This window comes from Prevotella sp. FD3004, assembly GCF_000746155.1.
Taxonomy (GTDB): Bacteria; Bacteroidota; Bacteroidia; order Bacteroidales; family Bacteroidaceae; genus Prevotella.
The window spans coordinates 312,312-369,982 of record NZ_KN050820.1 but is presented as its reverse complement, the minus strand read 5'-3'; the positions used below and the strand labels follow the sequence as shown (position 1 = coordinate 369,982).

The 57,671-nt window shown below is 45.7% G+C and carries 38 protein-coding genes and 1 tRNA gene (2 of these 39 cut by a window edge); 23 read left to right on the top strand and 16 right to left on the bottom strand.

Annotation, left to right across the window (positions count from 1 at the left end; all coding sequences use genetic code 11):
- The 6 genes from topA to T325_RS11965 all read left to right on the top strand — a co-directional run.
- A protein-coding gene (gene topA / locus T325_RS11990; protein ID WP_036914349.1) for a type I DNA topoisomerase crosses the window boundary here: on the top strand, positions 1–170 show its final stretch. 2,143 nt of this gene lie to the left of the window's left edge; only the last 170 of its 2,313 coding nucleotides appear in the window; the start codon falls outside the window, past its left edge; its stop codon occupies positions 168–170.
- A 1-nt stretch (position 171) separates the two neighbouring features.
- Positions 172–699 carry a shikimate kinase gene (locus T325_RS11985; RefSeq protein ID WP_036914345.1) on the top strand — a complete coding sequence of 176 codons (528 nt, stop codon included), beginning with the start codon at positions 172–174 and terminating at the stop codon, positions 697–699.
- Positions 696–2,588, top strand: a complete 1,893-nt coding sequence (speA, locus tag T325_RS11980; protein ID WP_036914339.1) for a biosynthetic arginine decarboxylase — start codon at positions 696–698, stop codon at positions 2,586–2,588. Before T325_RS11985 ends, speA begins: the two co-directional genes overlap by 4 nt.
- Positions 2,588–3,361 (top strand): acetylglutamate kinase, encoded by a 774-nt coding sequence (gene argB / locus T325_RS11975; protein ID WP_036914553.1) that lies wholly within the window; start codon positions 2,588–2,590, stop codon positions 3,359–3,361. The genes speA and argB overlap by 1 nt, the downstream gene beginning before the upstream one ends.
- A 68-nt stretch (positions 3,362–3,429) precedes the next feature.
- The gene (locus T325_RS11970) at positions 3,430–3,948 is read left to right on the top strand and encodes an RNA polymerase sigma factor (protein WP_036914336.1); all 519 of its coding nucleotides are present in this window, start codon (positions 3,430–3,432) and stop codon (positions 3,946–3,948) included.
- Positions 3,938–4,417 carry a hypothetical protein gene (locus T325_RS11965; RefSeq protein ID WP_036914333.1) on the top strand — a complete coding sequence of 160 codons (480 nt, stop codon included), beginning with the start codon at positions 3,938–3,940 and terminating at the stop codon, positions 4,415–4,417. The genes T325_RS11970 and T325_RS11965 overlap by 11 nt, the downstream gene beginning before the upstream one ends.
- A gap of 153 nt (positions 4,418–4,570) precedes the next feature.
- On the opposite strand, the gene T325_RS11960 is transcribed toward T325_RS11965, so the two are convergent.
- Positions 4,571–5,329 carry a CPBP family intramembrane glutamic endopeptidase gene (locus T325_RS11960; protein ID WP_036914329.1) on the bottom strand — a complete coding sequence of 253 codons (759 nt, stop codon included), beginning with the start codon at positions 5,327–5,329 and terminating at the stop codon, positions 4,571–4,573.
- Positions 5,326–6,261 (bottom strand): bifunctional riboflavin kinase/FAD synthetase, encoded by a 936-nt coding sequence (locus T325_RS11955; protein WP_036914327.1) that lies wholly within the window; start codon positions 6,259–6,261, stop codon positions 5,326–5,328. Before T325_RS11955 ends, T325_RS11960 begins: the two co-directional genes overlap by 4 nt.
- A gap of 89 nt (positions 6,262–6,350) precedes the next feature.
- On the opposite strand from T325_RS11955, the gene T325_RS11950 reads away from it, so the two are divergent.
- Both T325_RS11950 and T325_RS11945 read left to right on the top strand, forming a co-directional pair.
- Positions 6,351–6,424 (top strand) — tRNA-Ile (locus T325_RS11950).
- Positions 6,425–6,445: 21 nt separating this feature from the next.
- The gene (locus tag T325_RS11945) at positions 6,446–8,494 is read left to right on the top strand and encodes a DUF4842 domain-containing protein (protein ID WP_146063096.1); all 2,049 of its coding nucleotides are present in this window, start codon (positions 6,446–6,448) and stop codon (positions 8,492–8,494) included.
- Positions 8,495–8,502: 8 nt separating this feature from the next.
- Here T325_RS11945 and T325_RS11940 read toward each other — a convergent pair whose 3' ends face one another.
- Positions 8,503–9,822, bottom strand: a complete 1,320-nt coding sequence (locus T325_RS11940) for an LruC domain-containing protein (RefSeq protein ID WP_036914324.1) — start codon at positions 9,820–9,822, stop codon at positions 8,503–8,505.
- Positions 9,823–10,015: 193 nt separating this feature from the next.
- Between T325_RS11940 and T325_RS11935 the strand changes: the two genes are divergently transcribed.
- The 7 genes from T325_RS11935 (at position 10,016) to T325_RS11905 (ending at position 24,185) form a co-directional block, all read left to right on the top strand.
- On the top strand, positions 10,016–12,322 hold the full coding sequence (locus tag T325_RS11935) for a hypothetical protein (RefSeq protein WP_036914322.1): 2,307 nt from the start codon (positions 10,016–10,018) through the stop codon (positions 12,320–12,322).
- A 501-nt stretch (positions 12,323–12,823) separates the two neighbouring features.
- On the top strand, positions 12,824–14,179 hold the full coding sequence (locus T325_RS11930; protein WP_036914319.1) for a DUF4842 domain-containing protein: 1,356 nt from the start codon (positions 12,824–12,826) through the stop codon (positions 14,177–14,179).
- A gap of 210 nt (positions 14,180–14,389) precedes the next feature.
- Positions 14,390–16,558, top strand: a complete 2,169-nt coding sequence (locus T325_RS11925; RefSeq protein WP_156097689.1) for a hypothetical protein — start codon at positions 14,390–14,392, stop codon at positions 16,556–16,558.
- Between the two features lie 141 nt (positions 16,559–16,699).
- Positions 16,700–17,932, top strand: coding sequence for a nucleoside recognition domain-containing protein (locus T325_RS11920; RefSeq protein WP_036914315.1), 1,233 nt, complete (start codon positions 16,700–16,702; stop codon positions 17,930–17,932).
- A 3-nt stretch (positions 17,933–17,935) separates the two neighbouring features.
- A complete protein-coding gene (locus T325_RS11915; RefSeq protein WP_036914312.1) occupies positions 17,936–19,429 on the top strand; it encodes an oligosaccharide flippase family protein in 1,494 nt (497 codons plus the stop codon).
- Between the two features lie 6 nt (positions 19,430–19,435).
- Positions 19,436–21,559: a S46 family peptidase gene (locus tag T325_RS11910; protein ID WP_036914309.1), complete on the top strand. Its 2,124-nt coding sequence runs from the start codon at positions 19,436–19,438 to the stop codon at positions 21,557–21,559.
- A 28-nt stretch (positions 21,560–21,587) separates the two neighbouring features.
- Complete coding sequence (locus T325_RS11905; protein ID WP_036914306.1) at positions 21,588–24,185, top strand: sugar-binding domain-containing protein; 2,598 nt, start codon at positions 21,588–21,590, stop codon at positions 24,183–24,185.
- A 33-nt stretch (positions 24,186–24,218) separates the two neighbouring features.
- On the opposite strand, the gene T325_RS11900 is transcribed toward T325_RS11905, so the two are convergent.
- Positions 24,219–24,752, bottom strand: coding sequence for an LOG family protein (locus tag T325_RS11900; RefSeq protein WP_036914303.1), 534 nt, complete (start codon positions 24,750–24,752; stop codon positions 24,219–24,221).
- A gap of 81 nt (positions 24,753–24,833) precedes the next feature.
- Between T325_RS11900 and T325_RS11895 the strand changes: the two genes are divergently transcribed.
- Positions 24,834–25,634 carry a flavodoxin gene (locus tag T325_RS11895; protein WP_231622235.1) on the top strand — a complete coding sequence of 267 codons (801 nt, stop codon included), beginning with the start codon at positions 24,834–24,836 and terminating at the stop codon, positions 25,632–25,634.
- Positions 25,635–25,637: 3 nt separating this feature from the next.
- Positions 25,638–27,455 carry a DEAD/DEAH box helicase gene (locus T325_RS11890; protein ID WP_036914301.1) on the top strand — a complete coding sequence of 606 codons (1,818 nt, stop codon included), beginning with the start codon at positions 25,638–25,640 and terminating at the stop codon, positions 27,453–27,455.
- 100 nt (positions 27,456–27,555) lie between these two features.
- Here the strand turns inward: T325_RS11890 and T325_RS11885 are convergent, their stop codons facing one another.
- A complete protein-coding gene (locus T325_RS11885; RefSeq protein ID WP_036914298.1) occupies positions 27,556–28,740 on the bottom strand; it encodes an FprA family A-type flavoprotein in 1,185 nt (394 codons plus the stop codon).
- Between the two features lie 13 nt (positions 28,741–28,753).
- Positions 28,754–29,752: a carbohydrate kinase family protein gene (locus T325_RS11880; protein ID WP_081911221.1), complete on the bottom strand. Its 999-nt coding sequence runs from the start codon at positions 29,750–29,752 to the stop codon at positions 28,754–28,756.
- Between the two features lie 86 nt (positions 29,753–29,838).
- On the opposite strand from T325_RS11880, the gene T325_RS11875 reads away from it, so the two are divergent.
- The gene (locus tag T325_RS11875; protein WP_036914294.1) at positions 29,839–31,068 is read left to right on the top strand and encodes a M16 family metallopeptidase; all 1,230 of its coding nucleotides are present in this window, start codon (positions 29,839–29,841) and stop codon (positions 31,066–31,068) included.
- A gap of 1 nt (position 31,069) precedes the next feature.
- Here T325_RS11875 and T325_RS11870 read toward each other — a convergent pair whose 3' ends face one another.
- A complete protein-coding gene (locus tag T325_RS11870; RefSeq protein ID WP_036914292.1) occupies positions 31,070–31,948 on the bottom strand; it encodes a PfkB family carbohydrate kinase in 879 nt (292 codons plus the stop codon).
- 122 nt (positions 31,949–32,070) lie between these two features.
- On the opposite strand from T325_RS11870, the gene T325_RS11865 reads away from it, so the two are divergent.
- The 3 genes from T325_RS11865 to T325_RS11855 are packed head-to-tail and all read left to right on the top strand — an operon-like array spanning position 32,071 to position 38,081.
- The gene (locus tag T325_RS11865) at positions 32,071–33,396 is read left to right on the top strand and encodes a glycoside hydrolase family 28 protein (RefSeq protein ID WP_036914289.1); all 1,326 of its coding nucleotides are present in this window, start codon (positions 32,071–32,073) and stop codon (positions 33,394–33,396) included.
- 43 nt (positions 33,397–33,439) lie between these two features.
- Positions 33,440–36,427, top strand: a complete 2,988-nt coding sequence (locus tag T325_RS11860; RefSeq protein ID WP_369794053.1) for a SusC/RagA family TonB-linked outer membrane protein — start codon at positions 33,440–33,442, stop codon at positions 36,425–36,427.
- A gap of 31 nt (positions 36,428–36,458) precedes the next feature.
- Entirely contained in the window at positions 36,459–38,081 is a 1,623-nt protein-coding gene (locus T325_RS11855) for a RagB/SusD family nutrient uptake outer membrane protein (RefSeq protein WP_036914284.1), read from the top strand.
- Between the two features lie 70 nt (positions 38,082–38,151).
- On the opposite strand, the gene T325_RS11850 is transcribed toward T325_RS11855, so the two are convergent.
- A complete protein-coding gene (locus tag T325_RS11850; RefSeq protein ID WP_081911219.1) occupies positions 38,152–40,518 on the bottom strand; it encodes an outer membrane beta-barrel family protein in 2,367 nt (788 codons plus the stop codon).
- 840 nt (positions 40,519–41,358) lie between these two features.
- On the opposite strand from T325_RS11850, the gene T325_RS11845 reads away from it, so the two are divergent.
- Positions 41,359–42,435 (top strand): adenine-specific methyltransferase EcoRI family protein, encoded by a 1,077-nt coding sequence (locus tag T325_RS11845; RefSeq protein ID WP_036914278.1) that lies wholly within the window; start codon positions 41,359–41,361, stop codon positions 42,433–42,435.
- Complete coding sequence (locus T325_RS11840) at positions 42,432–43,556, top strand: HNH endonuclease family protein (RefSeq protein WP_231622234.1); 1,125 nt, start codon at positions 42,432–42,434, stop codon at positions 43,554–43,556. Before T325_RS11845 ends, T325_RS11840 begins: the two co-directional genes overlap by 4 nt.
- Positions 43,557–43,579: 23 nt before the next feature.
- Here T325_RS11840 and queC read toward each other — a convergent pair whose 3' ends face one another.
- The 8 genes from queC to T325_RS11800 form a co-directional block, all read right to left on the bottom strand.
- Positions 43,580–44,239: a 7-cyano-7-deazaguanine synthase QueC gene (queC, locus tag T325_RS11835; protein ID WP_036914275.1), complete on the bottom strand. Its 660-nt coding sequence runs from the start codon at positions 44,237–44,239 to the stop codon at positions 43,580–43,582.
- A gap of 6 nt (positions 44,240–44,245) precedes the next feature.
- Positions 44,246–45,268, bottom strand: coding sequence for an NAD(P)/FAD-dependent oxidoreductase (locus T325_RS11830; protein ID WP_036914273.1), 1,023 nt, complete (start codon positions 45,266–45,268; stop codon positions 44,246–44,248).
- 231 nt (positions 45,269–45,499) lie between these two features.
- On the bottom strand, positions 45,500–47,791 hold the full coding sequence (locus T325_RS11825; RefSeq protein ID WP_036914543.1) for a GH92 family glycosyl hydrolase: 2,292 nt from the start codon (positions 47,789–47,791) through the stop codon (positions 45,500–45,502).
- A 15-nt stretch (positions 47,792–47,806) separates the two neighbouring features.
- On the bottom strand, positions 47,807–50,305 hold the full coding sequence (locus tag T325_RS11820) for a glutaminase family protein (RefSeq protein WP_036914269.1): 2,499 nt from the start codon (positions 50,303–50,305) through the stop codon (positions 47,807–47,809).
- A 17-nt stretch (positions 50,306–50,322) separates the two neighbouring features.
- Positions 50,323–51,147 (bottom strand): DUF3823 domain-containing protein, encoded by an 825-nt coding sequence (locus T325_RS11815; protein ID WP_036914267.1) that lies wholly within the window; start codon positions 51,145–51,147, stop codon positions 50,323–50,325.
- A gap of 32 nt (positions 51,148–51,179) precedes the next feature.
- A complete protein-coding gene (locus tag T325_RS11810; protein ID WP_051949880.1) occupies positions 51,180–53,240 on the bottom strand; it encodes a RagB/SusD family nutrient uptake outer membrane protein in 2,061 nt (686 codons plus the stop codon).
- Between the two features lie 27 nt (positions 53,241–53,267).
- Positions 53,268–56,417, bottom strand: a complete 3,150-nt coding sequence (locus tag T325_RS11805; RefSeq protein WP_036914264.1) for a SusC/RagA family TonB-linked outer membrane protein — start codon at positions 56,415–56,417, stop codon at positions 53,268–53,270.
- Between the two features lie 21 nt (positions 56,418–56,438).
- Positions 56,439–57,671, bottom strand: partial view of a glycoside hydrolase family 76 protein gene (locus tag T325_RS11800; protein ID WP_197051347.1) — the 3' portion only. Its footprint extends 219 nt past the window's final position; only the last 1,233 of its 1,452 coding nucleotides appear in the window; the start codon falls outside the window, past its right edge — the gene reads right to left on this strand; the stop codon is at positions 56,439–56,441.

The following is a 57,671-nucleotide window of genomic DNA, read 5'->3' as shown; positions in this document are numbered from 1 at the left end:
TCTTTCTAGAGGATTCTAAACTGGAGATTCTGAATGGAAGATATGGCCCCTATCTAGTATATGACGGCAAGAACTATCGCCTCCCCAAGAATCTGCACGAAAAAGCTACTGAACTGACTTATGATCAGTGCATGAAGATTATTCAGGCAACACCAGTAAAGAAAGGCTGATATGACGCGCATTATCCTGATAGGCTATATGGGTGCGGGGAAAACAACCGTTGGTAAAGCGCTTGCAGACGAACTGGGTGTCATCTTCTACGACCTTGATTGGTATATAGAGAGCCGTATGCGCAAATCTGTGGCTCAGATCTTTGCTGAACGTGGTGAGGAGGGTTTTCGCCAGATAGAGTACAACATGCTGCACGAGGTGGCCGAGTTCGAAAATGTTATCATCAGCTGTGGAGGCGGAACGCCATGCTTCTTTGATAATATGGACTACCTGAACCAGCAAGGGAAGGTGGTGTATTTGAAAGCTGATCCGGAAGTGCTCTACAAGCATCTGCTAATGGGGAAAACGGAACGTCCGCTTTTGAAGGGCAAAAGCCCCGAAGAACTGATTGCCTTCATTCGTGAGCAGCTCGAGAAGCGTGAGCCTTATTACACAAAGGCCAAATACACTCTCGATGTCAGTCTGATGGATAATTATGAGAAAATAAAAATCAGCGTGGCTAGGATAAAAGAAATTTTGGAATTATGAAGAAATGGACCATTGAAGATTCGAAGGAGCTCTATAACATTAACGGATGGGGCACTTCTTACTTTGGCATCAACGAAAAAGGCGATGTCTATGTCACTCCCTGTAAGAATAAGACAGAGATAGATTTACGTGAAGTGATGGACGAGTTGGCATTGCGTGATGTCACGCCTCCAGTACTGCTTCGATTCCCCGACATTCTGGATAACCGTATCGAGAAAACGTGGAGTTGCTTTAAAAGAGCAGCCGAGGAATACGAGTACAAGGGCGAGAACTATGTGGTCTATCCTATTAAGGTGAATCAGATACAGCCTGTTGTGGAGGAGATCATCAGTCATGGAAAGAAATTCAATCTTGGCGTTGAAGCAGGTTCAAAACCTGAACTGCATGCTGTTATTGCCGTGCAGTGTCAGAGCGATTCTATCATCGTGTGCAATGGCTATAAAGATCAGAGCTATATAGAATTGGCCTTACTCGCACAAAAGATGGGTAAGCGCATCTTTATCGTTGTAGAGAAACTGAATGAACTGGAAATCATTGCCAAGGTGGCCAAGAAGATGAACATCCGCCCCAACATCGGTATCCGCATCAAGCTAGCTTCAAGTGGATCTGGCAAATGGGAAGAGAGTGGTGGTGACGCCTCAAAGTTTGGTCTGACAAGTGCAGAACTTCTTGAAGCACTCGAGTTGTTGGATAAGAAGGACATGCGTGATTGTCTGCGACTCATCCATTTCCATATCGGTTCGCAAATCACAAAGATACGCCGTATACAGACTGCTCTTCGCGAAGCATCTCAATTTTATATCCAGCTGCACAAGATGGGGTACAATGTGGACTTCGTAGACTGCGGCGGTGGTCTTGGTGTGGACTATGACGGAACGCGTTCTCCTTCAAGTGAGAGTTCTGTGAACTATAGTATTCAGGAGTATGTAAACGACTGTATCTATACCTTCGTTGAGGCTGCGAATAAGAACAATCTACCTCATCCGAATATTATTACCGAGAGCGGACGCTCACTCGCTGCTCACCATTCTGTGTTGGTGATTGACGTGCTGGAGACGGCCTCGCTGCCAGAGATGCCAGAGGAGTTTGAGCCTGATGAGAACAGTCATCAGTTGGTGAAAGACCTCTATGAGATATGGGACAACCTCTCGCCGCGCAACGTGCTCGAAGACTGGCACGACGCAGAGCAGATACGTGAAGAGGTGCTTGATTTGTTCTCGCATGGTATCGTGGATTTAAGGACTCGTGCAGAGATAGAGTCTATGTATTGGAGCGTATGCCACGAGATAAATATCCTTACCAAGGGCCTGAAACATATTCCTGAAGAGTTGATGAACATCGACAAGTTGTTGGCTGACAAATATTTCTGCAACTTCTCACTCTTTCAGAGTCTACCCGACTCGTGGGCCATCGATCAGTTGTTCCCTATTATGCCCATACAGCGACTTGATGAGCGTCCCACGCGCAATGCGACAATTCAGGATATCACCTGTGACAGTGATGGTAAGGTCGCAAACTTCGTAACCAACCGTAATAATTCGCATTCGCTACCTGTGCACCCTCTGAAGAAAAACGAACCCTATTATCTAGGCGTATTCCTTGTAGGTGCATATCAGGAGATTCTGGGTGACATGCACAATCTGTTTGGTGATACCAATGCTGTACATATCTCAGAGAAAGATGGTAGCTACCACATTGATCAGATTATCGATGGCGAGACTGTCGCTGAAGTGCTCGATTATGTACAATATGATCCTAAGAAACTGGTGCGTCAGTTGGAAGTCTGGGTAGCTAAGAGTGTCAAGCAGGGTAAGATATCTCTTGAAGAGGGAAAGGAATTCCTGTCTAATTATCGTTCAGGACTTTACGGTTATACATATTTGGAATGATGAAAGAAAAATTAACCATAGTTAAAGTAGGCGGGGCTGTGGTGGAAGACGAACCTCAACTCTTGCAACTTCTTAAGGATTTCAGTGCCATTGATGGCAAGAAAGTGTTGGTACATGGTGGCGGTCGTCGTGCAACTCAGGTAGCGGCCAGCCTTGGAATTGAGTCGAAAATGGTAAACGGCAGAAGAATCACTGATGCTGAGATGCTCAATGTGGTGACAATGGTGTATGGTGGATTGGTCAATAAGAACCTCGTGGCCCGTCTTCAGAAGAATGGTGTAAACGCCTTGGGGCTGACAGGAGCTGATATGGATGTTATCCGTAGCCATAAACGTCCGTTAAAAGACGGTATCGATTTTGGTTTCGTAGGTGATGTTGACAATGCTGATGGTAAAATGCTCAGTAAGTTGATTGAAGAAGGCATCACGCCAGTCATGGCGCCTCTTACTCATGATGGTCAGGGTAATATTCTTAATACCAATGCTGATACTATTGCCTCTGAGACTGCTAAGGCTCTTGCACCCTACTATGATGTAACCCTCATTTTTAGTTTCGAGAAAAAAGGCGTACTTCGTAATCCTGATAATGATGACTCTGTGATTTCCGTGATTACGCATGAGGATTTCAGAAAATATAAGGAAGATGGCACTATTAGTGGCGGTATGCTTCCTAAGATAGAGAATGCACTTAATGCTATTGATGCAGGCGTTTCACGTGTTATCATAACCCTTGCTACTGCTATCGATGGAAATTCTGGCACAGTGATAAGATAAAAAAGGCGAAAATTTTTTCGCCTTTTTGTAACTATTCTCCATTTCAATCGTCATTTATATTAGAGAGGATGAAAAAAATCAGTTTCCGGAACGATGTCCTGCCACTCAAGAATGAGTTGTATCGGCTTGCTCTCCGCATCACTCTCAACCCTGCGGAGGCTGAGGATGTTGTACAGGAAACAATGATTAAAGTCTGGAATAGGCGGGAACAATGGGTTAATATCGAATCGATAGAAGCTTTCTGCCTCACCATCTGTAGAAACATCTCACTCGACAAGATGAAAAAGATGGAGAACCAGAATCAAAGCTTGGACGAGAGGGAACACGATGCTCCGGATTATAGCTATTCATCCAATCCAGAGGAACAGGCCATGCAGCAAGATAGAATGCAGCTAATACGCCACCTCATTAACGAACTGCCGGAGAAGCAGCGAAGCGCGATGCAGCTCAGAGACTTTGAGGGTAAGAGCTACAAAGAAATCGCAAAGGTTATGGATATAAGCGAGGAGCAGGTGAAGGTTAATATCTTCCGAGCACGCCAAGCCATTCGGCAGAAATTTATAGAAAAAGAGAAATATGGATTATAAGTACATCGAACAACTCTTAGAGCGCTACTGGCAGGGAGAGACAACCCTGCAGGAGGAAGCTATCTTGCGTGCATTTTTTAGTCAGGAAAATGTGCCTGCAGAATTGCAGAAATACAAGGAGTTGTTTACCTACGAATTCCAAAAAGAGGAATCACTGAGCGGCGATTTCGATGCCCGCATCCTTGAGATGGTTGGCGAAGAAAAGCCTAAAGCAAAAGTAGTTACTCTGACAAGTCGACTGATGCCGCTTTTCAGAGCTGCGGCTATCGTTGCTATCGTTCTCACCTTGGGTAATGCAGCTCAGGCTCCTTGGGATCGCGGATGGGATGATCCAAAGGATGCCTACGCTAAATATCATCAGCAAAAGGTTGACACAGTAAACGTCCTCGGGACAATTCAGGCGGAGAATATGTTGGACAGCATGAAAACGGCTACAACCCCCACAGAGGCTCCTGCTTATTATGAATAAGAACATTTTCTATGCTTTCTTTATAATAATCATTTTAAACACAAACGAAACTGTGAAGTTTCATTCTCTCAAATTTTCAGAAAAATACTAACGAAGAAGAATGGGCTGCCTCCGTAAGACGGGAGCAGCCCACTTCAATTCTCTATTTTATAATCATTTACTTAGTCTCTGGTTCAGTTGGAATAATGCTGGCAGGAAAATGAGTAACGAGAATCCCAAGGCCATCAGTACGCGTTGTTCATTACCAAACAGGTCTGTCAGTGTGAGGTCGGGCTTGGGATAGAGGTTGTATAATACGTAAGCCACTGTATTGTTTATCCAATGGTAAACCACACCAGGCACGATACTGTCGGTACGGTAATACATCCAGCCAAGAAGCAGTCCGATGAGAAAAGCATGAGGCATCTGAGCAGGATTCATATGAATAACTGCAAAGAGAATGGCTGAGATAATTATGCCAACCCAAGGATTTGTCTTCCAACGGAGCAGACTTCGAAGAATGGCACCACGAAAAACCATCTCTTCAGCCAAAGGGGCCAGCAGACCTACTACCAGATAGCCCCAGCGGTCTTTCATAATCATATCGAACTCACCTTCAACATGGTTTGGTAACTCGGGCATAAGTTCTTGAAGCCATACAGATGGAACAAGTGCTCCCAAAGCTGCTAATACGCACCAAAACAATACAAACCAAGGACGTGTTCTTACCCAATGGCGCGATATAACACTCCACTTGGCCCATAAAAAGATAACCATTGTCAGTATACTGAATACAGCCATCATAATAATCATACTTGTGGCATTCATTGGAGCTTCTTTTCCCATCACTATCATCCAGATGCCTTGTGCCAAAAATCTCACAATGAGTTGAATGGCTGCAAAGATAACTATATAAATCAATGCATTCTTCATATCAATATCTTTTTTACTTGTTCTTGATCTTTCTTCAATTGGTTTACCAATGCCTCTGGTGAATCGAATTTTCTTTCTTCGCGCAGACGAGCTACAAATGAGATTGTTATTATTTGCCCATAAAGGTTAGCCTCATAGTCAAGAATGTTCACCTCTAGCGTCTGTTGTTTGCCTTTGAATGTAGGGCGTGTGCCAATATTCATCATAGCTGCGCGACGCTGGCCGTCCATCAATGTTGCCCATACAGCATACGCCCCGGAGGCAGGAAGCAGTTTTTCTGCGCAAAGAGGTTCTAAATTGGCAGTAGGAAAACCTAATTGGCGTCCAATATGCTCTCCAGGCGTTACTTCTCCTGATAATTGATAATTCCGGGTAAGGTATCGAGGCATCTGTTCTACTTTTCCTTCTTCTGACAGCAATTGGCGGATGACAGATGAACTGATGGTAATATTCCTGTCAGCGATCATCGCTGCCTTACCACGAAGCACTTTCATCCCCATCTCCTTGCCATAACGAACGTAATCTTCGAAACCTTCAGAACGATTTCTACCAAAACGATTGTCGTAACCAGTTATGAGTGTCTTTACGTTCAATTGTTGGTGAAGTACTTTCTGCATAAAGACGTGAGCAGTGAGTTCTGCAAACTCTTTAGTAAAAGGTAAAACCACAAATACATCAATGCCAAGTGATTCCACAATGGCTTGTTTCTCCTCTAAAGTTGTCAGCACCTGAGGGCGAAATGTAGGGTCAAATAACTGACGGGGATGACGATCGAATGTGATAACCATAGAACTAAGCCCAGTCCTATGAGCCTCATCTTTTACCATTCCTATCAGCAACTGATGTCCTGCGTGAACCCCATCAAAGACACCTATCGTTGCTACGCTTTCTGGGAGTTCAAAAGACCCTTGATTCAGACAAATAGTTCTCATAAGGCCGCAAAGTTAAGCATTTTTTCGTTATTTCCACAAAAAAATTTGGATATTTAATGAATTTGCTGTATCTTTGCAACCCAAATCCCGGACTTGTAGCTCAGTTGGTTAGAGCAACAGACTCATAATCTGGAGGTCCCAGGTTCAAGCCCTGGCTGGTCCACTCCTACTAAAAACCTGGCGTATGAATCAGAGAAATTTGACAAAATACGTGGTTGCCTTTCTTATTTTTTTTATGGCAACCAGTTGTTCCAAGGAAAATTCTTCCAATCTACCAGTAACAGAGAATTTCAAAGCGCTTGTTATGGGTGGCAAGGATATCGATCCTAATCAGACTTGGAGTACAGCTTCAAATATACCTGTTACTATTAGTGTTGATTTTCTATCTGGTTCTAAATACACCATTTATATCTATCAAAGCCATCCTGCTTCAGATAATAATATCACCTATTTAGGCATGACCACCATCGTATCAGGAGAGTCGAAAACTATCTATGTGGCCAAACCTGCTGATGTTAGTCAGCTTTTTGCCGCTTGCTACGATGACCAGCAACATGTAATATGTGTACCTATAGTGAATGGCCAGGCTAAGTTTAGTGGTAAAATTTCAACCTCTACAACCATGCCAACCATTACTACGGGCAACAATTGGAGTGTACCCACGCAAAGTATGCCAGATCTCTCGAAATATACTACAGGTACATTGACTGAGGCAAGTGAACTGAGTCCGGATTTGGCTGATGATGCAGAAGCAAGACTGAAGATCAGCGATTCTTATACGGGCTTTATCCCTTTCCTTGGAACACATTCTAATATGTCTGTCTATGTAACCTCAACTTGGACACTTACTTATGATCAGCGTATCAATGCGGGCAATGTTATCGTGGTTGGCAATGGCGGGAAAATTATTGTTCCGAAAGGCTTTAAGTTGACAACTACTCCATTGGGTGAGTCAACTGTTATGGGGAGAATCTATGTGATGCCTGGTGGTGAAATATCTGGTGATGGAATCGTAGAATTCAGTTGTGAAGCTTCGGGTTGTAATTATAATGAAGGCCATCTGACAACTGGTGAAGTATCAATCGTTAGTGGAACACTTTATAATACAGGAATCATTGGCGATAACGTAACCCCCACGACCAAACTTGTTGGTTCTGCTGTAAATGAATCATCAGCCAAATTCGTGAACCTCGCCTCTGCATATTTCTCTGAGGTCAATGCTTCAACACTTTCTATTTTGAATGGGGGGGTAATCAGAGTCTCTGATAATCTGACGTTGGGGCAGAATGCTCGTATGGATGATGGAAGTTCTCTTAGTTGTGGTTCATTAACTCTTCAGGGTAACGGCAGCAATGTTCTCTATATGGGTAACGCCGCTGAATTAAACTGTAGTGGGAGAATAAGCGTCAGTAACTTTGGTGTATGGGGGCCTTCTGGCGATAAATATGTGGCTAATGCACGTCTTAGAGTAGGTGGGTGTACACAGATTAGTGCATCTTCTGGTAATGCATCAGACTTCTTACTCGACCATATACAACTTGAAGTGCCTATTGGGGCTTCTGGGCTTGATATGCTCTCTGGTTGGATGAATGGCAGTTGTGGAGATATTGAAGGGAATCGTCAGACTTGTTTCTGCCAATTAGAAGGTACCCAGTCTACGCCCAAGAACGGATGTGTTTATTATGCGTTTGAAGTTGCAGATAATTATTCTATTCGTGACTTTGATTATAACGATGTCGTTCTTCGCGTAAGTATGCCTTTCGATAATGGCGACGGTACTTATACCATTTCTGTAAACGTTGCAGCTGTTGGTAGTTCAGAGGAGATTCAGGTACTTTACAATGGTGAGGATTTTGGAAAAGAAGTACACGAAGTTATGGGTGTTGCTTCGAATATAATAGTTAATACGAGTTCAAAAGATCGTGATTTTCAAGTATTAGGTTTGATTACTTACAGTAATTCAGATGTTGAAGTTGATAAGCTTCCTTTCTCTTTGCGTAAGAAGGGTAGGGATGGTTCTTCGCAAACATTGAGACAATCTGCCAATAAAGAAGAAGCTCCCCTCTACCTCGTTATCAATGCAGATAGCTTTGGTAAATGGCAATGGCCCAAGGAGAATTCTAATATTGGGCTGGCCTATAAGCTGTTTGGTACATGGGCCAACAATGCACAAACAGCCCTTGATTGGTATAAGGGCTCGAATGCAAGTTCAAACAGAGTAGTGGCTTGGTAAGAACTGATTTACCACATGAAAATCTGACCTCTTGTTCCGTACTCTTTCAGATACCAATCTGTAGCCTTGGTTCTGTTCACAGACCATTCGCCAAAAGAATGTCCCTCATAGGAATAAGCACCAAACAGGATCTCAGCATAGTCGTTATAGTCTGTCTTCATACGGAATCCGATATTCTGACCATGTAGCGGATGGCAGAAGTCTCCTGTGGGGATAACCAAAGCCCATGGCAGATTTTGTATATCAACATATTTGTTCTCATAAAGAGCGTCTACCGTGCGATAGGGGAAAGTGTGTATCTCCCTTCGGTTATTGGCATACATACGTATGATAAACGGATCTATATCATCAAGAGTCAGGTAGTTTAACACTAAATCGTCTTTGACTTTAATCGCAAAGGTTATTTCGCGGGGCATCAGCTCTGTTGTAGTAGTGGTTGTACCATAAGCTACGTTGTATTGTTTTCTGCTATACACGCCATACTCATTAGTCCTGATATCGCCCATTGCCCAATGGGCGTCAGCAAAGAGGTTCAGAACAGGCTCACCTTTCTTGCTCTCAAGTAATAGGTCTCTGTATGTGTGTACTGACATGTTCTGTTTGGCAATTTCCTCGCCATGCATGTTTACGTTAAACGACTTGTCATTTTCAGTATATACAGAATCAATGTCTTCCATTTTGATACTTGGCAAACGGATGGCGCCAGCTAATGGCTCGTCTGCGCCAACGGCAGCAAGGCGGACATGGAACTTTATTATTTTTTCGACAGAGTGATCCAAGGCAATATGCATCACAACATCGTTGTAGTCATAATCGCCAAATTCGGGGAATTCCTGCTCATAGCAGAAAGCGTAATAATGTGGTAATGGCGTGTAGCTTAATGATTGTGACTGATAAATGGAATTTGAGAAATCCACACGATTTGAGAACGCAGGTCTGAAACTCGATATTGTATAGCGTCCATTGGCATCAATGAGTGCAGCATAAAGTGTGTTCAGTCGCTGTGGATAGGAAATGTTTATCGAGAACTGGTCGCCGTCACGCACACTTTTTTGCGCCAATACCGTTGCTTCAGTCGTTACAACGGGGTCGTCTGTTAATATCTGCAGCATCTTAGCCCCCACACCAGCATTTACATTTACTTTTAATGTCTTTTTCTCCGACAGAATCCATGTATGGTTGGGGTCAACGGTGTCAACAGGCGACTTGATTTTGGCAAGTGTATCATAGATATCAATGTCAAAAACATTTTTATTGCAGGATGTGCCTAAACCAGTTAAAGCACAGATACAGATGAATATAGCAAAAACATAAGCGACCTTTTTCATATCAAGCAAATCTGATTAGAATGATTCCGCGCCAAAATTACAAAAATAATCGCATACATGATACAGAAATAGAGGTGTTTTAAAGATTTTAACATTAAAACAGATACAACTTGGAAGTTTTTTGCTTAAATTTGCACCCGAATCGATTCTATATATATTAAGTTACGTAACATCTATTAAGTGTTTTTGTGCAATGAGAAAGTGTTTGATTTTTGGAACTTTAGCTCTCGTAGCTGGATTATATCTTGCCAGTTGTACTGATCACGATACAGGGTATGATAGTCTTTATGATGAGAAGATACAGACTTTTGAAAAAGTTTTCAATAAACTCTATGGGCCTATCGATCCTCAGCACAACTGGGGCTTTACGCCGATTAGCGTAGAACTTGGTGGCACAAGTACCGCTGATGTGCAAGCGCTGACGCGTGGGCACGATGCCAATGCCAATGAATGGGCTACAACTTGGGTTGTGCCCGATCCTCTCACTGAGGCACAGAAAGACAAAGTCCGTCGTTATTTCCAGGCACATCCAAATCCAGAAGGGGTTGCATTTGACTATGCAAACTTCTTTGTGCAACAAGTATATAAGGGTGGTGACAAGGTCGGGGCCAACTCTCCAGAGAAGTATACTGCTGCTGATGGCATTACAACGATGGTTGGAAGCAATCAAATGGATAAACTTACCTGTGGCTCGTATAGTGCTGGCGCAGAGAGCTTGAACTATTATGACCATATCAACAACTTCAACAATGGTACAGCCACTTGGAACAATAACGTTCTTAATAACGGTCAGCCCGTTAATGGCGGTTCTAAACACAGCGACCAGATTATGCTGATGGTCAATTCGAAGAGCGATTGTTTTGGCTATTGGAATTCTAATGGTTCTGTGGGCTTTAATAATAGGTATGTAATCATTCCTGGTAGTGTGATTCAGGAGTGGGACGGTTCGGGCGGTAGTAATGCCAACGTTTCCGGCATGTGGTTTGTAGGCTTCGATTTCGAGCAACTTATCGATGACGATGTTTATGCTAACGAATATTATAACTTTAATGGTAAACGGTATCGTTATCTGAATTCCAGCATGAACAGGTATTGTGGTGACAAGAAGGAGTACAACAACACGCCTTCTGCCAGCGTTATACAAGGTTTGCTCGATGATGGCTACCTGCCTGTAGCAGGTAAGGCAGACAAAGTTTTCGTAAAGCTGAGTTCATGTGCTGATGGCTATTACAGCGATTGGATTGTCAGAGTGATTCCTGGCACGAAGAGAGACACTTCGGGGGATAAGGATAAGGATAAGGAAGAGACTACTACCAGCAAGAAATATACAGCTACCATCCATCGTATCATGAGTATGGGTCGCGTATTCGTTGAGGATCTTTATAAGGCAACTCGCGAAGACCTTGACTACAATGATGCCGTGTTCGATGCCATCATTTGGCAGGATGGTAAATACGAGATAAACGAAGAGGCTACCACAGACGCTAAAAAATACGTTCCTGCTGGTGCCAAGACCTATCGCGTAGAGATTGCTCTGTTGGCTGCTGGTGGCACTATCCCGCTGAAGATTGCAGGAAGTAAGTTTGGCGACGTGCACGACTCTTTTGGTGTGGGTATGACAACCGTCGTCAATACTGTTGGCGAAGCATCCAATGTGGCTGGTACTCTTTCTCGTGTAACAGGTCAGCCTTACGTTTATAAGATGTTTGATTATACCAGCGAATTGGGAGGAACCAATTATACCATCAATAACATTCCTATCGATGTGAAATGGGCGACAGATGAGGTAACCGTTGGAGCGCGCCTTAATAATAAGGAGATTCATGAGTACAAGAAAGACGAGAACGGAAACTTTGTGCTCGACAGCAAAGGTAACCTCATCATCGTCAACTCGGGAACACAGTCTGCACCACACATTCTTCTCGCCCCTATAGGAACGCCTTGGGTTCAGGAGCGTGTCAACATTAGGGACGCATACACCCGCTTCCCCACTTATGTGGGCAATAGAAATACCGACGTCTGGGGAGGCGATGTTGAAAACTTCAATCTCTATGGCGACAATCGCTCTCCTCTTGCCTATGCTGACAAATATCAGGGCTGGTTCTACATGACGGATATCGAAGAAATTTCTCCTTATGAGGGAACGCAGCTGTGGGTTGGTCCTAAAAAAGGCCAGTTCGAGGTATCGTTCTCAGGAAGTATCCTTGCTAATGCAACGTCAAAAAGTAAAATCCGCATTTATCTGACGTCTTCAACAAGCACCTCATATTGGCATATAGCGCTACAGAAGAAGGATTGGTCTGGAGCAATTAACATACCAGAATGGGGTAATAGTAACACCATAAGTTATAACCCTCAGCCTCAGAATTTCCCAGGCTACGTGGAGTTTAAACTTTCGAGCAGCGTCAAGTCTGCTATTGTTAGCAAGGGAGGATTTGTAATACAAACAGCAAATAATAACAACCCATTCTCTATAGACTGTATTACGTATATTCCTTAATATAGAAAATTCTATAAATCAAATACACAAAAATTTGCACATGAAAGAGGGGGCGTCTGCGTGAGCAGACGTCCTCTTGCTTCTTGGGGAAGCGCTTTATAATGATTAGACTTTAATTAATATGTAAAAATATGTGCTGTTGGAAATAGAAGGGAGTTTACTCCGAGTAAAGTTCCACTTTAAGCGGACTAAACTCCATGTCCTTTTGGTTTTAATATGGGAAAGAATAAATATTCACAAATTTTTCTGTTTTGCATCTTTTTAAAGATGGTGTCATTATATAAAATTGGCAATTATTATCGACGAACTAATTAATTCTTCAAATGTTTGAAATGCCAATTAACTTTATTTAACTAGAAAACGATTGCGCTATAATTCTTTTTTTATTAATTTTGCAACCAAATCCAAAGAACAAAGAACCATTAAAGTTCATTTATTAACCAATTAGAAACATGTAAATATTTAGAACATCGAATAATAACATAATAAGAAAATGAAGAAATGAAAAAGTATTTGATGACAGGCCTTGCAGCCATTGCCTTAGCTGCTACAACTGCAAGTTGCTCAAAGAATGAAGACCTCTACAACTCCAATGCGGAGATCGATCAACAGAAGCAAGCGTATTCAGACGCGTTCAAAGCAAAGTATGGTACCATCGCCTCTAACCACACATGGGGATTCGACAAAGTCCGCACACGCACTCGTGCTGCTGATACCGATGCAAAACTTTGGGCGGGTAAATCTGAGTATGAGGGAATTGTTATTCCAAAACCCATTAACCAGGGTGGAAATCCCAATGAAGCCGCTGAGGTCATAGCAGAGTTCAGCAAGGTTAGAAGAGAACCATCTCCCATCAATTTGAATTTTACAGACTTCTTTGTACAGCAGGTTTATAAAGGAGTGGCATCATATAGTTCTTGGAAAAAACAGGATGGCACCGTGCAGACGGGTATCGTTGGTAGTAACCAGATGGACCAGTTAGCTTGTGGCCCTAATCATGATCATATCAGGAACTTTAACTATGGTGATTATTCTGGTGGCAAATACGATCAAGTATGGACAGGTGCTCTTAGTGGCCCTAATTTGAATACAGACAAAGTATATCAGGATGACCAGATGATGCTGATGGTGGGAAGTAGCACATCTCAGTTCTCATTCCACAACAGTTGGTCAGAACCTCAGCACTGGTATGATCATAACTATTATATTCTTGAGTGGAAAGGCTCATATTATGTAGGCTTCGACTTTGAGTCAGAATCTAACGAGACACAACAGGTTGGTAAGGGATATTTGAAGGGCGACAAGTTTGTTGATCGTGATTATATTTTCAACGACTGGATCGTTAAAATCACTCCTGCTTATCCTGTTAACGAACCCGATAAAGTGGTGAAGGAGACTGGTCGTATTATTTGTGAGGATTTAGGTACTGTTGATGATTTTGACTTCAATGATATTGTATTCGATGCCACAATCTATACAGACGGAACGTGTGATATTACCATTCTTTCTGCTGGTGGTACACTTGATGTGACAGTTGCTGGCGAAGACATTCACTCTCATACGGGAACGATGAACACGAACTGTAACTATGCTCTGCCTACTAAGACGGGCTATGCTCGCCTCATTGATATCCCCATTGTGGTTAGCAAAAAAAATAATGCAGGTGAGGTTGTAAGCTACGAGTTGGCTGCTACAGCTGGAGCTGCTCCTCAGAAAATTTGTGTCCCCAAGAGCTATAAGTGGTGTGTTGAGCGTACAAATATTGAGGAGGCTCATCCACAGTTTACGAATTGGGTTAATAAAAATGACATCGATACTTGGGCAACAAACTATGTTGTTGGCAAGGTTATTGAATAATAACATATCAGATACTTAAAATAACTAAATTAAGGGAGGGGGCGTCTGCGTGAGCAGGGGCCTCTTTTTTATGTGAAGAGAATGTAAACGTTTCCGTGAATTTCTGTTAAATATAAGGTGTGGAAGTTATAACAAATAAAATTTTTTTGTATTTTTGCACAAATAATGACATCTATATTTGGGAAGCTTATTATTCTAAAGAAGTTGAGTATGAAGAAGTATTTGATGACCAGCGTAGCCGCAATTGCCTTTTGTGGGCTTTTTACCAGCTGTACACACGAAATAGGTTTTGAGGCGCAAGCCCAGAAGAACGTGATTGAAACCTATCAAAAAGCCTTCGTAACCGCCTTCGGACAGCCAGACCCTGAAAACGAATGGGGTTTTGGTGAATCAAAAGCAGTAAGTTCAAGAGCTGTAACCCGTGCAAAAAGTGATTACGCAGACTATAAAGGCTCTATGCAGCCTGTAGAGTGGTATCAGGAAAATGGTCAATGGAAAACCCGACCATATACATTCCCTTCAGATGCAGCAAGCAGTAACTTCCTTGCAAATGTACCTAGTGGAGTAAAGTCGTATGCAGAAGTGTCAGGATATGGCCAAAGTGGATATGCAAAGGGGACAAGTTATCTCGATCCGTCATGGAAAGGTGATGTAAACATCTGGGGATCAAACAATTCTGGTGGTACGCTCTATATAAAAGGAAATAACGATTTCTCCAGCAGAAGTTTCTATGTGTCTCCTAATACAAATGTCTATCTTCTTGAAGGTGCCACTTTAAAACTGAGAGACGACGCTGCAAGCACCATTAAGTTTAATCTCTATATGGCGCCCACGGCGAAGTTGATTGCCAAAGGAACAACAGGGCGTGTAAAGTTAGACAATACAGCCAAACTTTATAATCATGGTGATATCGAATGTAAGAGTTTCGAGGTCAACAACACAAGTCTGTTTTATAATTGTGGAACTCTGACCACAAGTGGTGAGGTGTTTGTTGCCAACAGGCAGTCGGTTCTGGTAAATGATGGGACTATTACATCAGGAACTCCTGAGAGAAAGACGGGTCGTTTGGTTACTGCAGGTAGTGGTCGCGTTCAGAATAATGCAGAATGGACAGTCTATGGTGAGACAATCATTAATAGTAATGCCAACATTTGGGTGAACAACGGACATTTTACTACAGAAAACTACACCTATACTGCCACAAGTAGTAGTGTTATCAATAACTGTTTTCTCACCGTTCATGAGAACTTCTGCATCAATATTGCTGATAGCCGTGGTAGTTTCAAGATTGATTCTGGCGGTGGTGTGTTAACCAAGAACTTCTATGGTGGCGGAGATTTTGTTGCCAAAGACAACAATGGTAATAACGTAACTTTCCAAGGTGGCCCCTTTAAGGTTGAAATGGGTTCAAAGGCCTTGTTTAAAGTTACGGAGACAGCTATGATGAATGCGCTTGGCAGCGGAATCGAAGAGAATGGCTATGGTTTTCATGGTGTTGGAAGTGATTATGCCGTGCTCCAGGCCAAGAATATTGTCCAGACGAAAGAAGGTCATGGTAACGTGGCCTATGGAGGCAAACTTTATGTTTCTGCTGAGACACACTTCCCTCAAGGTTATAGTGGCGCATATCCATATATTCATTACCAGAATGGTTGTTCGAAGAACAATATATATGCTGCAGGATTCAACTCTGGCAAGCCAAAGATTACGATTCCAACCACTCCATGTAATCCAGGATTTGGAGACACGCCTCCAGATGTGTCAGATCCAGACGTGATTCGCGTAATTTGCGAGGACCTGTCTGTGACGCAGAATAGTGACTTTGATTTCAATGACGTCGTGTTCGATGTGAAGTTGATTGAGAATAATTCGAAGGTAAGGATTACTTTGCGTGCTGCTGGTGGTACGTTGCCATTAACTGTTGCGGGTGAAGAGGTTCACGCACTATTTAAAGAAGTTAATCCAAACTTAGGCATTACGACGATGTCGATGATTAATACCGAAAATACGGGCGATAAATATACCTTTATAGGTTGTGTTCCGGCCACCTTTGAGGTAAACAATATATGGGGTTCTTCAGTAAAGGAAGTTGCCAAGAATATCCCCGTTTTGGTTTACAAGCTTATTGGCGAGGAGAAAGTTTGGGTAGAATTAGAGTGCGAAAAGGGCAAGGCTACAGCAAAGGTTGCAGTACAAGACGACTATAGCTGGTGCGACGAGCGTACCCATATAAATAACAAATACACGCTTGAAGATATGCGTGGCAATGAGTATCCGGGTTTCACAATGTTTGTTCGCGGCATTGTCGACGCAGATGAGTGGTATAGATACAGAGGCCCCATCACCGATGAGATGGTACGTGAGTATACAGGTCAATAAAGACGATATTTCATCAAATACTTAAATACTAGTCTGGGAGGGCGTCTGCGTGAGTTGACGCCTCCTTTTTTGCCTTAAAACATACAAAAGGAATGAATCCGCTTGCATATTTTCGGAATAATTTGTAATTTTGCAGTCAATATGGTATTAAACTGGATTTGGGTAGCGTTTTTCATCGTGGCGTTTGTGATTGCGCTGGTGAAACTAGTGTTCTGGGGAGACTTCGATGTATTCCCTGCTATGATGGATTCAACATTTTCATCGTCGAAAACAGCCTTCGAGATTTCCTTAGGATTAACCGGTGTGTTGTCACTCTGGTTGGGTATCATGAAAATAGGTGAGAAGGGCGGTGTCGTGAATGTACTGGCCCGTCTCCTGAGTCCTATCTTCACAAAGCTGTTTCCTGATATTCCCAAGGGGCATCCTGTTACGGGTTCCATCTTTATGAACATAGCAGCGAATATGCTGGGGCTTGACAATGCTGCTACGCCTTTGGGACTGAAAGCTATGGAGCAGCTTCAAGAACTGAACCACAAGAAAGATACGGCAACAAATCCGATGATTATGTTTCTTGTGCTGAACACTTCAGGATTAACACTGATACCAATTTCTATCATGGTGTATCGTGCCCAGATGGGAGCCGCTCAGCCAACAGACATCTTCATCCCCATTTTGTTGGCTACATTCTTCTCGACCCTTGCAGGTATTACCATTACGAGTCTCTTCCAGAAAATTAATCTGCTAAATCGCACCATCCTACTTACACTTGGTGGGGCTGCTATAGTTGTGGCTGGTATCATTTGGAGCCTTGGGCAAATGGACTCTTTGCTGATGAATCGTGTAAGTACCTCATCAGCCAATATCCTGTTGATGGTAATTATCATAGCTTTCATTCTGGCAGGAGTTAGAAAGAAAATTAATGTCTACGATGCCTTTATTGAGGGGGCGAAGGAGGGCTTTCAAACAGCAGTCAGAATTATCCCTTATCTCGTAGCGATCCTTGTTGGCATAGGCGTTTTTCGTGCTTCAGGCGCAATGGATATGATAATCGACGGCATTCGTTATGGCGTTGAGGCTTGTGGTGGTAACAGCGACTTTGTTGCAGCCCTGCCTACAGCGCTGATGAAGCCTCTCTCTGGCAGTGGTGCTCGAGGTATGATGGTTGATGCCATGACTACATATGGCGCAGATTCTTTTGTGGGGCGTTTGAGTTGTATTTTCCAAGGTTCTACTGATACCACATTCTATATCTTGGCTGTATATTTTGGCAGTGTAGGTATTGTGAAAACCCGTCATGCTGTAGCATGCGGTCTCTTGGCAGACTTGGCAGGTATCATTGCTGCCATTGCAATAGCGTATTTATTCTTTAGTTAAGTTATGGCAAATCTAAAATCATTAGCAAAAGACACGGCGATTTATGGGCTGAGTAGTATTGTTGCCCGATTTATCAATTATCTGTTGGTACCTATCCAGACGGTACGATTCGCAGCGTCTGGAGGAGAATATGGTATTATCACAAATGTCTATGCTTATGTGTCGATACTTATCATCCTACTGACCTTTGGTATGGAGACCACTTTCTTTCGCTTTATGAGCAAAGAGGGTGAGGATCCTAAGAAGGTCTATTCTACCACATTGGCAATGGTGATGATGACATCACTTATCTCGACAATTCTGGTTTTATTGTTTCTACATCCGATAGCAAGTGCCGCAGGTTATGCTGACCATCCGGAGTATATAGGGGTGATGTATGCCACTGTTGCCATCGACGCATTTATGGCAATCCCGTTTGCCTATTTACGATATCTACACAAACCCCTGCGTTTTGCCTTGCTGAAGGTTATAAACATTCTGATGAACATTACGCTTAATATTCTATATCTTATTGTATTACCTGCCCTGAAACTGAATCTATTTGGTATCTATGATGAGCAGTTTACACTTGATGTGGCTTTTGTTTTCTATATTAACTTGTTATGTACAATTGTCACTTTATTGCTGCTCTGGAAAGAGTGGGGGACGAATTCCTTTAGAATCGAGAAGGCTACATGTAAGCGTATGCTTACTTATACTTGGCCGCTACTCGTGATGGGATTGGCGGGACAATTGAATCAGGCTGCTTCACAAATACTTTTCCCCTACCTTTTCGATGGATCGCAGGATGAGGCACGCGAGCAACTTGGTATCTATGGAGCATGTATAAAAATAGCCATGATTATGGTGATGATAACTCAGGCTTTTCGTTTCGCCTATGAGCCTTTTGTGTTTGGAAAATCAAAAGAAAAGGATAATCGGGAGATGTATGCTCAGGCCATGAAGTTTTATCTGATATTTACGTTATTGGCTTTCCTAGTGGTGATGGGCTATCTTGACATTCTTAAATATGTGGTTGGCGAAACCTATTGGGAGGGGCTTCGTGTTGTACCTATTGTAATGGCAGCAGAGATTATGTTTGGTGTATTCTTCAATCTCTCATTTTGGTACAAACTCACAGACAGAACAATATGGGGAGCGTACTTCTCTGGTATCGGAGCCGTGGTACTCATAACGATAGATGTTCTGATGATTCCCAGTTTTAGTTATATGGCATGTGCGTGGGCAGGATTTGCGGCATACGCGACTTCGATGGTCCTATCCTACTTTATAGGCCAGCGATACTACCCTATTGCTTATCCGATTAAGGACATGACTGTTTATCTGTTAATAGCCATCCTTCTCTTTGTTGGAATTCAGATATCAAACAATTTGCTGATGACCTGGCTTGCCATATCTGTGAATACCTTATTGGTAGGAGTCTTTGTTGCTTATCTGGTAAAAAAAGACTTTCCACTCAGCAGTATTCCCATTATCGGAAAGAAATTCAAAAAATAACAAGATATGAAAAAATTACTTTTTACATTAGTGTTAATATGTAGTCTTTCATCAGTTCATGCAGATGAAGGCATGTGGACACTTTACAACCTGCCGAATGCTGTCTACGAGACGATGAAGCAGGAGAATTTTGAACTTCCTTATAGCGCGCTTTATCAAGGCGATAATGCTATTAAGAACTGCGTTGTTAACTTTGGTGGTTATTGTTCTGGTGTTGTAGTATCACCTAACGGATTGGTTTTCACTAACCATCATTGTGGTTTTGAGGCCATACGCAGCCATTCTACCGTAGAGCACGACTACATGCTTAATGGTTTTGTTTCCAATAGTTACGAGGAGGAACTGCCTAATGAGGACCTCTTTGTCAGTTTTATGGTGGAGCAAAAGGATATCACTGCTTATCTTGATTCATTGGGACTGAACAAACTGGCAGAGGTGGAACGCTCGCATTTTGTTGATTCCATAGAGAATATGATGTTGAAAGAAATTGCAAAGCAAGATTCAACGTTGCGTGTGGAAATCAAGCCTTTTTACGAAGGGAATCAGTATTATCTTACCACCTATCGCGACTATCATGATGTTCGTTTGGTGTTTGCCTTACCCAAGTCAATGGGTAAATTTGGTGGTGAGACCGACAATTGGATGTGGCCTCGTCAGACTTGCGACTTTTCTGTATTTCGTGTTTATGTAGACCCTAAGACGGGTGGACCTGCAAAATATTCTAAAGACAATGTTCCGATGAAGCCTAGAATGTGGGCGCCAGTTTCATTGCAAGGCTATGTGCCAGGTTCTTTCTCTATGACTATAGGCTATCCTGGTAGTACAAGCCGCTATTTGTCGAGCTATGGTATTAAGGAACGTCGCGATGCTGAGAACAAACCCCGTTACCAGACTCGTGAGGTAAAGCAGGATATTATGATTCGTCATATGCGTGCTGACGAGGCCGTACGTATTAAGTACGACTCAAAATACGCTCAGAGTTCCAATTACTGGAAGAACTCCATCGGAATGAACAAATGTATCGACTCCATCGGACTTATCCAACAGAAGGCACAGTTTGAACAGAAAATTCGCCAGTGGCAGGATTCTACAGGCTTTTTGATGGGTAAACTCGACTTTGAAAAGCTAGAAAAGCTTTATGAGAGGCGCTTTAATGCCGTGCGAGCATTGACTTTCTATAATGAGACTTTTGGTAGACGCAACACCGATGAGATGACCCGTAGGGCTGTTCGTGTACAGAATGGCGCTATCATTAAAGGCAAAGATGGTAAGCCCAAGAGCAACTATATCGAGTTCAAGAACAATTCTGATGAGTGGGACTATGATACAGACCGTGAGATTCTTGCAGCCCTGCTGAAGCACTATCGTGATCAGGTGGAAATAAAATATCAGCCCGACTTCTATAATATTATCGATCACGACTATAAGGGTGACTATCAGAAGTTCGTAAATGAGCTTTATAAGAAGTCGAAACTAATGAAAAGTGGCAAGAAAATCTATGTAAATAAGAAGGGATATCATAAGGATCCTGCGGTGATGTATGGCGAAAGCCTTATCAGTACCCTTGCCGATATACGGACTGACATTATTTCAACTATTGATTCTATCGATATTCAGGAACGTTACCTCTGTGCTGCCAAATTACGCATGGAAGAGGATATGCCTAACTATAGCGATGCCAACTTCACTATGCGTCTCTCTTATGGCCAGGTGGGTGAATATCTGTTGGCAGGCAAGCCCTCAGGTTATTATACTACTGCAGAGAGTATTGTTGAGAAAATGAAGCAAGGAGAGCAAGGGGTAATCGACTATGAGGCAGAACCTATCATGAAGGAACTGCTCTCTGCGAAGGATTTTGGCAAATATACTGATAAGACTACGGGTAAGATGCATCTTTGCTTCCTTTCAAACAATGACATAACAGGTGGAAACTCTGGCTCACCTATGTTTAATGGCAAAGGTGAACTTATAGGTCTCGCTTTTGACGGCAACTGGGATAGCCTGAGTTCTGACATTTTCTTCGACTCACAATTGGCCCGCTGTATCGGTGTAGACATCCGTTACGTGCTCTATATGATGGAAAGCTGGGGTAAGGCCGACAGATTAATCAAGGAGATTGGCGCAAAATGAGTGAAGAATAAAAGAAACTGAAGACCGAATGAAAAAACTAACTACTATACTACTAATGGCTGGCCTCTGCCTGAATATGCAGGCGGAGGCTCTGCCGAAATACATTGATCTGAGTGGCACTTGGCTGTTCGCTCTTGATCGTAACAAAACAATCCAGGCAGGGACTCAATTAACGGAAACAATCCAACTGCCAGGAACAACCGATACCAATAAGAAGGGTGATTATACTGCAAGAAGTGAGGAAACCACCCAATTATCGCGACTTTGGTCGTACAAGGGACGAGCGTGGTATCAGAAAGAGGTGGATATCCCTGTTTCTTGGAAAGGTAAGCCTGTTTATCTGACTCTGGAACGTACAAAGCCATCGGAAGTTTATGTGGATGGAAAATTCGCAGCTTCCTCAAACGATATATCTACTCCTCAGATATTTGAACTCTCCAAATGGCTTAAACCTGGTAAGCACCAGCTTACCATCATGATTGATAATGGTTACGGAGTGCCTGAGCAACTTTACGAAAGTAGTCACGCCTATACCGAGAGCACTCAAACAAACTGGAATGGTATCATCGGTAAAATCGAACTGTCAACACAACTCCCTTCACCGTCACAGGTAAAAGTAGTACACCAGAACTTCCGTGATTTCCATATCGAAGGCCAGCATTTTTATGCTAATGGACATGTCATCTATTTAAGGGGTAAGCACGATGCTTGTGTATGGCCGTTGACAGGTCATGTGGCAATGGATGTAGAGTCGTGGAGGAAATATCTTGGCACTTGTGGTGCATATGGTATTAACCACATCCGTTTTCATTCCTGGTGTCCGCCAGAGGCAGCATTCGTAGCTGCTGATGAGTTGGGCATTATCATGCAGCCCGAGCTTCCCTTCTGGGGTAGCTTTGATGAGCAAGACGATACGCTGATGACCTTCCTACATAAAGAAGGAGTGAATATATTGCGAACCTATGGTCATCATCCTTCGTTTCGTATGTTTGCACTCGGCAACGAGCTTTGGGGCTCAATAGAAAAAATGGCAGAATTCGTCGAAGATTTCCGCAAGATTGCCCCGGACAAGTTTTATACTTTCGGCTCCAATTACTATTTGGGTTATCAAGGCGTGAAAAAAGGAATGGATTATTTTACCACTTGTCGTGTAGGTGGTGAGGGATGGGGAAATTATAACACCCACACCCGAGGCTCGTTCTCGTTTGCAGATGCCGCTGACGGTGGTGTTATAAATCATTTTTATCCTAATACGATGATGAACTTTGAGGAAGGCTGTCAATTAGCCTACCCAGAAGGGACTGCATGGACTAAGGCCGTTCCTGTCATTTCACACGAAACGGCTCAATTCCAGACTTATCCCGATTACGATGAAATCAAGAAATACACAGGTGTGCTTTATCCTTATAATATGGAGGTGTTCCGCAATCGCCTAGAGAAGGCTGGTATGTTAGATCAAGCAAAAGACTTTCATAAGGCAAGCGGACTCTGGTCGCTCCAGCTCTATAAACAAGACATAGAGATGGATTTGCGCACTAGAAACATGGCAGGTTTCCAGCTTCTTGATTTGCAAGATTATCCTGGGCAAGGCTCTGCTTACGTGGGTATTCTCAATGCCTTTATGGAACCGAAAGGCATTTGTACGGAGCGTGAGTGGCGACAGTGGTGCGCCCCTGTAGTACCGCTACTCATAGCCGACAGATTTTGTTTCACCAACCAAGAAGGCATCAGAGCTTGGATTCAGGTAGCTAACTATAGTGGGGAATCGTTGAATGGAAAGACATTATGTTGGCAACTGACTTCTGGCTCGAAAGGCGTTGCATCAGGAAATATTCTACTGCCTTCTACAGAAGGCCTTTTCACTGCTGGAGAACTCTGCATCGACCTCTCAGCCTTTGACAAGCCAACCAAACTTCAGCTCAGCCTTTCTATAGGCGAAACGGAGTATTTCGGCGCACCCTATCACAATACTTACGATCTCTGGGTTTATCCAGCTTGGAGTGATTTGAGTAAACTGGAGAGTTTGGTAATGGTGACGAATGAACTAAACGATATTGCCATTGGTCAGCTGCAGAAAGGTAAGAGTGTATTGTTAATGCCTGATTCTACCGATCTCTGTGTTGGCGGACTCTTTACCACCGATTATTGGAACTATCGTATGTTCAAAACCATTTCCGAGAATAATAAAAAGCCTGTTTCACCAGGAACCCTAGGTATTTTGACAGATCCGAATCACCCCATATTTAATGGTTTTCCTACAGAAATGCATACCAATTGGCAATGGTTTCCTATTATCAAAGCCAGTCATCCGATGATACTCGACAATACTAGCCCTGACTATCGTCCTATCATACAGGTTATCGATAACGTGGAACGTAATCATAAACTCGGCCTTGTCTTCGAATTTCAAGTGGATAAAGGCAAGTTACTGGTATGTATGGCCGATCTTGAGGCTGCCACATCCTATCCAGAAGGCCGCGCCTTCTATCGCAGTATCTTGGAGTATATGACTTCTGGGGACTTTACTCCAAAGACCCACATCACCCTTGAAGACTTCAAGAAACTTATGACGAATCCTGTTGTTGAGGGTAAAATAGGTGAATTGAATAACATTTCACCTTATTAATTGAAAAGAAAGAGCCTTGCTACTTGCAAGGCCCTAAATTTTTATTATTTGGCTGATTTCTTCGATGGAATCAGCTGTTTTTATATACTGGTGCCAATCACCGCGAATCATTCCTTTTGCCTGCAAATCGTCAAGTAGGGCAATCAAATGGTTCCAGAAGCCTTTCATATTATACAGAATGACCATCTTCTGATGATACCCGATTGTTGCTGATGCTGCAACGGTAAACACTTCGTCAATAGTGCCGATACCTCCAGGCAGGGCGATAAACACATCGCTCTGATCCATCATCAGTTGTTTGCGGTCTGTGAGATTATCGCAAGGAATCTCCACATCTACATAGTCGCTTGTGCGTCCACTCTTTTCCACCATCATAGGCACGACACCTATCGTGCGGCCTCCATCCTTCTTTGTTGCTTTAGCCAAACACTCCATAAGCCCTTGGTTCACACCGCCATAAACAATGCTGTGATTGTTGGTGGCGGCCCATTTCCCAAGTTCTTCTGTCATCGCAAAAAACTCAGGATCAATCTGCTCATTAGCAGAACAAAATACACATATCTTCATAATGTTTGCAAAGTTACAAATATTTTTGTATCTTTGCAAGCGAAATAGAAATTAAACAATAAACCCACAAAACAATAACTTATGAAGAAACTATTATTATCACTCGTAATGACAACATGCATAACAGCAGGTTATGCACAAAAGAAACTAGTGCTTTATTTTTCCGAAGGTGGAACAACAAAAGTCGTAGCAGAAGAACTGCAGAAACAGTTAGGTGCTGATATTGAAAGTATTGAGGCTGTAGAGCCTTATTCTGGAGACTTCCAGGCAACTATACAGCGCAGCAATAAAGAGAGGCAGAGTGGTCAGATGCCAGCTCTGAAGCCTCTTAAGTCGAACATTGCGGATTACGACATAATTTTTCTAGGTTATCCCATTTGGGGCGGTACATACGCTCTTCCGATTGCTACTCTCCTGAAAGAGCAGAACTTTGACGGGAAAACCATTGTGCCATTCTGCTCATTCGGTAGTGGTGGGCTGAACACTTCTTCTGCAGATTTAAAGAAAGCCCTGCCCAATGCAAAGATTCAGAAAGGTTATGGTGTCCGTGCTGCTAGAGTGGACGCTGCTGCAAAAGAACTTGACCGTTTCCTGAAAGAGAACGGATATAAAGAGGGAGTCGTTTCCAAGTTACCTGAGTATTCCGCTCAGCAGCCTGTAACTGAAGAGGAGAAAGCTATCTTTGATGCCGCCTGCTCGAGTTACCAGTTCCCTCTTGGTACCCCCTCAACCGTTGGCAAACGTATTACTGATGATAGCACCGATTATCAATTTACGGTGAAGGGTCGCGGTATGAACGGTGAAGAGGCTGTCTCTACCATCTTTGTAACGGTGGGTAAGGAAGAAGGGGCAAAGCCGGAATTTACTGAAGTTGTAAGATAATAGATGAAGACATTTGAAGAACTTGGCGTTTGTGAGGCAATTCGCAAGGCCATCGATGAATTAGGTTTTGTACAGCCAATGCCTGTACAGGAGGCGGTGATTCCCTATTTGTTGGAGAATCAGAATGATGTAATCGCTTTGGCGCAAACGGGAACAGGTAAGACCGCAGCATTTGGTATTCCCTTGTTGGAGCGCATAGACACATCATGGCGCGATACCCAGGCACTGGTGCTCTCGCCTACGCGAGAACTGTGCTTACAGATAGCAGATGATATCCGCGATTTTGCCAAATACATGGATGGTGTCCATGTTGAGGCTGTTTACGGCGGTGCTGCTATAGAGCCACAGGTACGTGCCTTAAAGAAAGGCGTGCAGATTATCGTGGCAACTCCTGGACGACTTGTCGACCTGATGCATCGTGGCAAAGCCCAACTTGGACAAGTAACGAATATTGTGCTTGACGAGGCTGACGAAATGCTGAACATGGGATTTTCAGACAGTATCAACGAGATTTTTGAATCATTGTCTGCTAATCATCATACGCTGATGTTCTCTGCCACGATGAGTAAAGAGGTGGAACGTGTGGCTAAGAAATACCTGCACGACTACAAGGAGATTGTGGTAGGTAGTCGCAACGAAGGAGCCGAGAGCGTAAACCATATTTATTATATGGTGAACGCCAAAGACAAATACCTCGCTTTGAAGCGTATTGTCGACTATTACCCCCGCATCTTCGCCATCATCTTCTGTCGTACAAAAGTCGAGACACAGGAGATTGCCGACAAGCTCATCAAAGACGGATATAATGCAGAGTCACTACATGGTGACCTGAGTCAGCAACAACGAGACCTGACGATGCAGAAGTTCCGCAACCATTTGACACAACTGCTAGTAGCCACAGATGTGGCTGCTCGCGGACTGGATGTGGACGATCTGACACATGTCATCAACTTCGGGCTGCCCGATGATATCGAGAACTATACCCATCGCTCTGGTCGTACAGGCCGTGCTGGCAAGAAGGGAACTTCTATTTCGATTGTTCATAGCCGCGAGAAGTTTAAGATTCGCAATATCGAGAAGGAAATTGGTAAGGAGTTTGTGAAGGCTGAGATTCCATCGGCAGAAGAGATTTGCAAGAAACAGCTCTATAAAGTGATGGACCAGATTGTGAAGACCGACGTAGATGATGAAGAGATAGCTCCTTTCATGCAAGATATCAATCGCTATTTCGAATATATCGATAAAGAAGAGCTTATCAAGAAGATTGTATCATTGGAGTTTGGAAAGTTTCTGGCCTATTATGCCGAAGCACCAGAGATTGAGGCGGTTGTACCAGACAGGAAGGAAAGAAAGCCTCAGAGCGACAAGCAAAAGCTGCAGAACAAAGCAGCAAAGGGCTATAAGCGACTTTTCATTAATCTCGGTAAGCGTGATGGCTTCTATCCTGGTGAACTGATGCAGACATTGAACCGCTTCGTTGGCGGACGTCAAGAGGTGGGGCATATCGACCTGCTTGATACCATTTCTTACTTTGAGGTACCGGAAAAGGATGCCAAGAAGGTGATGATACAGTTGTCTGGCATCAGATATAAGGGAAGAACGGTTCGTTGTAATGATGCAGACGAAGGTGGAAAAGTGCCAGAAGGCAAGTCGTCATCAACCTCCAAGCGCCAGAAGAAAGACGATAGGCGTAGCTTGATGCGTTCATCCGAGGGTCGTCCACAAGGCAAGAGCAGAGGCGCTCGTGATTTAAAAGGGCCAGAGCCTGATTTCACTGAAGAAGGTTGGGCCATGCGCAAGCCTCGTAAGAAAAAGAAATAAATAGCCCCCTATCCATTACAAGCGGTCTGTATCGGTAGTACAGACCGCTTGTAATAAGGAAAGGTGACGTCTAAGTCAGCAAAAACAAGACAATACAGTTTTATTGCTTAAGTTTTTCTGCCATGGCATGGCCGAGAGCTTCGCATTGGGCTTTAGTCTCGGGGGTGAGGGATTGCTTAATCTCTACAGGTTCTCCTACAGCCTCGAAGTGAAGACGCTCATCGTTCCATTTCTGAATCTCAGCTACAGCCTTTGACGCCCAGCCGAAAGAGCCGAACCATCCGAGATAGTGGTTCTTAATGTCCTTCCCTGCTAGTTCCGAAAGCAGCACGTCCATCTCGTGATAAAGCCCTGTATTATATGTAGGAGCGCCTACAATCAGACCTTTGTAGCGGAACACGTCACGTATAATATAGCTATGGTGAGTCTTTGAGACATTATACATCACAATGTTCTTTACGCCAGCCTCAGAAGCCGCACGGGCTATAACTTCTGCGGCACGTTCAGTATTTCCATACATCGTACCATAGCAGATGACAAGCCCTGGCTCTGTCTCATACTTTGAGAGCGTGTCATAGATACCTATTACCTTTTCAACATATTCATGCCATACTGGACCATGTGTAGCACAGAGATAATCCAACTGAATGCCTTCAAGTTTCTTCAAGGCGTTCTGCACGGGAGTACCGTATTTGCCAACGATATTTGAATAGTATCGCACCATTTCCAGCCAGAATGTATCAGTATTGATCTGAGAATCCACAACACCGCCATTCAAAGCACCGAAGCATCCGAAAGCGTCACCAGAGAAGAGGACGTGGCTTACCGATTCCAGTGTTACCATCGTCTCAGGCCAATGCACCATCGGAGTCATCACGAAGTTCAGCGTGTGACTACCAAGTTCCAGCGTATCACCGTTCTTGACCTCTAACAGACCGTCAATGACGCCATAGAAACCTTCGGCCATCTGGAATGTCTTTTTATTACCGATAATCTGAATCTCTGGATAATATTTCCTAATCAGTGCAAGACTGCCGCTATGGTCAGGTTCCATGTGGTTGATAACCAGATAGTCAATTTTGCGATCGCCGATGACCTCATGTATGTTTTCAAGAAACTGCACGAAGAAATCTACCTCGACAGTATCAATCAGACACACTTTCTCATCATCAATCAGATAAGAGTTATAAGACACGCCATTTGGCAATGGCCACAAACCTTCAAAGAGGTTCTTGTTACGATCGTTGACACCTACATAGTAGATTTTGTTGATAATTTCCTTCATAAATTTATCATTTTTAGTTATTCTTTTCCAATTCCTCCAGGCATGCCTCCCGCTCGGCTTTGCCGCTTGGCTCGTCCAAGAGCTCTTGTTTTTTCAGGTCGGCAAACACTTGGTCCACACTGTTGTTGATGCTTTGGCATACGTTTGCGGCAAACTGCTGAGCCTCATCTACTATTTTGTCCCACAGCTCTTCAGGAAGACCGTGTTCAAGCATCTCACGGGTAACACCGTACTTAATAATTCCATAGACGAACCCTGCATTGAAGTTGTCGCCAGCTCCAATCGTGCTGACAGTTTCAGACTGCATTGCGGGATATTGGCGACAGAAGCCCCCTGCGCCACGCACTTCCAAAGGCTCTGCTCCTTGTGTATAGATGAAGTTCTTACAATAGAAAGATATCTCTGAGCGATAGATTGATTCTGCGTCCTTTTTATTATACATCACCTCAAAATCCTCCGTACTGCCACGAATAATGTCTGTATACTCAAAATTCTCAAGCAGGTTGGGCTTGACTCTCATTAGATCGTCACGGTGAGAGGCGCGAAAGTTCACGTCGTAATAAAGAATGGCGCCGCAATTGTGAGCGTGCTCCAGAAAAGCCGCCATCTGTTGTCGGATAACAGGGTTTACGGCATAGAAAGAGCCGAACATCACGATATCATCAGAATGAATGTCGGGGTAAATCATCTCCAGTCTGTCGTGAGGATGGTCTTTATAGAAAATATACTCCGCATCGTTGTTCTCATTCAGGAAAGCCAGAGATATAGGTGACTTTGATTCCGGATAGATACTTACGCTACTGGCATCGACGTGATTGTCCTCCAGAAAACGGATAATACGCTGCCCCACACGGTCGTCGCCCGTCTCACTGATAAATGTCACATCCATGCCCACACGCCCTAATGAAATCAGACCATTGAACATAGAGCCGCCAGGTACAGCTCCTATAGGCTGTTCATCCTTGAAAATGATATCGAGAATTGTCTCGCCAATACCTATTACTTTTCGCATATTCTTTTAGTTATGGCTGCAAAGATACGAAAAAAATCGAAGTTCCCACGAGAAATCGAATGATTTTGAGTAACTTTGCAGCCGAAATGACAAAATATAACACTTACACCCTTAAAAACGGTCTCCGCGTCATCCACCTGCCATCAGTGTCGCAGGTGGTCTATTGTGGTTATCAGATAGCTGCAGGCACACGCAATGAACTTCCTGGTGAAGAAGGACTGGCTCATTTCTGCGAGCATCTGACTTTCAAAGGGACAGAGCGGCGCAATGCCTTGCAGATTATCAATGCCCTTGAAGGTGTGGGTGGTGAACTAAATGCTTTTACTAATAAGGAAGATACGGTGTTCTATGCCGCCATCTCTAAGGAGCATTTCCTGCGTGCAGTCGACGTTCTTACCGATATTGTCTTTCACAGCACCTATCCTCAGCATGAGATGGATAAAGAAGTAGAGGTCGTTTGCGATGAGATTGAGAGTTATAACGATTCTCCAGCCGAACTAATCTACGACGAGTTTGAGAACATCCTTTTTGAAGGCCACCCTCTCGGTCATAATATCCTTGGCAGGGCCGACCTCCTTCATTCTTATACAACAGCAGATGCACTCCGTTTTGTTCAGCGGTACTATCGCCCAGACAATGCCGTCTTCTTTGTATATGGTGATATTGATTTCAAGCGACTGGTGAGAAACCTTGAGAAACAGGAATTCAGAGAGGATGGCAGACAGAAAGAGAGACCTGCGATTAATGAATCCTTCAAGGAGGAAATTTCAGAAACGCTGACACTCGAGAAAGACACTCATCAGGCCCATGTGATGCTTGGCACCAGGTCCTATCCTTATGAGGATCCGCGCCGCATGACCCTCTACCTGCTTAATAATTTACTAGGTGGTCCTGGCATGAATGCCCGTTTGAACCTCTCGCTCCGTGAACATCATGGACTGGTCTATACCGTTGAAAGCGCAATGACATCTTATTCTGATACGGGCGCATGGAGCGTTTACTTCGGTTGCGACCACAATGATATCCGTCGTTGTCTCCGCTTGGTACGCCACGAACTCAACCGTATGATGCAAAAACCGCTTAGCGACAGACAACTTGCTGCGGCTAAACGGCAATTGAAAGGTCAGATTGCTATTGCCTGTGATAATCACGAACAGTTTGCACTCGACTTTGGCAGAAGCTTTCTCCATCATGGACAAGAACGTCATCTTGATGCCCTTTATCGTCGCATCGACGCCATAACAGCCGATGAGATACAGCAGGTGGCCTGCGAACTGTTCAAGCCAGAACGGTTACTGACCCTGATTTTCAAATAACTTATTTCGATAAAATCTTACAAACGTCGTATATTGTATGAGAGAAGGGACCGGTGTGCTCAAGTTTCAGAGTACACATAGCGGCAGCAAAGTTCCCGCTCTCAGCGTACGACATGCCTTTGGCACGTGCATAAAGATAACCTGCACTATAAGTATCGCCACATCCTGTCGCATCAACAAGATGGCGTGGAGGGTAGGCTGGCGTCTCATAAAACTGGCCCTCGGCATAGATTACCGAGCCACCGCCACCAAGGGTGATTATTACCTCCCGAACGCCCCAGTCATGAATCTGCTCTGCGGCCGTAAACGGATTGGTAATACTCGTTAGCGTCTGGCATTCCCATTCGTTTACTTTTAGGATGGCTGTATGCTTCAGCAACCGAAGCTTGTCTGTCCATTCCGTAGAAGAGACCTCTTCTCCGACCACCTTACGCAGATATCCCTGCACATCTATGGATACATCACCTTTTGTGGCAAGATATTCCACAACCTCTGGGGCGAAGTCGTCTGCCAGTAATGTACCGAGATGAAAGACACGTGCCTTTTCCTCTTTGAGTTGTTCCATGGTGAAGGGCGCCGACTTGGCTAGCACCCGTTGAGTGCGGTGGTCCATGTTCTCGCCATATTTGTTCTCGAAGAACACGTTTGTCTCGCTCTCGAAGGCTGTCACACGGATTCCTGCCTTGCGAAGTTTCTCCACTTCAGGCATTACCTCATGGCTCACGCTGGTCACCATGTGGAAGTCTACATCATGAGGCAGTGCTTGAAAAGCCCAGGCAATGTAATAAGCCGAACCTCCAGCGCAGTGAACCGTGTTTGGAGGGTCTTGAGTGATGATTCTGTCACGTGTGATATGTCCTATGCAGCATATATCTGTCATTATATCGACTTTTAATGGATTAAACGGGTGCAAAGATACTATTTTTATTCGAAATGTTTTGTTTTATTCACAAAATATACTATCTTTGCAACATAAATTTACCCGTTACTACTAATATAATCATGTTAAAACGAACGTTTCTGTGTGGATGTATGCTCATGATGCTGACGCTTTCATCTGTTGGCCAAATCGTCTACGATGTGACTACTTTTGGAGCCAAGGGTGATGGTAAGACAGACGACGCTCAGATCATTCAGCGTGTCATCGACAAATGCTCTGCTGAGGGTGGTGGACGAGTGCTGTTTCCGCGTAATCATACATTTATGGCAGGCCCTATCCAGTTGAAGAGTAACGTGGAACTCTACCTGGAGGCGACAGCCACCTTGAAAGCCAATCCTGATGAGAACATCTACCACCTGAGCGCATTCGGTGAGAATCGCGGCGAAGGCATGTTGTGGCTCTGGGCCGAAGATGCCGAGAACATCAGTATAACAGGAAAAGGCACCATTCATGGCAACGGCATTGCCTTCATGGGGGCAGAGCTGGAAGACTCCTATGAGTTGAAGCCTCTGGCTGATCAGGCTTTCGATCCTCGCCCTCATGTACTGACGCTGACGAATGTCAGCAATCTCACCATCCGCGATGTCACCATCAAGGAAGGAGCATATTGGACGGTACATCTCGTGGGCTGTAACGAGGCTGTCATCGATGGAATCAATCTTCTGAACAATCTCAAGATTCGCAATGGCGACGGTATCGATCTCGATCATTCTAAGAATGTTCGTATCAGCAATTGCCATATTACGTCGGGCGACGACTGTATCTGTCTGAAGAACCGTCGTGAGACAGAGCGTTACGGTTCTTGCCACGACATCACCGTCACCAACTGTGTCATGTCTTCGCGCTCTTGTGCCATCAAGATAGGAAGCGAGAACATGGATTCAATCTATAACGTAGTGTTTGATAATTGTATTATCACAGGTTCAAACCGTGGATTGGGCATCCAGAACCGCGACGAGGGAACGGTGACGGATGTTGTTTTCTCAAACATCCAACTCGACTGCCGTCTGTGGAGCGATGTGTGGTGGGGTAAGGCCGAGCCAATCTATGTTACCTCATATCCCCGTGCAAACGGAAACCACAAGGATGCCAACTGGCGTTTCCCTAAAGGCCAGATTGAGGGCCGCTGTGGTGAGGTGAGCCGCATCTGGTTCAATAACATTACTGCTACCAGCGAGAACGGCTGCTTCGTGGGAGGCGACGTACCTGGTAAGGTAAAAGATATTTATTTTAATAATGTACACGTACGCATGATAAACAAAGGTGAAACTCTGTTGATGGACAAGCGCCCATGCAAAGGCGAAGGCTTTATCCGTGCAGACTGGGACAGCTTGACTAAGACGGCTGTTCCCCTGATGACAGAGAATGCAGAAGTTGTCATTAACTGACGAATATTTATTTTAATTATACTAACTCTATTTTATTATGCAAATGATCCTAAATCTCAAGCATGGAACGCAGAAGGCCATGTTCTTCGTGTTCTTTCTGTTGTGCAGTACGGTGATGCTGGCACAGAACAAGGTGTCGGGAACTGTACTGGACGCTACTGGTGAGCCTCTCATTGGCGTAAGCGTACTCGAGGCAGGAACCTCTAATGGTGTAGTAACCGACTTTGACGGTAACTTCTCACTGACCGTAAAACAGGGTGCCCAGCTTACTTTCTCTTATGTAGGCTACACCTCACAAACCCTCGCTGCCAAAAACGGCATGATCATCACTCTTCAGGAAGACAACAAGGTGCTCAACGAAGTGGTTGTCGTAGGTTATGGTACCATGCGCCGTAAGGACGTTACCTCATCTATCACCACCGTTAAGGCAGAAGACTTGAATAAGGGTGTATTCACCGATCCTGGTCAGATGCTTCAGGGTAAGGTGCCCGGACTGGTTGTATCTTCTACAGCAGACCCTAACGGCTCTCCTACCATCACACTGCGTGGCGCTTCTACACTTCGTTCTGGTGCCATGTCACCATACTATGTAGTAGATGGTATTCCTGGTGTTGACATCTCTATCGTTTCTCCCGATGACATCGAGAGCATCGACGTGTTGCGCGATGCTACTGCTACCGCCATCTACGGTTCTAAGGCTGCCAATGGCGTTATTATCATTACTACCAAGAAAGGTGCCGAAGAGAAGACAAACGTAACATACAACGGTTATGTAGCATTCGACAATATCCTTAAGACCTATGATATGGCTTCAGCCAGCGATCTCCGCGAGTACGCATCAAAGAATGGTGTTGCTTTGAAGGATGGTGGTGCCGACATGGATTGGCAGAAGGAAGTGCTCCGTACTGGTATCAGCCACAACCACAACGTTGGTATCAGCGGTGGAAATGGCCGTACCAACTATATGATCAGCGGTAACCTCATGAAGCGTGAGGGTGTTGTCAAGATGACAGGTATGGACCGTTTCAATGTCCGTTCACTCGTTTCTACCAAGACATTGAAGGACCGCCTCACATTGTCTATGAGTCTGAATTCTATGTATGGCAAGCACTTCGGTGTGCCTACAGGCAATGAGGGCGCATCAGTGCTCGATGCCATGAACTACTACTCTCCAACCAATGCTGCCAAGAATGCCGATGGCTCATGGACAGTTGGTGCTGGTTCAAAGAACTATAACCCACTCGCTCTGATGGAAGAGAATACATCAGAGACCGTTTGGAAGCGTAACCAGTTTATTGGTAAGGCAACTCTCGAGATTATCAAAAACCTGCTTTGGAATGTCAACTACTCTTGGAGCAACTACCAGAGCACCTATAGCGCCTATAATACCCGCAACTCTCAGCTCGAGGGTATCGGTAACAAGAATGGTCAGGCCAGCCGCAATACCTACTTCGGCCGCGAGCAGACCTTTGAGACCTATCTGAACTACGGCTTCACAACAGGTAAGCATAAGGTTGATCTGATGGCAGGTTACACTTGGGAGGAGAAGAAGAACAACGACGGCTTCGGCCTGAGTGTTGAGGGCTACTACAACGACAACCTGACATGGTACAATATGTCGTATGCACAGACCATCCTTCCTGTTCAGAATTCTGTATCAAGTGGCTATGTAGAGAATGTCCGCAACATCTCGTTCTATGGCCGTGCCAATTACTCATTCGACGGTCGCTACATGTTGCAGGCAACTATTCGTCGTGACGGCTCTTCAGTATTCGGTAAGAACAACCGATGGGGTACATTCCCCTCTGTATCAGCAGCCTGGAATATCACAGAGGAGAGCTTCATGAAGAATCAGAAGATCTTCGATAACCTGAAGCTGCGTGCCGGTTATGGTATTTCCGGTAATGCTATGGGATTCGATGTCTATTCTTCATACGCTACTTATGGCGCTTCTGGTACATTCGTTTACGATGGTAAGACCTATCGCACCTATGGTGCCACAAAGAACGCTAACCCCGACCTGAAGTGGGAGACCACCTCTATGCTTAACATCGGTCTCGACTTCGCATTCCTGCGTGGACGTATCAATGGTACCTTGGAGGTTTACAACAAGAAGACCAAGGACCTGATCTGGAGCTATCCTGTTCCTACCACACAGTATGTATATGGTTGGATGGATGCTAACGTGGGTGAGATGACCAATAAGGGTATCGAGTTCTCGCTGAATGCTGTTCCTGTTCGTACCAAGGACTTCACATGGAGCACCACTATCAACCTGTCGCATAACAAGAATACTGTAGACAAGATGCAGAATGAGACCTATCATACCACCAATCTGTCTCAGGGTGATCCTATGGTGGCAGGTGTCTCTGCCAACGGATGGACTCAGCGCATTATGGAGGGTGAGTCAATCGGTACATTCTACACTTATCAGTATGCAGGAACTGTAAACGGACGTTCTGAGTACTATGTACTTGATGAGAATGGAAATAAGACTGGCGAGACAACCAACAATCCTGGTCTGAAGGACCGTGCTATCACTGGTTGTGCACAGCCTAAGCTCAATGCTGGTTGGAACAACAGTCTGACATACAAGAACTGGAATCTGAATGCCTTCATCACTGGCGTATTCGGCCATGATGTTTACAATGGTCCACGTGCTCACTACACCAGCGCCCAGATGTTCTCTGATGGTAAGAACGTGCTGAAGGAGTTCCTGTCATTCCCAGCAGGTGATGCTTCCGGCTCACTTCCATCTGACCGCTGGATCGAGAAGGGCACTTATGTACGTCTGCAGTCGCTCTCTCTGAGCTACACATTCCGCAACTGTTTCAACGACTGGATTCAGGATCTTACCCTCTATGGTACAGCTAACAACCTTCTCACAATCACGAACTACAAGGGTCTCGACCCAGAAGTTAATCTTGGTGGTATTGACCCAGGTATCGACTACCGTTGGAGCCGCTATCCCCATACACGTACCTTCATGGTTGGTGTAAAGATCAACTTTGGTGATGGCAAGAAGAAATAAAGTGATTATCATATAATAAGATTCAAGCATTATGAAACTAAATAAAGTATTTCTCGCAGCTGGCATGTTTGCCGTAGCGCTTACCAGCTGTACGGATTTGGATGTTGCTCCAAGTTCACAGTATACAGAAGACCCCAGTAAGAATTCTGGAGTCGACCCGATGATTGTCGTAGAGGCAAAGATGGCCGACGTCTATTTCCACATGTCAGGCACTCTGGGCCGTCGTTACATGGAGGCACAGGGCCTTTCTTCCGACGAGTTCACCTGTCTTGCCTTCGATGGTGGTTACTACGACGATGGTACTTATGCCCACCAGGCTCTTCATAGCAGCGTTGCTACCGATGCTTCGCTCGACTGGTATTCAGAGGTAACGTCTGGTATCACAAAGGCAAATACCATTCTTGAGGAACTTGGCAGCGGCGCCTCTGTACAGATGACAGCTCCTGCCCGTGCCATGCGTGCCTATTTCACATGGGTGCTGATGGACAGCTTTGGCGATACACCTATCCTTGAGAAGGTTCCTGCCGAGGGTGAGGTTGTTGCCCGTTCTCCACGTAAGGAAGTTGCTGAGTGGATTGAGAAAGAGCTCACAGAGATTATTCCTTCGCTTACAGAGGATGTTACAGCAAACACTTATGGCAAGCCGACCAAGTGGATGGCAAAAGCTCTGTTGGCTAAGCTCTACATCAACTGGGCTGTTTACACCGCAGCGTCTGTCGATCAGTACGATGCAGCCACTGCTGCCAACCCCAAGCTCGACGACTGTATTGCTGCTTGCAATGATATTATCAGCAGCGGTAAGTTCAACCTCGGCTCTGTCGACTATCTGCATAAGTTCTCTTATGACAATGGCTCACAGATCGAAGACTTCATCTATGCCGTTCCTTACGATGCCCTCACCCTTCAGGGCATGCAGTACGGACGTCCTCGCTCGTTCAAGCAGCTGAAGAACCTGATGCCGAATGTGTATGGTTCAACTGATAAGTTCACACAGTCTACTGGTGGTAACATTGTTGTAACGCCTGAGTTCGCTAAACTGTTCTGTCTGGAGGGCGACATCCGTAACCTCAGCATCCTGCGTGGCGACATCTACAATCGCGACCCCAAGACCCTGAAGCCAACTACTGAGCCATTCATGTATAACGGCAAGCAGGTTCACTTCACCGAAGACATCAAGCTCATAAAGGAAGACAACACCATCGATGTCGGTAACGATGATAATGCCATCCAGCAGGGTTGCCACTCTATCAAGTGGTTCATGACTCCTGCCGACTACAACAATGGCCGTAACCAGTCTAACGACGTGCCCATCTTCCGTTATGCCGACATCCTGCTGATGAAGGCTGAGGCCCTCGCACGTCTCGGACAGAGCGGCGCTATGGAGCTGTTCAACCAGATTCGTACCTATGCCGGTGCTCCTCTGATTGCTGCTGAGCCTACGCTTCAGGAGATTTACGACGAGCGCGGCCGTGAGTTCTTCGATGAGAACTGGCGTCGTAACGATATGATTCGTTTCGGCCACTTCGAGGACGAGTTCTTCCCCCACTATAAGAAGTACGACTTTGCCAATTTCGACAAGCGTCATCGTATCTTCCCTGTAGAGCAGGAGATGCTCGACCTGAACCCTGGTTGGGAGCAGAACCCCGGCTATTAATCCGAGGATTCCTATAACATCAATATCCGTCAGGGCAGTCACCATCGTGGCTGCCCTGATTGTTCTCGGGTTAATTGTTATTAGACATGCGCTCTTGTTCTGCTTTACCTGCACCGGTTCCCTTATATTTACTCTTCTGGGCATTGAAGGTGTAACGGATAGAGATGTCCAGACGGTGGCTACGGCTTCGTGTTTTCTGCACAGTGTAGAAGAAACCACAGTCATGAGCCATATCCTGTACGCTACGCTGGAACACATCGCTGATGCTGGCACGCAGGCACAGGGCATCGTTCTTCAACCAGCACTTCTGTACCACAAAACTGACATTATATGAGGGTGAGAGAATACGGAAGTTCAGTACGTCGCCCTTGGTCTGGATGTTGGCATTGGCCTCCAACTGCCAGCTGTGCTTAAAGCAGAAGGTGTTATTCAGGTCGAAGAAGAAGATGGGCTTGGTGAAGATCACATCAGTCTTACCTGTAGCGCTACGAGGATCGTCGAACGTCATCGTATTCCAGAACTTCTGCCCGCCAATCGTCCAACTTGGGCTATATACACCCCATGTAGGATTGGCCGAAAGGAAGATGGCCAGATTACGGACGGGGTTGGACAGATTGGCCTGCTTCAGCAGCATGATACCCTCGTTGTTATAGACCATTGGCACCTGTGTGATGGTGTTGTCGCGACGTTCATAGGCAGCAAACAGGTTAATCCACTTCCAACGGGCATTGATGCTCACCTCCTGCATGGTGGCGTTTTTCAGTTTCGAGTTGCCCTGCTGCAAGGTAAACGAGTTCAGATAGTAAATATGGTCGTTCAGTGAGCTGTACCTCGGACGCACGGTTTTCATGGTATAGCTCAGCGAGGTCTGGATAGGGCCAAACTGCTTTGACCATGTGACACTCGGGAAGAACTCGTCCTGATAGCGCGTCATATTGTTCTCGGCATCCAGGTTGTCGATGTAGTCGAAACCTACATGCTCGTAACGCAGTCCGGCACTAACGGTACCATATTTTTCCAAGTTGGCATTGTAAGCCACAAAGGCAGCCACGTTGTTCTCCTTTACATCCGTATCGGTAGAGGGGAGGGGATAGTTGGTAATTGACGAACTGCTCTGGCGTTTCACAAAACTCATCTCCGTTCCAGCCTGCAACTGTCCTTTCCAAACAGGATAGCTCAGCACCAGTTTGGTAGCCCAGAGTCGCGACCATGTATGCGAGTTCTGCTGCATAGTCTGGGTTTCTGGCAAATACACATCTATCTGGTCGTCGTCATTCTCTTTATCTGTCAGAAAATCCACGTTCAAGTCGATGTTCAGTTTGCCCACCTGGCCGTTATAATAGGCATTGCTCTGCCAGTTGTACGGATAATGGGTATGACCGTCCTGGTGCGAAAGGTCGCGACCTGTGAGATTGTTTTCGGTATCTACCCACATGTCATTATACGTATTAAACTGGTTGTGGCGTTCCACTCTGGCACCCAGCGAGTGCTTGTCGTTAATCTGCCAGTTAAAGCCCAGATTGTAGTTCAGACCCTCTCCGTGCCAGTCGTTACGTGCATGGCTGTCCTGAAGAATATTCCTGATGCCTTCATCCGCCTTTAAGAATGTAGATTGCGTAATACGCAGGTCGTTAGGACTATCCCACGACCAATAGTTCACCATACCAAACAAGTCCAGGTTGTTGTGGCGATAACGCAGGTTCAGCGTGGTGCTAGGATCGCTGAAACCAAACGCCAGGTCCTGATTGTTGGCAGCCATCAGGTCGAAGCCGAAACCAGCCCCCTCGCGGCGAACGGTCTTGATACGGACCACAGCAGGTACCGTTGCGTCGTATTCCGCGCCAGGATTGGTAATCACTTCCACGCTATGGATTTCCTCTGAGCGTAAGCGCTTCAGTTCATCTTTATCCTTCATCTTGCGCCCGTTAATATAGAATATCGGCGTCCCCTTGCCCAATACCTCAAGATCGTCGCCCTTCATCATCATGCCAGGCACTTTGGCCAGCATCTCCATGGCTGTTCCCGACAGGCCGAGCACGGTTCCCTGAATGGTCGTCAACATAGAGTTTCCCGTCAGCTTGGTTTTCGGCATCTGCCCTTTCACGGTAATCTCGCTGAGCATGGTCTGGTCTGGCTCCATCTGAACGGCACCAATTTCTGAACCGTTCACATCAACATATTGTGTCTTGTAGCCAATATATGAGAATCGCAGGATACAACACGTTTCTGTTGTCTTAATCTGAAAGCACCCGTTTACGTCGCTCGTGGCGCCTTGTATATAGGTAGAATCCGCCGTAAGTAGTGCCACACTGACAAATGGCAGTGGCTCACCCTTTGCGTCAATCACGCGTCCGCCAACGTCTTGAGTTTTTGCCTGAACCGTCAGGCTCATCATCACTGCAGTCACGACTGCAGCCATCTTAATCATTCTTTTCATATCTTTTTGCTTAAATGTTCTTTACCCTTTATTGACGGCAAAAGGATATGAATTAGTTGCAACGATGCTCGATAAAAAACACCTAACCACCTAACCCTTTCTTCCGAATCCTTAGTATTTACTAGGGTTTCAGAGGGTTAGGTGTTGCACAAACACCTAACCCAACACCTCACTCTTTTCTGGGTTAGGTGTAGGGTTAGGTATGGGGTTAGGTGTTGGAGAACTCTGTTTTCGTGTAAGTCGTTTTGTGTGAGGCTCTTAGCAAAATCGAGGGTTAGGTGGTTAGGTGTTTTTGCAAAATCATTCGTTCCCCAAAATACCAACAGACTTTCTCGTAAGGAAAGTGGTAGTTTCTCGTAAGCAAACCCATAGTTTGTACTATCCAAACTCCCCCTGAGAACTATCCTCGTTCTCGTTGCGCAAACAGGCTAAAGAGCCTGTCTATGCTATGTTTCACAAAGTGAAACCAATTGAATTCAGCGTGAATTCTCATCGAAAGAAACATTATTTCCAGAACTTTCTTCCTTTTTCCAAAAAACTTTCGTACCTTTGCCCTCGAACATTGGCAACAAGCCTCAGAGGAGGTGCCAGTGTGACTTTTGTGGGAAATAATTAACAAGCGTTTGCTGTTATTCGGAATTGCTTCAAGAACCTAGGAAATTCAAGAACTAATATGCCGAAAGAATAAGTCGCAAACGTCTGTGCGATATGCATGGGCGTGACTTATCTGGTGTATTTAGGCTTCCTAGGGCCGTTGAAGCATGGGTGATGATCGTCCATGCTTTCTTTATGCCCTATAGCCTACCTCCGAAGATAAGCAATACGCATAATGCATAGCGTATGGCAAACAAAAACCTAAACGCCGCCAAGACGGCTAAGAAGGATGAGTTTTACACGCAGATGACCGATATTGAGCGAGAGTTGCAGCACTACTGGCCGCACTTTCGTGATAAGGTGGTGTTGTGTAATTGTGACGATCCTTATGAGAGCAACTTCTTTAAATACTTCGCTCTTCGTTTCAATCAATTGGGGCTGAAGAAGTTGATTTGTACCTGTTACAATGGCTCGCCTGTTCAGGGTAATGAACTGATGATTGACTTTGGAGATTTCTCTGATGAGCCAAAGAAGATTGCCTACAAGGTGGAGATTACAGAGGTCAAAGACATGAATGGTGACGGAGCTGTTGACCTCAGTGATGTACGTTATTTGTTACAGAATGACAAGAATGTACTATCAACATTAAAGACTGGTGATTTTCGAGATCCAGAATGTATCGAACTGCTAAAGCAGTCTGATATTGTCGTTACAAATCCACCATTTTCATTGTTTAGGGAGTACATCGCACAATTGATGGAGTATGGGAAGAAATTCTTGATTGTCGGGCATCAGAATGCCATTACATACAAAGAAGTGTTCCCTCTGATTAAAGAAAACAAAGTATGGCTTGGCTATGGATTTAAGGGCGCTGCGGCTCATTTCTTCTCACCATACGAAGACATTGCAACTGCTGGCGATCATAAACAGAATATGATACGTGTGTCAGGTGTTACATGGATGACAAACCTTGAAATTCCAAAACGTAATGAAGAATTAGACTTGGTGTGTCATTACTCACCAGAAGAATATCCTAAATATGATAATTACGATGCGGTTAATATTTGCAAGACCGTGGATATTCCATGTGACTATGACGGCTACATGGGAGTACCTATTACATTCCTCGACAAATACAATCCCAATCAATTTGAGATTATTTGGCAAGCATGTGGAAACACTAGAGCTTCTGCCCCTTCTTCTGTACTTAAAGAACTACAGTACAGACCTCATCCAGAAGATCGAGGCGGCTGTGGAGTCGTAAATGGTAAAAGACAATACGCAAGAGTTATTATTCGCAACAAAAACCCAAGAACGATATGATGACTATTACCCAACGAGAAGTAACCGTCGGTGAGATAACCCTCGGTTACGTGAATAACGATGAACAAGGTGTTCGTGGTTATAATGGCAAACTCGACATTCGCCCACCTTATCAGCGTGAGTTTATCTATAACGAAAAAGAGCAGCAGGCTGTCATCACAACGGTATTGCACGGCTACCCTCTGAATGTGATGTATTGGGTGAAACGCTCTGATGATGCCGATTGCCCTTATGAGGTGATGGACGGTCAGCAGCGTACACTCTCACTCTGCGAATACGTAGCAGGTAAGTTCTCGTATGAGTTTAAGAACTTCTTCAATCAGCCCGAAGATATCCAGCGCAAGATTCTGAACTATCCGCTGACGGTCTACGTGTGCGAAGGTGACGCCAGTGAAAAGCTGGAATGGTTTCAGACCATCAACATCGCAGGTAAACCACTTAATGAGCAAGAGATTAACAATGCAATCTTTGCTGGCCCATTCGTCTCGGATGCCAAGCGTCACTTTTCGAAATCAAACAGTGGAGCGTACCGTTTAGGCAAGGATTTGGTAAATGGAACCCCCATCCGTCAGGACTTCCTGAAGAAAGCGTTGGAGTGGATGGCTGAGCACGAGACACGCAATGGTCATCGCATGACGGCCGTTAGCTATATGTCGGCTCATCAGCACGACCCGAATGCAAATAACTTGTGGTCGTACTTTCAGACGGTATTGAATTGGGCCATTACCAATTTTGACATGAAGCGGTTTAAAAAGATTATGAAAGGTCTCGATTGGGCGGCGCTCTATGATAAATATGGTTCTGAGACTCTCGACACTGTGGCTCTGAGTAAACGTATATCAGAACTGATGCGCGACAGTGAGATTCAGAAACAAGCGGGCATTATCCCTTATGTATTGACGGGCGATGAACATTATCTCGACCTGCGGGCGTTTCCTGAAGATATTAAGTTGGCTGTATGGGAGCAGCAAAACCATATCTGCAAATCGTGTGGCAAAGAGTTCGACTATGAGTTTATGGAAGGCGACCATATTACTCCATGGCGTGAAGGTGGGCGTACCGTCATCGAAAACTGCCAGATGCTCTGTCGTGAATGCAATCGTCGTAAGGGAGCAAAATAGAACCGTAAAAGCTCAATCTTGTATCAAAGACCTTCGTAATCCGTAGGGTCGGGGATGCCGGCATCGGCAAGGGCTTCCTTACGCTCTACGCAGGTGCCGCACTTGCCACAGTGCTTGTCGCCTCCGCGATAGCACGACCAGGTCTTGCTGTAGTCGATACCCAGCTCCTTGCCACGGGCGGCAATCTCGCCTTTGGTCATATTACAATAGGGTGAGAGCAGACGCACACCATTGAAGGTGCCGGCATGGACAGCAGCATCGAAGGCCTCGACAAACTCTGGGCGGCAGTCAGGATAAATGGTGTGGTCGCCTCCGTGGTTGGCCATCATGATATACTGCAGTTCGTTCGACTCGGCCATTCCTGCTGCGATGGCGAGCATGATGCCGTTGCGGAAAGGCACTACCGTCGACTTCATGTTCTCGCTGGCGTAATGGCCTTCGGGGATGGCAGCGTCGCCTTCGAGAAGCGAACTGCGGAAGTACTGACTCATGAACTCGAGGGGAATGACGATGTGTCTGATACCCAGGTGCTCGCAATGCCAGCGGGCAAAGGGAATCTCCTTGGCGTTGTGGTTGGAACCATAGTCGAACGAGATGGCCAGGGCGATGCGTTCCTGGTAGTCGTATAACAGGGTGGTGGAGTCCATGCCTCCGCTGAGAATCAGTATACTGTCTTTTTTCATTTTCTTCTATTTATCAGGTGAGATGGCTTTATCGAAACCCAGCTTGATTACTTTAGGATATCTGGCTAGGAGCTTGATGACTGCCAAGCCTAAGCGGCTGTAAAAGAGATTTGCTAACGTCTGCTCGCGGCGCTTTTTCTTGAATATCTTGTGATTAACCTTGCTGAAGGGTGTTCCCTCGCTGATGGCCTTTGCTGCATTCATGCCTGTGGCTATGGCATAGTATAGTCCCTCATAACTCACTTTGTTCGGAAATCCGCCAGCATCGCCTATCAGGATGATATTATCAAGGTCTGACACCACTTCTTCCACAGGAATATAGGCACCTCTGAGCTTTGTCTCTTTGATGCCGCGCTCGGCCAGTATCTGGCGGAAACCCTCAATGGTTGTATGCTGGTCGCCAAAGCCTACTACATCGTAATCTACGCCTGGAAACAGGTAATAGTAGCCTTTGTTGAATTTCTCGCTTGACAACTCTATTTCTACCGCGTCTTTCGACTTTTCGACATATTGCTCTAAACAGAGAATCTTTGCAGTTGTGCCTTTCATCTGGTTTCTTACGCGGCTGTTAGCTCCATCGGCCCCTACCAGGTAGTTACATAGTATCTGCTGTCCTGACTTCAGCGTGACGAGTATTCGTCCGTCAGGCTGTACGTCGTATCTCGCAAAACTTCCTTGCTTAAACTGTCCGCCAGCCTGCAGGTATTGTTGCAGTAGCTCATAGTCGAACACCTTTCGGCTAACAATCCTCAGTTCGTCGGCTGGCTCAAATTCAAAGACGGTATTCCCCATCTTTACCTTGACTTTCTTAATGCTCTGATAGTCGTATTTGAAGTCTGGCATCAGCTTGGCGAGTAATGTGTATGCCTTCGTTGTCAGTCCACCGCCGCAAATCTTGTCGCGCGGGAATTCTGCCTGATCCAGCAACAGACACTCTATGCCCGCCTTTCTCAACTGATAGGCACACGTGGTGCCGGCAGGTCCTGCGCCAACCACTACTACTTCCGTCGTTTGTTGTTCTTTAACCATTGCTCTCTTGCTTTTATCTGGTACAGACCCTGTATAAGGATTGCCATTTCGCTGCAAAGGTACGATTTACTAAGCACAATACAAAAGATTTTTCTTCTTTTTTGTCAAGACCCAGGTGCTTTCGCCATACTAATACAGAATTAAAGAGGACGGAAATCACGCCTGACCCCGCCCTCTCACGATAGAAACTACTAACGTATCAACCTTTTAAACATGTATTTCTTATCTTCATTAGTGTTTTGATGCAGGTTTAGCTGTCTCGTTTGAATATGAATAAGGGAGGCTGGAAGCCTGAGTGCCACGCTGGTGGTTGGGCTTGGACGACATACGGTAGTCGATGCTGCCGCCAGCCAGCAGATCAGTGTGTTCCAGATAGTTCTTATCATAGGGCGCACCATTCAGGGTCATCTCGCTTACATAGCAGTTTTCTGCGCTGTTGCTATCTGCGCGGATGACCAAGGTCTTGCCTTCGGGCAGATGCAGGGTGACACGCTTGAAGTAAGGCGCACCAAGTGCATACTGACCTGATCCTGGGCAGACGGGATAGAAACCGAGTGCTGAGAATACATACCATGCAGAGGTTTGTCCGTTGTCTTCATCGCCACAATAGCCGTCGGGCTTTGCCTGATAGAGGCGGTCCATCGCCTGACGTACCCAATACTGAGCCTTCCAAGGTTCGCCAGCCCAGTCGTAGAGATAGATCATGTGCTGGATGGGCTGATTGCCGTGGGCATAGTTACCCATGTTCATGATCTGCATCTCGCGGATTTCGTGGATGACGGAGCCGTAGTAGCTGTCGTCGAAGACTGGGGGAAGGTTGAACACAGAGTCGAGCATGGTCACGAAGTGGTCTCGACCGCCCATCAGACGGATGAGTCCTGCGGGGTCGTGGAATACCGACCATGTGTAGTGCCAAGCGTTGCCCTCAGTAAAGGCATCGCCCCACTTCAACGGATTGAAGGGACTTTGGAAACTGCCGTTTTCATTGCGGCCACGCATCAGACTGCTCTCGCGGTCGAACACGTTCTGATAGTTCATGGCGCGCTCTTTAAATGGCTTCAACTCCTTCTTTGATTTGCCGAGTGCCTGCCCTAGACGATAGATGCACCAATCGTCGTAGGCATATTCCAGCGTACGTGCTACACTCTCGTTGATTCCTACATTATAGGGCACGTAACCCAGACGGTTATAGTATTCGAAGCCAAGACGACCTGTGCTCGAAACCTGGGGGTGAACTGCATTGGCACCATGTTTTACGGCTTGCCACAGTGTCTCAACATCATAGCCGCGCATACCCTTCAGGTAAGCATCAGCCACTACAGAGGCTGAGTTGTTGCCTACCATGCAGCCTCGATGACCCGGACTGGCCCATTCGGGCAGGAAGCCACTTTCCTTATAGGTGTTGACCAAGCCCTCCTGCATCTGCTGGCTCATCTCGGGATAAACCAAGTTGAGCAGTGGGAAGAGCGAACGGAATGTGTCCCAAAAACCAGTATCAGTGAATAGTCGGCCGCTGTGAACCTGTCCGTCGTATGGGCTATAGTGTACTGTTTCGCCTGCCTGATTAACCTCATGGAACATGCGGGGGAAGAGTACTGAGCGATAAAGGCAGGAATAGAAGGTGCGCAGATGGTCGATATCTGGATCATCGACCTCCAATCGGCCTAAGACGCTGTTCCATCGGTCGCGACCGTCTTTGCAGACGGTATCGAACGACCGTCTTGCAACCTCTTTCAGATTCAGGCGTGCCTGTTCGGTACTGATGAACGATGAGGCTACACGCAAGGTAACCTGTTCGCCACGTGTTGTCTCGAAGCCTACCACGGCACCAGCATGATTGCCTTGGAATTCATGCTTACCTTTCATAATCTTTCCATCAGCAACGGTAGAGATGAATGTGAAAGGCTTATCGCTCTCTATGACAAAGAAATTCTTGAATCCTTCGGGTACACCACCGCTGTTCTTAGTAGTATAACCCTCAATATGTCGGTCGTCGACAATGCGAATCATGGAACCATTATCGAAAGCATCGACGACAATGCGGGCTTCAGATGACTCTGGATAGGTGAATCGCATCACAGCAGCGCGCTCGGTAGGGGTCAACTCGGCAGTGATATCATAATCGGCCAGATAGACCTTATAATAATGGGGGCGGGCCGTTTCTGCCTTATGTGAGAACCATGAGGCACGCTCATCTTCATCGAACACTGTGCCGATAGTTGGCAGGAGGGCAAACTGACCGTAGTCGTTAATCCATGGCGAAGGCTGGTGGGTCTGTTTAAGACCGCGAATCTTGCCTGCGTCATAGGTGTAAGCCCATCCATCGCCCATCTTGCCCGTCTGCGGCATCCAGAAGTTCATGCCCCAGGGCAGGGCAATGGCTGGATAGGTGTTGCCTGTGGAGATGGCGTGAGTAGACTGAGTGCCTACCAGCGTATTGACAAGGTCGGCGGGGTGAGTAGCAGCCATAGCGCTGTCTCCCAGAAACAGTGCTATAGCCAGAATACTCTTTATGACATTCATTTTCATACTAAAAAACTACTTAACTAATAATCTCATCCAGTATCCACCAACTACCGATCTGGCTTTGAAGCCGATCATTAGACCAGTCTTGGTGTCGTGCCAGTCGCTGGTGGGAACGCGCGATCCTGTCTCGTCCATATATTTGTAGATGGGCTCAACAAACTTCAGGAAGGTATCCTTATCGTTGGCCATGGCGGCACTCCACATGATCCAGTCGGTCTTGGTGTAGTCCTTACGGATGTCGAGAGGTAGGCCATAATCGTTCTGCTGCTTCAGATAGTAATTCAATTCGCGTTGCATGACCTCATCGCCAAACAGATTGGTGTTCCACAGTTTGTCCCATATCATGTTGTACTTCTGGCTCCAAGTGTTCTCGCGGTCGAAAGCCAGTTTGTAGTGGTCGCCCTCGCGAGCATCTGCCTCCCACTTTTTTGCCATCTTTCGGGCTGTATCCATATAGTGGTCGGCAGTAGCGTTGTCGCCCTTGATGCGAGCCATCAGCGCATAGCCTGCCACGCCCATGATGGCTTTTACAGAGAGGTTGCAGTTATGAGGCCAGTGGCCTGCAAAGTCGTCAGTACACAACTGGTTTGATGGGTCCTGTCCGTTCTCCACCAGATAATCGGTCCACTGGGTCAGGATATCCCAGTATGGCTTTACATAATCGATGTTGCCATCCTGGATGCAGAGCTGTGCGGCCAGAGTCAGCATGTTGCCAGCCTCTTCGATAGGCATGTCGCCACCATATACCTGTCCGTTGGCAATGGGGTAGGTGCCCAGATCGTGGGCGGCAAAGGGCTTAGTCCAGCGGCCAGAACGACTGTACTCAAAGATACTGGTCATCATGGCTTTCTGCAATTCTGGGTTGTAAGCCAGGAAAAGCGGTGCCGATGGATAAGTCAGATCTACGGTATTCACGCAACCATTTGAGTTGTTCTCCTTTGAGAAATACAGCAGATGCCCTTCGTTATCCTGAAAAAGCTTGTGTGCAGCCAATACATGGCGATAGACACCTGAGAGAATTTCGGCATAGTGGGCATTACCCACCTTCAGGGCATCGTCATAAATCTGCTTATCCATGGCGCGGCAACGCTCCATGATGCTCTTGTAATTACGGTTCAACTTATTGAAAGCGTCGAAGATATCCACCTTGCCACCATGTGCCCAGTAGGCCTTGTAGCGCTGGTACATATACTCGATATCCTCTACCTCGTCGTAGCCAATCAAAGAGAACGACGACTGAGGCTGCTGGTCAACCTTGCCGAAGTTATGCACATAGGCCAGTACAGGGGTATCGTTCTGTTTGTAAGCACGCACCTGCTGCTGTCCACAGGTCAGGTCGCCCTTAGTCATAAATCCGTCGATAATATTGTTGTAGCTGTCGAGTGATACCTTTCCATTGAAGTCGGCTACATACAGATAGCCCCAATCGATACCGATGCCGTCGCCTTTCTTGGCCAGAATGGGCTGGTCGATAGTTCCTGTTTTGAGGTACTTCACGCCATTAACAGATACTACCGATGACTCTGTGGGCTGATGAGGCTTGTTGGTTGCTATTTGTGGACTTGCCAACAGTGCAAACTGCACATCGTGCTTCTTACGGTCCAAACTCTTTACCTGGTACGAAACATACGAAACGGGGGTAGAGAGCAGGTCGAGATCGTTAATCAGCATGGGTGATGTGAATACTACATCCAGTGCTACCGGACCACAGGTAAATGTGTAGTAGGTTGAAGTGGCCATCACGTCGACACTCTTCTGTACGGCAGTCTTAACTGAGGTGGCTTCGATGCCGATGTTGGCATACAGACCAAAGTCGGCATAGGCGCCGCCAGCGTTGTTGTACACGTGCAGGGCCATCACGTTACGTCCCTCGTGCAGCAACTGCTTCTGCTGGGCATTCAGGCGTACCGACTCGTTGAATACTGCATCCATACGGCCTGTTGCTACCTGTGTGCCGTTGATGTACAACTCGCAGGCATCATCGTGTGAGTACAAGGCATAGAGGTCGCCTTTCAAATCCTCGGCTGTGAGGTTAATCTCACGGCGGATATAGATGTCACTATGCTCCTTGCTCCAGCCGGTGCGAATATTGTCGCCTGCATTACCAAATGCAGCACGGCCTGTCTGCCAGCCATTGGCCTTGAAGTCGGGCTTTTGCCAGCCATCGGCCTGTTTGGCCTCGGTGTACTGGCCCTCCCAGGCGGCCTCGTCGCTCATAGGGGCAAGTGCCTTCAGTACCTTATGCTCTTTGTCGCCCATAAAGCGATAGGTTGTGCCGTCGACTCTAAGCAAGCCCTCTAAAGGCTTCTCATCGCCAGTCCAAAGGCGTGTGTTGCCTTCAGTCAAATTGTCGTAGGGCGACCAGATGGAGAAATAAGGATCGTTGACCACAATGGGAACTGCCGGAAGGCGGAGCGATGTGGCTTTATAGGGTGAGAAGAACTCTGACTGGGCAAAGGCGCAGGTTACTGTCAGCGCCATGCCTAATAAGGAAATAATTTTTTTCTTCATAATAGAATATTTAGATGCTATGGAATAATGACTTCAAAAGGTTCGCTGTAGTTCCAACGACGGGTACCACTGCCTCGTGGAGTATCATAGTTGATGCGGGCTGCTGCACGCACAAAGACGTGACGGCCAGAAGGAATGGTCTGTCCATTGGCAGAACGAATGGTGATGGGCTGTCCCTCGAACTCGTCGAAACTATCACCTGCATAATTAATCTGACTAGACCAGCGCTGGTCGCGGGCACGATACCCAACACTCGATGACATCGAAACAAATAGCTGTATATCGGTGACATTGGTGAAGTCGTCGCTATAGCCGCCCATTGGCTCAATCAGATTGCGGAACTCGTCTTTCGTAATGCCGCGGCTCACTCTGACTTTGGCTGTAATCTGACCGTTTGATACAGATGGAGTCTCTACAAATTCTACTTTCAGGAAGGGATGTACCTCAAACTTCACTTTGGTAGTACCTGAGATGTCGCCGTACCAGGTATCGTCGGAAATGACAGTACCATCGTCGGTGTCGCGATAGATGGGTACAAACGGTCCGTCAATACGTATGTTATAATTTCCTTTAAAGACCTTGGTATTGCGGAAAGTGCCATCTGGACGACAATAAAAGTCTGGATTATGGTCTACATTATCACCATAACTAAGCTCTGTAAGACGGACACGAATGCCCTCAGAACCTTGATCAGTCAATACGGGATCGCCAGTCTTGGCATCAACCACAATACCTTCAATGGTCTCACCAGGTTCTTCATAGTTGTCAATCTCAAAGGCGTCGCATGAGCTGAGCAAGAACGCCGCTAAGAATAGGTGTAAATAGCATTTTATTATTTTCATTGTTTATGTCATTTATTTAATTAATCATTATATTATCTGTTGGGCTGCTGATCGATGACAGGACTCTTTGATACCTCGCCACCAGGGATAGCAAAATAGTAGTCGATGGCATTGAACTCGCACTCGTTCTGACCCAGATACTGGTAGTGGTAGTCGAAGAAGTATTTACCCGACTGGGCAGACATGTAGGGATAGAGACCGTGGAAACGGTATCGGCTGTTATCACTATAAGAATCCTTATCACGTGTGATACCCCAGAAGCCATCACGGTTGTCATAGTCCTGCACGCGCCAGCGACGTAGGTCGTACTTGGTCTTCTGTTCAAAGGCCAGTTCCTTGCGGCGCTCCTTGCGTACGATGTTACGACTCTTTTCATTGGAAGTGAGATTGCTGGTCATGACATTAGCACCAGCACGCTCCTGAATAGAGCGAATAGCCTCGCTAGCTATAGATAGCATGTCGGAACCGTCAGGTGAACTGATACCCTGAAGAGAAAGTTCAACAGCGGCCTCTGCATAGTTGAGAAGCACCTCTGCATAACGCATCAGGATGAAGTGCTGGTCGCAGACACCTTCGCCGCTACGGGCATCGCTACCCTGATAGAGCCATTTGCGAGAGTACATACCAGTTACACCACCCTCTGCCCAACTATAGAAGGGACCATCGGCACCAGTGGCTTGCGTAGTCACACCCTTTACATCAACAGTCTCAACAGTACCCTGATTGGGACACATAAAGAGAGTCTTTGGCTTGTCACTATAGGCTTTAAGAGTCTGAGGGCCTTTGCTGGCATTACCATAAGAGTAATCGGCACTAGGATCGGTAGAGAACAGTGGCTTAATAGGTTCTGATCCAGTATAGATGCCCTGACGGATTTCAATGACTTTTCCACGGAACACGTCGCCAGGTACAATGACCTGAGCACGAAGACGAGGTTCGGCATTCTTGAAGAAATCAAAAGGATTATCGTAAAGTATATAGTTGCCCTGAGCATCCGTTGTCTTGATTGAACCATCTGCGTTTACAGGGATACCGTCGAAGAGCGAGATAAAGTCGGCTGTAGGACAGGTTCCACCTGACAATGGTGAGTGGATGGTACAAGGGGTGTTGTACGAGTCGTAAGAGTGTACATAGGTTGGATAGCTATATTCACGAGTCTGAATGTTCTCAGGACTGTCAGAGTCAGAGAGCATGTTAACCATCGACTGCATGATAGCATCCTTGTTACCAGCCTCCCAGCCTTTCTTATAGAGTGAATATCTACCGCTGTCGATAATCGCTTTGGCAGCCAAATAGGCCTCTTTGAACCACTGGTTGGCCAGATTATTGGCTTGACTATCTTCAAAGCCCATAACACGAATACCTGTCTTCTGACCAACGCCTGTAAGATGACCAGTAACGGTTTGATTATATTTGGCTATACATGCGGCATAGAGGGCGGCTTCCGATTTCCACGCTAGAGCTATATACTTATTGGCATATCCGTCTTTCAGACTGATTGGCCCCATCAGTTCGGCAGCCTTGTCGTAATCGGCCAGAATCTGTTTCCAGGTATCCTCTTCACTTGAACGTGGAACCTCTAGCTCGTCGCTTTCTGCAGGATAGTCTATGACTTTCGTTACCAAGGGAATACCACCATAGCGTCGAGCCATAGCGTAGAAAATGGTGGCACGACAATAATATGCATCGCCAAGGTACTGATTCAGAGTTGGCTCTGGCAGACTGCTGGCTGTGGCGGGAAGATCGCGAATGAGTTGATTGATCTGGCGTAAGGTTTTGAATGCCTGACTCCAGTAGGGATTACCCTCACCACGCCATGCGTTCATGAAACCTTCACGACCTACACCCTCGCCGATACCCTCGGTACCAAAGCTTACGAGCCAACCATTGTTGGTGAAACCCTCGCTAAAGCGATATTTGAAATCCTCGAAGGGCATGTTGCTATAGATGTTGGCAAAATAAATATCAAGGCCGGACTCATCGCTAATCAACTGGTCCTCGGTAACCACATTGTTAGGTGGCACATCGAGACCAACACATGAATTAAACAGAAGGGCGATGCCGGCTGTCATGATGAATAATATCTTTTTCATATCTTATTTTAACTAAATATGTTCAACTTAGAATGACAATTGCAGACCAAAGGTGTAGGTTTTATTCAGAGGATATAAACGGCCGAGGTCGCTATCGGGGTGCTCTGGGTCTACGAACTTAACACCAGTAAAAGTGAGCAGGTTGTAAGCATTGGCATAGATACGGAGCGACATGCCATTGAGCGACTTCATCTTAGGCAGGGTATATCCCAGCTCAACGCTCTTCAGACGCAGATAGGCTGTGCTGACACGATTAAACTCAGAGTTTCCATAAGGATTGTGGTTCGTATAGGCATAATAACCAGATACCCACTCCTGTGTAGGATCCCATGGATCGGCTGTTGGGTCAACCGGATGCCAACGATCCCAGAACTGCTCGAGCGTACCACCTGCAGCCGCCTCGTAACCCCAGATACGATAGAGAGGCTCCTCGTAGCGCATGCTACCCATGGCTGATCCCTGGAAGAGAATGTTGAGGTCGAAATTTCGCCAGCTAGCATCGATGTTGAACGAGTAATTCATCCATGGTGTCTGGTCGTATGCGAAAGGATGCTCATCGAGACCGTTGATTTCGCCGTCACCATTCCAGTCTTCATATTTGTAATCACCAGGTAATACATCACGCTCATGATAGATGTCGTAGTTCCAGATGTCCTCCCAGCTGGTGAAACGACCTGCTGAAGTATATCCGAACTGCACGCCCTGGTAACGATTATTCAGATTGTCGTGACGCCATTTGTCGTAGCTGTTGGCATAGGTGGCGTTCTGAACGGCAGTGAGATATTTATTGCGTGTCAGACTGAAGATACCTTTCAATCCATAGTTTACCTCGCCAATACGATTGCGATGCGAAATCTCGAGTTCTACCCCCATGTGCTGGTCGCTGTTGGCATTGAGTCGAGGTGCATCAGCACCGATAACTGTAGGGAAGTCGCCTGGCTGCATGTAGAGACCAGTACGCTTACGGATGAAGTAGTCGAAGGTGATGCCCAGCTTACCATCCCATGCGGAAAAGTCGAAACCAATGTTGAAACTCTTAGACTTATACCATGAGATTGACTCATTAGGCATGGCTTTTGGTGAAGCACCATAGATAAACTGTCCACCAAACATCCATCCGGGAGCATAACCATTATACCAGCCCTTGTTGCCATCGCCGCTACCGCCTGAAGGATAAGAGTAACCAGCAACCCAGTCGTAAGATGCACCAGAGTCATCACCCATCTCGCCATAGCTGGCGCGAACCTTCAGGTTTTGGATGAAGTGCAGGGCATCGATATTTTTAAAGAAGGGTTCCTCGCTTACACGCCAACCGGCACTAGCAGAAGGGAAGAATCCCCAACGATGATCTGGGGCGAACTGTGAGCTCCCGTCGTAGCGGAACTGACCCTCAACAAGGTAACGGTCGGCATAGTTGTAGTTGAGTCGTCCGATGAATGAGTTGTAGTTGGCTGCGTGGATATCGCCAGCGTTGGCATTACCCACCTGACCTTCGTCAACGCCATTAAACAGATAAGGGCTGTTGAAGGCAAGATTCCGACGAGCATAGAAGCCATCGTAAACCTTCTGTTGAGTCTCCAGACCAATCATAGCGCCTATAGTATGTGAAGATATGGTGCGATTGTAGTTCAGAGTGAACTGCATCAGCTTCTGTGTGTTGTCATAATGCTCTTTACGTAGTTGGGCAGGTGAGCTACCTGAATAAACTTGTTGGATATAGCTGTCTGTTATAGGATCATAGGCATATTGGTTGTACTGCCGGCGATAGATTTCGTTCTTGTCCATGTGGAAATCGTAGGAATACATGGCGCGGGCAGTAAGACCTTTCAGTGCGTTGACATACTTGCCGAAGTCGAATGTGAGTGTGCCTTGGGTCAGCATCTGGTAACGCTTGTATTTCCTGTATCCACTGATGTCGCTTGTCATCTCGGCAACGGCATTCTCTCCCAAATCCAGATTCTGATAGTTGAGCATGGTGTGCTCTGGATCTGCATAAGCTGCTGCGAGTGGACCTTGACGCCAGTAGTTGCGGATGATGTCGGTTGTCGATGTGTAGGGGTTGTTGCGATTGTCGAGCATGCCGTTTATCTGCAGTTCGAAGTCTAGGCCTTTGACTATTTCGGCATTGATCTTCGACGTGATGTTGAACTTGTCATAATTCAGGTCGCCACTCTTTAAGAAGCCTTCCTGATAGAGGTAACCAAGACTGACAAAGTACTGCATCTTGTCTGAACCTCCACTGATGGTCATGTTGTGATTCGTCTCAGGGGCCGTTTCTGCAAAAATCAGGTCGTTCCAGTTGGTGCCCTGTTTGGTGCCATTGCGATATTCATCAATGGCCTCTTCTGTAAACATAGGAGCGCCACCATCGATATTATTCTTCTTCAATTCATTCATCAGAGTCATTGCACGAACGGGATCGAGCAGTTTGGGCATACTTTTAGGTGCTTGGATTGTGAATGAACCGCTATAGCTTACTTGCGTCTTGCCCATACCTCCTTTCTTGGTAGTTACGAGCAGTACTCCGTTAGCAGCACGCAAACCATAGATGGCAGCCGAGGCGTCTTTCAATACTGATATATCCTCAATGTCGTTGGCATTCATGCGCTGGAAATCCTCAACAGAACGGGGCACACCGTCGATAACGATTAATGGAGCCCCTAAACCGCGTACATCGAAGTTGTTACGGTAGGTTCCTGGTTCAGAACTCTGCTGCCACACACGGACACCGGCGATGCGGCCAGTGAGCATGTTTTGCGTATTCTCATTATTGGTTTTCAGCATCTCCTGACCACGTAAAGCACTTACAGAACCAGTGATAGACCCTCGTTTCTGGGTACCATAACCTACTACAATGACATCATTAAGTTCTGAAACATCCTCGGTCATCGTAATATTGATAGTCTGTCGATTCTGTACATTCTGGCTCACTGCCTTCATGCCGATATAGACGAAATCAAGTGTGCCGTTATCTGCTACAGAAATAGAATAGTGACCGTCAAGATCGGTAACTACAGCAGTTTTTGTTCCATGATAGGTTACTGTGGCTCCAATAACAGGCTCATTATTCTGGTCGGTAACTTTTCCTTTTACGGTGATGATACTCTGTGCCTGCAAGCCAATGCTGAAAACTGCAGAAAGCAACAGAAGTATACATTTTTTAGTTGTAAAATTCATATTGTTGTTTTATTTTAGTTATTATTGTAATACTGAACTTACCAGCATGCCATACTCAGAAGCGTATGCAAAGGCCACTAAGGCACGTACGTCATTCTGTGCATCATTATTACTCCAACCTCCTGTAAGTCCGCGAGGCAGTGTCTTATTAAGTAGGAAGTTGTCCCATGCATAGTCAAGGTTAGTTTGGAATGTTTCGATTCCTTCTTTTGTATCTACTCCAATTTCACCAGCAGAAATCCATCCACGCATCAGTACATCATCGAACCAGCGACTGAAGTTACTGTATGCATAATCCCAATTGCCTTTTGAATTCTTTTTGGGAAAGTACGAGAATGTGTCGTTATAAAGTTTACGGGTGTCGTCTAAGTAACGGGTGTCGTGGGTAAGAGAGTATAGGTCGGCTCCACCGCTAACCATCGTACCACTATTATAGGTGTGTTTCGTTCCTCCTGCGCCTGTACCTGGATTTGAGATACGATACTGTACTCCATCTACAACTTCATATCGGATATTGTTGTTTGCTCCAACCATGTCTAGATATATGCCATCCGATGCACGAAGATTATACTGTTGCCACTCGTATATCTTCTTTGCCATCATCAGGTAATAATCTGCTTTTGTAGATGTAATATCCTGACGCTTCCCGTCTGCACTAATAGTGCGATACGTAATCTTGTCGGATTTCCCTTGGTAATACTCTGCCAGCCATACAAGTGGAGATATGAAAGGCCCATTGCTGCAAGCATGTTTGGTGCAATATGATGGGCCCCATGTGATGCCGCCAACTTCATTACCCCAAGTGTTTTGTTTATCATCAAGGCACCAGTCCCAACCGTCAAGAACGTAGGCTGTGAGATATTCTGCCTTATCTAGATATTTCTGCTCGCCAGTGGCTTTCCACGAACGTAATAGTTCGCGGATAATCCACTGCTGATCGTCGTATACGTTCTGGTCGCCATCTACTCTGGCACCACCTTTCATACTACCACGATGTACACCGTATACAGTCCATTCTTGATTATTTAGAGTATAAGATGTTAGTTTGAAGGTTCCTGCATAATACTCCAGACCGTCATAGAGTTTCTCAAGCTGGGCTTTATATTCAGATGCCGTTCCCTGTTCTGGCTTCTTTCCTGCCTTTGTCAGAGAGCTATACCCCTCAAGGATACTATTGCAAGCTTCGATAGCGGCTGTATATGGCCATACATCTGCTTCGCCAGAGGGCTTGTCTGTTGACGGATTATACATATC

Excerpts from the sequence above, each read along its gene's own strand:
- T325_RS11985 (WP_036914345.1), top strand. The coding sequence starts at position 172 with ATGACGCGCATTATCCTGATAGGCTATATGGGTGCGGGGAAAACAACC.
- speA (WP_036914339.1), top strand. The coding sequence starts at position 696 with ATGAAGAAATGGACCATTGAAGATTCGAAGGAGCTCTATAACATTAAC.
- argB (WP_036914553.1), top strand. The coding sequence starts at position 2,588 with ATGAAAGAAAAATTAACCATAGTTAAAGTAGGCGGGGCTGTGGTGGAA.
- T325_RS11970 (WP_036914336.1), top strand. The coding sequence starts at position 3,430 with ATGAAAAAAATCAGTTTCCGGAACGATGTCCTGCCACTCAAGAATGAG.
- T325_RS11965 (WP_036914333.1), top strand. The coding sequence starts at position 3,938 with ATGGATTATAAGTACATCGAACAACTCTTAGAGCGCTACTGGCAGGGA.
- T325_RS11960 (WP_036914329.1), bottom strand. The coding sequence starts at position 5,329 with ATGAAGAATGCATTGATTTATATAGTTATCTTTGCAGCCATTCAACTC.
- T325_RS11955 (WP_036914327.1), bottom strand. The coding sequence starts at position 6,261 with ATGAGAACTATTTGTCTGAATCAAGGGTCTTTTGAACTCCCAGAAAGC.
- T325_RS11945 (WP_146063096.1), top strand. The coding sequence starts at position 6,446 with ATGAATCAGAGAAATTTGACAAAATACGTGGTTGCCTTTCTTATTTTT.
- T325_RS11940 (WP_036914324.1), bottom strand. The coding sequence starts at position 9,822 with ATGAAAAAGGTCGCTTATGTTTTTGCTATATTCATCTGTATCTGTGCT.
- T325_RS11935 (WP_036914322.1), top strand. The coding sequence starts at position 10,016 with ATGAGAAAGTGTTTGATTTTTGGAACTTTAGCTCTCGTAGCTGGATTA.
- T325_RS11930 (WP_036914319.1), top strand. The coding sequence starts at position 12,824 with ATGAAAAAGTATTTGATGACAGGCCTTGCAGCCATTGCCTTAGCTGCT.
- T325_RS11925 (WP_156097689.1), top strand. The coding sequence starts at position 14,390 with ATGAAGAAGTATTTGATGACCAGCGTAGCCGCAATTGCCTTTTGTGGG.
- T325_RS11920 (WP_036914315.1), top strand. The coding sequence starts at position 16,700 with ATGGTATTAAACTGGATTTGGGTAGCGTTTTTCATCGTGGCGTTTGTG.
- T325_RS11915 (WP_036914312.1), top strand. The coding sequence starts at position 17,936 with ATGGCAAATCTAAAATCATTAGCAAAAGACACGGCGATTTATGGGCTG.
- T325_RS11910 (WP_036914309.1), top strand. The coding sequence starts at position 19,436 with ATGAAAAAATTACTTTTTACATTAGTGTTAATATGTAGTCTTTCATCA.
- T325_RS11905 (WP_036914306.1), top strand. The coding sequence starts at position 21,588 with ATGAAAAAACTAACTACTATACTACTAATGGCTGGCCTCTGCCTGAAT.
- T325_RS11900 (WP_036914303.1), bottom strand. The coding sequence starts at position 24,752 with ATGAAGATATGTGTATTTTGTTCTGCTAATGAGCAGATTGATCCTGAG.
- T325_RS11895 (WP_231622235.1), top strand. The coding sequence starts at position 24,834 with ATGAAGAAACTATTATTATCACTCGTAATGACAACATGCATAACAGCA.
- T325_RS11890 (WP_036914301.1), top strand. The coding sequence starts at position 25,638 with ATGAAGACATTTGAAGAACTTGGCGTTTGTGAGGCAATTCGCAAGGCC.
- T325_RS11885 (WP_036914298.1), bottom strand. The coding sequence starts at position 28,740 with ATGAAGGAAATTATCAACAAAATCTACTATGTAGGTGTCAACGATCGT.
- T325_RS11880 (WP_081911221.1), bottom strand. The coding sequence starts at position 29,752 with ATGCGAAAAGTAATAGGTATTGGCGAGACAATTCTCGATATCATTTTC.
- T325_RS11875 (WP_036914294.1), top strand. The coding sequence starts at position 29,839 with ATGACAAAATATAACACTTACACCCTTAAAAACGGTCTCCGCGTCATC.
- T325_RS11870 (WP_036914292.1), bottom strand. The coding sequence starts at position 31,948 with ATGACAGATATATGCTGCATAGGACATATCACACGTGACAGAATCATC.
- T325_RS11865 (WP_036914289.1), top strand. The coding sequence starts at position 32,071 with ATGTTAAAACGAACGTTTCTGTGTGGATGTATGCTCATGATGCTGACG.
- T325_RS11860 (WP_369794053.1), top strand. The coding sequence starts at position 33,440 with ATGATCCTAAATCTCAAGCATGGAACGCAGAAGGCCATGTTCTTCGTG.
- T325_RS11855 (WP_036914284.1), top strand. The coding sequence starts at position 36,459 with ATGAAACTAAATAAAGTATTTCTCGCAGCTGGCATGTTTGCCGTAGCG.
- T325_RS11850 (WP_081911219.1), bottom strand. The coding sequence starts at position 40,518 with ATGAAAAGAATGATTAAGATGGCTGCAGTCGTGACTGCAGTGATGATG.
- T325_RS11845 (WP_036914278.1), top strand. The coding sequence starts at position 41,359 with ATGGCAAACAAAAACCTAAACGCCGCCAAGACGGCTAAGAAGGATGAG.
- T325_RS11840 (WP_231622234.1), top strand. The coding sequence starts at position 42,432 with ATGATGACTATTACCCAACGAGAAGTAACCGTCGGTGAGATAACCCTC.
- queC (WP_036914275.1), bottom strand. The coding sequence starts at position 44,239 with ATGAAAAAAGACAGTATACTGATTCTCAGCGGAGGCATGGACTCCACC.
- T325_RS11830 (WP_036914273.1), bottom strand. The coding sequence starts at position 45,268 with ATGGTTAAAGAACAACAAACGACGGAAGTAGTAGTGGTTGGCGCAGGA.
- T325_RS11825 (WP_036914543.1), bottom strand. The coding sequence starts at position 47,791 with ATGAATGTCATAAAGAGTATTCTGGCTATAGCACTGTTTCTGGGAGAC.
- T325_RS11820 (WP_036914269.1), bottom strand. The coding sequence starts at position 50,305 with ATGAAGAAAAAAATTATTTCCTTATTAGGCATGGCGCTGACAGTAACC.
- T325_RS11815 (WP_036914267.1), bottom strand. The coding sequence starts at position 51,147 with ATGAAAATAATAAAATGCTATTTACACCTATTCTTAGCGGCGTTCTTG.
- T325_RS11810 (WP_051949880.1), bottom strand. The coding sequence starts at position 53,240 with ATGAAAAAGATATTATTCATCATGACAGCCGGCATCGCCCTTCTGTTT.
- T325_RS11805 (WP_036914264.1), bottom strand. The coding sequence starts at position 56,417 with ATGAATTTTACAACTAAAAAATGTATACTTCTGTTGCTTTCTGCAGTT.